The organism is Planococcus salinarum (assembly GCF_007004625.1).
In the GTDB taxonomy this organism is placed as follows: Bacteria; Bacillota; Bacilli; order Bacillales_A; family Planococcaceae; genus Planococcus; species Planococcus salinarum.
Map to the genome: position 1 here is coordinate 56941 of NZ_VIFV01000009.1, position 55200 is coordinate 112140.

The window sequence follows — 55200 nt, forward strand, 5'->3', positions numbered from 1 at the left end:
CAAGTAGAGCTCGTTGACGGGATATGCATCAAATCGTTTCAAGTATTTTATCGGATCCATACAGTTCCTTCCTTTCAGGCCATGAGCCAACGGTCTGGTTTATTTATTCCCGTTCATCTGCGCCCGGAAACTTTTCAGAGCTGTTTCAGCAATCCTGATTCGCTTCTTGTTCAAAACATAACTTAATTTTTGTGAAAATTAGGATACAGACTGTCGACATTTCTGTACACAGATTACTCCCGTTAATTTACAGATTAAAATGAATATTAAATCAATAACTCATCATACATCTTCGTAAATTCGGGACTATCGGGTATAATTATTAGTAAGTTACAAAAATTTAACAAAGCTTTAATATCCTTCTTGTATAATTATATTGTAAGAAAATTTGAAAGAGGGAGTGAATAGTTTGACGAAAAACTCATTCAGCAAAATTTTTCTCAGCTTTATCTTGGTGCTGTCAGCAGCTTTGCCGTATATGGCAACTGCCGATGCCGCAGAGCCGATCACGGTCGCGGAAGCAATCGCGAATAACTCTGGAACGGCCACGGTTAACGGTTATATCGTTGGCACCGCCACAAGTGGAACAAATTATAACCAGGAACCACCATTTACAAGTGCTACGAATTTAGGCTTGGCGGATTCCCCGGATGAAACCGATCCGGCGAAAATCTTGCCGGTGCAATTGCCGTCAGGTTCAATCCGTAGCGGACTGAATCTGGTGGATAATCCAACGAATTTCAAAGCTGAAGTGAATATCACGGGAACTCTAGGTACTTATTTTACAGTCCCTGGCTTACGCTCAGCATCATCATTCGAAATCCTTTCTGAAGGCGAAGCGCCAGCAGAACCTACAGCAGTCGACTCTTTGGCCGAAGCCCGCACAATGAAAGGTGAATTGATCCAAGTTGATGCAACAGTGACAACCGACACCGGTTTCTGGGGCGGCAGCGCATTCTACGTCCAGGATGAAACAGCCGGACTTTACGTCTACACTTCCAGTGCAGCGGTTTCTCCAGGGGACATCGTCCGTCTGACTGGTTCTGTTTCTGAGTACAACGGAGAATTGCAATTGCAGCCGAATACGGTTGACGTGCTGTCTTCCGGCAACGAGCTTCCTGTTTTGCAAACGGTTACACCCGCAGGAGTGAACGAAGAAACGCAGGGAGAACGGATCGAATTGCGCAATGTGACGATTACAAACCTGACGGCAGTCAATAATTACGGCACTTTCGAATTTACAGCTGCCGCTGAAAATGGCGAAACGGTTGTTGTACGCAATGACAACCGCAACGGTCTCGATTTCGAGCGTTTCGCCCAGCAATACAAAGAAGGCGATGAGATCCATCTGACAGGGATTGCATCTAAATTCACAGACACTTATCAAGTTAAGACGCTCGGTCTCGACAGCTTTGATCTTGTCAACAAACCGGCAGTTTACACTGACGTATTCCCGGGTGTCGTTTCTGAAGGTGTCGAAATTACGCTTCAGTCAGGCTGGGAAAATGCAGCGATCCATTACACGCTGGACGGCTCAGAACCAACTGCAGCCAGTCCGCAATATTCATCGCCGATCACGTTGGCCGAAGACACAGTGATTAAAGCAATCGCAGTCGGAGACCAGACATCGGAAGTGTTCACGTTCGAATACACTGTCTTGAAAGTAACGGACCTGAAAATCCGGGATATTCAAGGACAAAGCCATTACTCAAAGTATGAAGACGCTTCCGTCAATGAAGTGACCGGTGTCATCACGCATTTCTATAACGGCGCAAACTTTGTCATCCAGGACCCGAACGACGATGGAGACTGGAAGACTTCAGAAGCCATTCTTGTCAACAAATCTAACGCCAGCAGCGATTTCCAGATTGGTGACTTGGTCACAGTTGCGGGCACAGTGGAAGAATGGTTCTACAAAGGGTATTCGGATATGAGAAACAATGACCTGCCGCTGACACGCATCCGTTCAACGGATGTTGTGAAAGACGGGACGGCTGAACTTCCTGAAGCGTTGATCATCGGGGAAGACGTGTTCCCTCCAACAAAAATTATCGACAATGACGGATTGACCTCATTCGATCCCGAAGAAGACGGCATTGATTTCTGGGAATCGCTTGAATTGATGCGCGTTGGCGTGGCTGACGCACAAATCGTCGGGCCACAGAAATACGGCGAAGTATTCGTCGTATCCAAAAACGCGACAAATAATGAGTTCCACAAACAGGGCGGGATCCTTCTTTCTGAAGAAGACTACAACCCGGAACGCATTACGGTCACCACGGGTGGAAGTGTCGTTGCAAAAGCTGGTGACACATTCGCTGAAAATCCAGTAGGCGTTCTTGGCTACGGTTTTGGCAACTACCAGATCTGGACAGATGAAAGTACACTTCCAGAAATCGTGGACGGCGGAACAACACCCGAAGAAACATGGATTGAAAATGCTGAAGACAAACTAACCGTCTCAACATATAATGTCGAAAATTACTCGGCAGATCCGAGCCACACTTCAAATGCAAAAGCTCAGCGCATCGCTGAATCGTTTGTGGATGACCTGAATTCACCGGATATCATCGTCATGGTGGAAGTGCAGGACAGCGATGGTCCGATTGGCTCTGGCAACAGTGACGCCACGGCCAGCTATGAGCGCCTCGTTGCAGATATCAAAGCGGCGGGCGGCCCTGAATATGCCTGGACGGATATCGCTCCTGAATACAATCAGGACGGCGGCCAGCCCGGCGGAAATATCCGCGTCGGCTATCTGTACAATCCGGATCGCGTAGCACTTTCTGAAGGCACAAAAGGAACGGCTACTCAGGATACGGAATGGGTGGATGGCGAGTTGTCATTGAATCCCGGCCGCATCCAGCCGATCCCGATGCCGAATACGCGCAAACCGATTGCCGCTCAATTTGATTTCCAGGGCGAGCAGGTAGTGGTTATCGGCGCACACTTGAATTCAAAAGGTGGAGACCAGGGCTTATTCGGTCAAAACCAGCCGCCATTCTTCGGTTCAGTTGAAGAACGCATCGAATTGGCAACAGCGATCAACGAATTTGTTGCAGAAGGACTTGCACAGGATCCGGATTTGAATGTCATCGTTGCCGGAGATATGAACGATTTTGAATTTACACCGGCGATGGAAGCGTTGAAAGGCGATATCCTGACGAATAAAGTCGAGGATGTGCCGCTGGAAGATCGCTTCTCTTATTATTACCAGGGCAATTCACAGGTTTTGGATCATCTGTTGGTGACGAACAATCTGGCGGAACGCACGGAACTTGATATGGTCCATATCAATGCCATGTTTATGGAAGAACATGGACGCGCATCCGACCACGATCCATTGCTTGCACAAATCGATTTTTCCCTGCCGGCAGTGCCAGGAGAGCAGGAAGCGGATCCTGATTTCACAGGTGAAACGGCTGTCATCACTGCAGGCGAATTTAATGCTGAAGGTGAATTGTCAATCGAATTTACTGAAGGAACGATCGAAGATTTGCTCGAAAGCGGAAAAGATCTGTTGATCAAGCTGCCAGAAGCGGACATTACATTGACAGCCCAAAACCTTCAGCAATTGGCAATGGCTGCTGGACAGGGCTTCAATCTTGAACTGGCTGTCGACGACGCGTCAACGGTGGACAACCGTCCAACATTGACGCAGCAGCTCGACATTGCTGTGACTGATTCCGAAGGAACTGAAATCGACATCGACTTGAGTTCGGCATTCACATTGGCATTTGCAACAGACAGCAATGTGAAGATCCAGTTCGGGTCACGCGAAGATGAAAAAGGAAAATGGAAGATCATCCAGGGCGAACTGGATGGTGACACATTTACGCTGAGCGTCAATGAGTTCGGCAACTATACGGTTGTGACGAACAAAGGACAGGCGAAACAGCGGTAAATGAATATATAGGAGCGGCCCAGCAAGGCGGAATTATCGCCTTGCTGGGCCGCTCTTTTAGTTGCTGATACAGAATGTTTTTATCAGGCAAAACAGGGAAGAAGTTAGCAGGTGATAATTTTGAAAGGAGAGGTTGAAGTGGATAACTACAAAGATCTTGATCATCAGTTTATCGGTGGCCAATGGAAAGAGGGAACCGGCAGTAAACAAATAGAAGTCGTCAATCCCTATACACAGGAAAAGGTGACCGCTTTCAAGTCGGCAAGCGCAAACGATATCGATGAAGCTTACAAGGCTGCACAAGAAGCGCAGAAAGAGTGGGCAAGTGTCGATGCGTTTGAACGGGCACGAATCATTGAAGAAGCTTCCCTTATCATGGAACGGCGCAGAGAAGAGCTGGTCCAGCTGCTTATTGAGGAAGCCGGTTCAACACTTATCAAAGCGAATGTGGAAGTGGATTTCTGCATCGCGATCACAAAACATGCCGCATCCTTCCCGTTCGAGAACGAGTCACAGGCTCCGCCATCGATCGTTCCCGGAAAACGCAATGAAGTGCTGCGGAAACCCCTGGGCGTTGTCGGTGTCATAGGCCCTTTTAATTTTCCGATGTACCTGGCGATGCGCTCAGTTTCTCCGGCACTCGCAACAGGAAACGGAGTCGTTTTGAAGCCGGATTCCCAAACGGCATTTACCGGCGGTACGGTATTGGGGAAAATCTTTGAAGAAGCCGGAGCGCCTAAAGGCATTTTGAATGTCGTGGTGCCGGATATTTCTGAAGTTGGCGATGCTTTCGTGGAACATCCGATACCACGGATGATTTCATTCACAGGATCTACCGGCGTAGGCAAACATATCGGGGAAGTTGCTGGGGGCTTGGTTAAAAAAGCAGTGCTGGAACTTGGCGGCAACAACCCGTTTGTGGTGCTGGAAGATGCTGATATTGAGAAAGCGGTCGAAGGAGCTGCGTTCGGCAAATACATGCACAGCGGCCAAATCTGCATGGCGGTCAATCGCATCATCGTTCATCAGGATGTATACGAAGAATTCACAAAACAATTCCTTGAGCTGAGCAGGAAAATTAAAGTGGGAGATCCCAAAGAGGCGAACACATTGATCGGGCCGCTCATCAACCAAAAAGCAGTCCAACGGATACTGGGCGAAGTGGAACAGGCAAAAGCTGAAGGAGCTGAAGTTTTGCTCGAAGGATCGGTGGACGGCAATGTGATGTCGCCGTTTGTGCTGAAAGGAACAAATGAAATGGCCACAGCAAAAAATGAAATGTTCGGACCCGTAGTGACCATTATCCCGGCGAAAGATGAAGCGGAAGCACTGCAGATCGCCAATGATACGCAATACGGACTCAGTGGTTCTGTCCATTCATCCAATTACGAAAAAGCTTTCAATTTTGCCCAGCGAATGGAAACCGGCATGGTTCACATCAATGATCAAAGTGTCAACGATGAACCGCTTGTCGCATTTGGAGGCGAGAAGAATTCAGGGCTGGGCCGTTTTGGCGGACATTGGTCACTGGATGAGTTCTCAACGTTCCAATGGATTTCTGTGCAGGAAGAAAGAAGACGCTACCCATTTTAAAGAAAAAAATCCCTGTCCAAAAAAAGGACGGGGATTTTTACTGTATACACTCTTTTATTCCGGCCATTGTCTTCCGTTGTCCCGCAGGCTGCCCAGCAACTCTCTGCGGCGTTCGGATAAATCATCCAGGGAATCGAGGAATGCAGCAGTCGAAACGGCCGGCAGGCCTAATTCCCTCATTCGATCCAAATCCGGAGGGGAAGGAGAAAACTCAGCCGGACTGATATAGCCGGTGCGAAGGGTTCCGATATAGCTCTCGATGGTTGAACGCGTTTCCTGGAGGAGCAGGTTATTCGGCCCGTGGCCTTCTTGCATTCCGTATTTGAAGACGGTCAATGCTTCATCCAAAATGGCCACTGATACCGATAATTCCGCATCCCTGTTACTGGCATGGTAATAATGCAGGATAGGATAGGCGTTGTGTTTGGAAGTCAACGTACTCAATTGAGCAGAAAAGGAATTCAGCAGCAGATCGATATCGTGAAAGTCCCTGGCGTTCCAGGAATTGCTGACAATTTCACTTACATTGTCGCCGATGCCGCGAACACTCTCGGCAAAAGCGCGTTTCTGGCTCACTGCTTCGAGTACAGAAAGAATGTAGGTGACCCCCAGCGTGATGAAGACAAGGCCGCTTGCTGTCGTAAAAATGGCGATGATCTGCCAAAAACCTTCCTTCATGATGTAGTCGCCGACACCCAGTGTGAACAGTAAAAAGCCTGTGACATACCAGCGTTCCGGCCAGCTGAGCGGATTGTTGTCATTCGTATCGATAATGGAAAAGGGATCGGCAGCAAAAAGCAGGGTCCAGCCCGTCCAGAACAATAGAATCCAGCTTAGGAGAGTGGCGATAAGAATAAGGGGACCGGCCATGCTGATGATTAGAGGGCGGTCTTTGCCAATCCACCTGATTCCGAACCAAAACAGCAGAGAAACCCTTTTGGTCACAGGTCCGGCGCCGCCATCCGGCCACAGCGTTGTCCAGACGAAATCGATAATGCCAAGCAACAATAAAAGCACACCTAAAATTGCGTAAATTTCTGTCATCGTTTGCCTCCTTTAAGGTAATTTGTAAACTGTCTTACTAAAATAATAGTGGAAAGCAACGAATCTGCCTACTTATATGAATCACATGAAGCGTATCAATTGATACATAATTGTTATAATGATATAATTGTATCAAAATATTGGGGGAAAGGATGTGCTTTGATTGGAAAAAAGATATCTGTCGGGCGTCCTTCTGAATAAAACGCCTTTACGTAAAATCCGAAAACACAAAAAAGAATTCAACATAGGAACCATTGTTATTTTGGGTGATTCCGTGGCATATGGCTACGGCACCGAAGCTGGTATTACGAAATATTTGCGGGAAAGCTTTCCTGCGAGCCGGATCGTCAACCTGGGCATCAACGGACTGACAAGCGATGGGCTGGCTGACAGAGTGGCATCGGGCAAATGGGATGACCATCTTTCTTCAGCAGATTTTGTCCTGATCAATATCGGCGGCAACGATCTGCTGCAAGGGTTCAGGAAGCTCGGTGCTGCTGGCCTGATGCGCAACTTTAAAGCCCTGCGTCTCAACTATAGAAGGAATCTCCTCGGAATTTACAGAAGGATCCGTGAAGTGAATCCGGAAATAGTGCTTGTTCAAAACGATCTTTATAATTCGATGAAAAAAGAACATCAATACCTGGGGCTGACAAAGCTTCTTTTTCGGCGCTGGAACCGTGCAATAGGTCAACGTGGCGTCATTATTTCCAAGACAAACAAGATGGGCAAAAATCCGGCCATCTGGCTTGACGGCGTCCATCCGAATGAGGAAGGCTATAAATTGATGCATGAATTATTGATCGATACATTGCGGGCTACCGGGATTGCCCTCCCGCAACATTCCAATGAAAAATAAGAAGCTTTTCACAGCGTTGAAGGGCTTCTTTTTCTGATGCTCGGATTTTCCGGTTATCTGCCGTAGATTTCGGGTATTGCACTTTATACAGCATATTAGCTGCAGTAACAATATTCAGGAGGCGGATTGCATGAACTACGGCGTAATAACATCCCTGTCGGCGATTGGAATCGCACAGGCTTTAAAGATTGTAACAAATAAAAAATTGACGGGTGAGTGGCATTGGAAGCACGCCTTTACAACAGGTGGCATGCCGAGCTCCCATTCGGCAGGCGTATCAGCGCTCGCTACATATGTGGCAGCCCATAAAGGGACTCGCCACACAGAAACGGCATTGGCGATTGTGTTCGGAACGATCGTCATGTATGACGCACAAGGAATCCGCCGGCATACCGGGGAGATTGCCCAACTGGTAAATGATCTGGAAGACAGCCTGATTTCAATGAAAGGCGATTTCCCAAGTCTCGAGTTGATCAAACGTGAAGAAGAGTTAAAAGAATTGCTGGGGCATCAGCCGGTGGAAGTGTTTGCAGGAGCGATGTTCGGCGTGCTGCTGGGACTGCTTTCAGCAAAACTGGAAAACAATGCAATCGACCGCAGGTTGGCAAAAAGTTTGCCGGTGCCGGGCGGCGCGCCAATCAACAGCAGAGCCTGATAACTGAAAGTAACCTCTTCCTTTACAGGAAGGGGTTTTTTTATAGAAGCAAATCTGCTAATGTATACGTATACATACGAGTAGAATTAGTGAAAGGAGGTGGCCATCCTGGTTTCTTCTGTTGATGTCGCAAAACTGGCGGGCGTGTCTCAAGCCACGGTTTCGAGAGTGATGAATAACCCGGAAAAAGTGAATGCGGAGACCTTTACGAAAGTGAATGCCGCTATTCAGGAATTGAATTACCGTCCCAATGCAGCTGCCCGTTCATTGATCAGCCGAAAAAGCGGTATCGTCGCGTTGCTTTGCGGTCCGCTGGAAGACCCTGATAACGCGGAGTTCAGCGCCCGTTCAATTGCCTATGCACAGGAAAAGGGCTTCATCACTGAAATTCACATCCAAGACCCGACTCAGCCGGGAACAGTTTTTGAAGCAATCAGCCGGTCGCAGGCGGAAGGGATCCTTGTAGGGCCCATCACCCCAGTCGGCACGGGCATCGCATCACTGAAAAATTCCGGAATTCCATTTGTGTTCTGCGGTGCCGACCAACACGGTGAGCACAGGTTTGTGTCGCTGGATAACGCGGCTTCCGGTAAGCTGGCGGCGGATTATCTGAATAACCTAAGTCATACGGTCGTCGGCTGGGTAGGGGGCGGGCGCAATGAATCGCATCATGGCACCCGTTACAGGGGCTTTCTGGAAACGGCGAAGTCGCAAGGGATGAAGATCTGCAGTGCCGCCGGCGCATATTCTGATTTTGACGGCGTGCTCTCGGCGATGATGGCGAGAAAGGACCGGCCGACGGCAATTGCCGCCGCAACAGATGCCCTTGCTGCACAGGCCATTGATTTTCTGATTGCCTATGGGTATTCGATACCGGAAGATATGTCGGTGCTGGGCATTGGCAATTCACCTCAATCAGCCATGAATTATCTGAGTTTGACCACTATTGGATTGCCACCTGATAGAGATATTTTTAAAGAAGCTGTCACCGAATTGCTGGCATTGATCCATGGAGATTTTCCGAACCATTCCTTTAATGAGCGGATTGAGCCTGAGCTTTTCATCCGAAACAGTTCAGCACCAAATCAGAAATAATGATGTATACGTATTCATAGCCAGCAAATTAAGAACTTCTCCTCAAAAAACAGAATCTTTGGTATAATGCAGGTATTTGAAGGAGGGATACGGATGGCGAGTATTTATCCAGTGGATTTAACAGATCGAATTTCCTTGATTGATGGCTATGACATGGGCATAGCAGAACGAACGGGTACATACGTCATTGCTGAAGAACAGCTGACGCTGATTGAAACCGGCCCCAGCCCTTCGGTGCAATATATACTGGAAGGATTGGCCAAATTGGGCCATAAACTTGCAGACGTCAAATACATCATCGTGACACATATTCATCTCGACCACGCAGGCGGCGCCGGATTGTTGATGCGCGATTGCCCGAATGCGAAACTGGTGGTGCACGCAAAAGGCGCCAGGCATTTGAGCGATCCGTCGCGTCTCATTGCCGGTGCGAAAATGGTTTACGGCGATCGTTTTTCTGTTTTGTTCGACCCCATTGAAGCTGTGCCGGCAGAGCGGATTCTGGTCAAAGGGGAAGGTGATTATCTGGATATCGGCCCTGGCTGCCAGCTTGAATTCTGGGATTCGCCAGGACATGCCAACCATCATTTGGCCATCGTCGATCCGGTCAGCAACGGTATTTTCACCGGTGACACAGCAGGCATCCATTACGCACAATTGGCAAAAGAAGGGATCGAATTCCATCTTCCTTCGACTTCACCGAATCAATTTGATCCGGAAAGTATGCGCAGTTCCATTTCACGGATGAGAGAAGGCGGGTTTACCCGGGTTTTCTATGGACATTTCGGCATGACTGAAAAACCCGATGCTGCATTTGCCCAAGCCCTTGAATGGCTCGATATTTTTATGGAGGAAGCGCAAGCAGCTGCCTCTGCCGGTGAGGGGCATACCGAGTTGGCTAAGCGCCTGAACGACATGGTCAAATCATCATTAAATTCTTTGGGCGTTCCGGAACATCATGAAGTTTATATGCTCATCGAACTCGATTTGATGGTAAGTTCCATGGGAATGCTGGATTACCTCAAAAAACAGGGACCACTATTGAAAAAATGAAGTTAGGGGACTGAAATCTGTACGGAAATATTTCTATTTCTTTACAGATTTTCTTGTTTAGAGTTTAACGGCAGTATTCGTGCTAAACTTGGAACTTCCGGAACGTTTTAACGTCCTATTGAAGTGCGAAAAGCGAGCAAATGCCGGTATTTATGGTAAGCTTAGTTGTTGGCAAAAAATAATTGCAAAATTTATCAATAACAGGTGCTATTTAATGACTTCTTATGATTTAATTAATGGTGATGTTTTTTAATGAAAGAACTATAAAATAGATGAAATGAGGCAGCATGAATGTGTGGATTTACAGGATTTATCGGTAACACTGAACGTGCCGGATCCGTTCTGGAAAAGATGATGGACCGGATTGTACATAGAGGACCAGATTCAGCTGGACAATTCCTTGATGATACAGCAGCTCTTGGGTTTCGGAGGTTGAGCATCATCGACCTTGAAAGCGGGAGCCAACCTTTTTATAACGAAGATGATACGTTGGTGGCGATGGTCAACGGTGAAGTTTATAATTTCCAGGAACTGCGTGAAGAACTGATTGAAAAAGGCCACGCCTTTTCGACCCATTCGGATTGTGAAGTCATCATTCATGGCTACGAGGAATACGGAACTGCCATCTTCAGCCGGCTGCGCGGCATGTTTGCGTGCGCCATCTGGGATCGTACCAAGAAGAAACTGGTTGTGGCGAGAGATATGTTCGGCATCAAGCCGCTGTATTACGCCAATATGAACGGTGTTTTACTGTTCGGTTCTGAAATCAAAAGCTTTTTGCCGCACCCTGCATTCCGGAAAGAAGTAAATCGCGATGCGCTGAAGCCTTATTTGACATTCCAGTATTCCGTATTGGATGAAACATTCTTCAAAGGCGTGTTCAAATTGCCGGCAGCCCACTTCCTTGTTTTTGAAGAAGGCGAGATTTCCCTTGAACGCTATTGGGAGCCTGCATTTGATGTCAATGAAAAGCCGCTGGAAGAAACAGTGGAAGGGATTGATGAGGTCATTCGCGAATCGATCCAGGCACACCGGATCAGTGATGTGAAAGTCGGCTCATTCCTGTCAAGCGGCGTGGATTCCAGTTATGTGGCTTCTGTCCTGAAACCGGATAAGACATTCACTGTCGGCTTCAGCGACAAGAATTTCTCTGAAATTGACAATGCCAAGCAATTATCGGATGAACTGGATATCCAGAATATCTCCGAAGTGCTGAATTCGGATGAATGTTTCAACGAAATTGAACAAATCCAGTACCTGATGGATGAACCGCATTCCAATCCGTCGATCGTACCGCTTTATTTCCTTGCGAAGCTGGCGAAGAAAGATGTAACGGTTGTGCTTTCCGGAGAGGGAGCGGATGAATTGTTCGGTGGCTACGACGATTATGATGTGCGCCCGAACCTGAAGAAATACCGCAAGCTCCCGGCAGGTCTGCGTTCCTCCATTGGAGCGGCTGCAGCCAAACTTCCCGAAATGCGCGGCAGACAATTCCTGATTCAAGGCGGACTCCCTGTCGAGAAGTGGTTTATCGGCCAGGCGAATGTGTTCCCGGAAGCGGAAGCAGCGAAAATGCTGAAAGCCGATTACCAGCACGGCCCTTCGGTGGAAGACATTGTTCGTCCCGTCTACGATCGCGTCAAAGGCAAAGACGATTTGACCAAAATGCAGTACCTCGATTTGAACCTTTGGCTGGTAGGGGATATCCTATTGAAAGCCGATAAGATGAGCATGGCGCATTCCCTGGAGCTGCGCGTTCCTTTCCTGGATAAGAAAGTGATGGCGACAGCTGCAGAATTGCCGGCGAAATACCGCATCGGCGAGAATGACACGAAATACGCCATGCGTCTTGCGGCGCGCCGGGCACTTCCGGAAGCGTCTGCAAACCGCAAAAAAATGGGCTTCCCGGTACCGATTCGCAACTGGATCCGTGAAGACAAATTCCATCAGCAGATCAAAGCGTATTTTACTTCTGCAGAAGCGGCGGAATTCTTCAACCAGAACGAATTGCTCGCTTTACTGGATGAGCATTACACGAATAAAGCCAATAATGCACGCAAAATCTGGACCATTTTCATGTTCCTCGTCTGGCACAGACGTTATTTTGTTGTCGAACAGCAAGATGCCGTGCAAATCCCGGTAGATGTGGAATCCGCTTTGGTGTAAAAATGCAAAAAGCAGCAACGTTCAGGCAGCGGCCTGTAACATTGCTGCTTTTTATGTTTCAAAGGATTTCATGACAACAGGCAGCAGTTCCGTCAGCTCATGGGCCACAAGGGTATGGGCGGAGCGGCTGCGTATCCACTCGTCGGCGCATGCACCGTGCAGATGAACGGCGTTCAGAACCGCATGCTGCCAATTGTCATGGAAGCAAAGCATGCCAAGGATCATGCCGGTCAGCGTATCGCCGGTGCCTCCTTTGGCCAGAGCACTGTTGCCTGTCGCATTAATGAACGTTTCTCCATCGGGAAAAGCGATGATAGTGCTCTTGCCTTTCAGCACAATCGTGATGCCCGTTTTCATGGCCCATTTGACAGCATGCCCAGCGCGGTTATTTTGCAATTCTTCCACGGATACCCCGGTGATCCGTGAAAATTCTCCCGCATGCGGGGTCAGGATGACTGGAGCCGAAGCGCGGCTGTAGCTTCTGGCTGATAGCGCGCCGGCATCAAGCACGAGCGGCTTGCCAGCTGCCAGCAACCGTTCCACAGCCTGTTCAGTTGCTTCACCCGGGATGATGCCGGGCCCGATAGCGATGGCCCGGAACCCGTCTAAATCTGTCGTGGCGCTTGTGAGCCGTTTCATCATAGCCGGGTCGAATGTCGCTTCTGGTACAAGCGCAGCAATAACCGGAATCGACTCTGCGGCGGTGGCGACCACCAGCTTACCCAACCCGCTGCGCATGGCACCTTTGGCAGCCAGCGCTGCTGCTCCCGGCATTCCCGGACTGCCGGCCACCAGCAGCGCAGTGCCATATGTTCCCTTATGGCCGTCGTCACGGCGGGCAGGCAACGTTCTGGATACGTCCTGCTTGGACCATTGCGGTATCTTCTCCATCGATTTCGCATCCTTCCTTTAAATGTGCATTAACCTGAATCTGGATCGGCTAAACCATCTGGCGTTTATTTTTTTGCAAAGCAGCCAATAAAATATAAACCGGATTGAATGCTGCTGGAGCGGGTAAAGAAGAAGAAACAGAAATAAAAAGCAGTGCTGAAGGTGCCTGATGAAAAAGCGAAGCAAAAAGAAGAAGAGAACGCAAAGGGGAGTTTTACGGGTTCACCCGAGCAGCAGTTGCCCGGATCTCGAGGCCGAAGAAAGAAAAGACCTTGCGCCTTCAAAGGACTCTTCTTCTGATAAACAAAAAGACGAATAAAATTTGCCTTCCAGTTCCCTTGGGAATTGGAAGGCAAATTTTCTATATTGCTTATGAGCTTTCGATGTTTATTTGAAAAATGGTACTTTATGTATTTATTTCTTTGTAAGGATGAAGTAAGATGGAAGGGGGTAAAGTAGCCAGAAATGTCTGAAAATATAAAAGGGTACGAGTTTCAGATTTTATGATGACCTGTAGAGTTTCTGTTTCTCTGCCATCAAGTCACGGGAATACATGATTCGGAGGCGTGGTATTATGGAAGAAAAGGAAAAAGAAGAGTTTTTCCGGAAATTCAATGAGTCTTTTTTTAAAAGGAGATCAGGACTTCATCAGTGAGCATGTTACTGAGAACGTATCGTGGTCCATGGTCGGTACTGTGCCGGTAAAGGGCAAACAGGGGCTGCTTGATGCTGCGTTCGGCATTGCAGATTTCGACGCTATGGATTTTCAGATAGAAACGATAATCTGCAACAACGGCGAAGCGGCGGTAAAAGGCATTAGCTCACGTAAAAATGAAGAAGGCAAAACCCGGAAATTCTGCTACGTGGATTTATATCGGCTGGATAAAGAAAATCTGGAAAAAGTCAGAAGCATTGTAACATTCGTTATTGAATTGAAGGAGGAGAACGTGGAGGTGGAATGAGGAAAAAGAAGGGATAAGCATGACGGAATAATAATCATCAATTTTTGCAGTGGCCTTGCTAAGCCTGATGTTTATGATTCCCTCTTTTTTATCATAAAAAGTAAGCTGATCCCGTGTTAGCCGCTCTGCGGTTTTTCTTCATTAAAAACCTGCCGGCTGTTCTCTTTTTGGCCTCCATCACTTACTCGTCATTCGCTATTGACGTAACGGGCTATTTCCGTATAATGATTATAATTTTGCGTTGATGAATTTTCCAGTTGCACTGTTTCATCTTTTAATGGGAGAGGATGATGTGAATATGAGGTCAAGGGCAGCGCTGCTGATTGTAGATAACGGCCATTTGGCATTGATTAAACGGATCTGTGATGATGAGACTTATTATGTTTTCCCGGGAGGCGGCATAGAAGCAGGCGAATTACCCCAGGCTGCCGCAGAACGGGAAGCGTTGGAAGAGTTGGGTGTCAAAGTGGAGATGGGTCCCCAGGTATTTCTAACAATAGGCTCTGGTAAAGAGTATTATTTTTTGGCTTCGATAACAGAGGGCCGATTCGGTTCCGGTAGCGGCGAAGAATACACCGATCCTGAGCGGGGCCGAGGAAGTTATAAGCCAGTCTGGGTGCCGGTTGAAATGCTGACGGCTATCAGTTTATATCCGGAAGCTCTGGCAGTTGCTGTGTTACGACAATATACAGCAGGAGAATTACAGTATAATAAATGGGCCTGATAATTTGTGGAACTAGAAAAGCCATTGAAAAAGTAACTTTTTCAATGGCTTTTTCTATTTGATCCATAGTTACCTGACTAATGTTTAACCAAGCCAGCCACATATTGCTTAACTTCTTCTGCAGTGGCTAATGACAGGATCTGTTCTGTGTGTGTAACCAGTTCCGCTTTGGACAGCGTACTGATCAGTGAGCGGGTTTTCAATATCGATGAAGCACTCATGGAAAACTCATCCAGTCCGAGTCCGAGCAAGATAGGAACGGCCAATTCTTCTCCAGCCATCTCTCCGCACATGCCTGCCCATTTTCCTTCTTTATGGGCAGCGTCAATCACCATTTTGACCATCCGCAGAATAGCCGGATTGAATGGCTGGTAAAGATGGGCCACGTTTTCATTCATGCGGTCCGCTGCAAGCGTATATTGAATCAGGTCATTCGTGCCGATCGAAAAGAAATCGACTTCTTTGGCAAAAAGATCCGCCATGACAGCAGTGGATGGAATTTCGACCATGATGCCGACTTCAATCTCTTCGTTGAAAGGAATGCCTTCCGCTGCCAATTTTTCCTGTTCTTCGACGAACAATTGTTTCGCCTGCCTGAATTCCTCCAGCGTGGCAATCATCGGAAACATGATTTTCAGGTTGCCATGAACGCTGGAACGGATCAACGCCCGCAACTGGGTTCTGAACATATCCGGCATTTCGAGGCACAGCCTGATGGCGCGGAGTCCCAGGAAGGGATTCAATTCTTTTGGGAGATCCAGGTAGGATAATTCCTTGTCGCCGCCGATGTCCAGTGTGCGCACGACCGTCGGCTTGCTGCCCATCCGTTCCAGGACTTCCGAGTAAATCTCAAATTGCTGTTCTTCGGTAGGGAAGCTGTCCCGGCCCATGTAAAGGAATTCGGTCCGGAACAGTCCGATTGCTTCTGCGCCATTTTCAAGAGCGGAGTTCAGGTCTTTCGGCGAGCCGATGTTAGCACCGAGTTCCACTTCAACCCCGTCTGCAGACAAAGTAGCCGCATCTTTCAACGACGCCAGCTGTGTTTTCTGATGGGCAAATTCTTCTTTGCGTTTTCCGTAATGTTGCAGTTCCTCTTTTGTCGGATTGGCAATAATCTTCCCTTCGATGCCGTCAACGATCAGCACAGTGCCATCCTCCAAATTTTCCATCAAGTGCTTGACTCCCACCACAGCCGGTATTTCCAAAGTTCTGGCCAGTATTGCAGAATGTGAAGTCCGTCCACCTATTTCCGTTACGAAGCCCTGGATAAATTCAGGGTTGAACTGAACGGTATCCGAAGGTGTCAGGTCTTCCGCCAAAATGATCACTTTTTCGGAAATAAGCCCGGGATTCGGAACTTTTACCCCGAGCAGATGCCCAAGGACACGGTTACGGACATCTTTTACATCCGCAGCGCGTTCCTTCATATAATCATTGTCCATTGAAGAGAAGATGCCGATGAACATCTCAGCTACTTCATGTAGGGCAAATTCTGCGTTGACATGATCTGTTGTGATTTTTTCAGTGATCGGGCCGATCAGCTCCGGGTCGCTAAGTACCATCAGGTGCGCGCCGAATATCGCCGCTTCTTTGGGGCCAATCTGTTTTTCGGCCTGTTCCTTGATAAGTTCCAATTCAGCAGTGGATTTAGCCAGAGCCGATTGTAACCGCTCGATTTCAGGGCCGGGTTCCGCAATCATTATCTTCTCAAACTCAAGCGACGGATTTTCCAAACGATATGTCTTTGCGATGGCAATTCCGTCAGAAGCCGCAATTCCATAAAGTTGGGAAGTCATTGGTTTGAAATCCCTTCATCCTTCATCGCCTCTTCAATTGTTGCCATTGCCTCATCTTCATCTTCACCGTCTGCTGAAATGGTGACAATTGAGCCTGAAGAAATCCCGAGGGACATAACTCCCAAAATCGATTTCAAATTGACTTTTTTGCCTTTGAATTCAAGCATGATATCCGATTTGAATTTGCTTACTGAACCGACCAGTGCAGAAGCGGGACGCGCGTGCATACCTGCTTCATCTGTAATTGTGAATTGTTTTTCAGTCATTATAATTCCTCCTTGGTTTGTTGGCACTCTTAATTTCTTTTTATTTAAAACCTTGTATGAAAGGCTTTTATAGAATCAAATGAGCGCTTTTGATTGCTTATGAATGATTATGATTGATTTTGGAAGCGATTTCAAGTAATATCATTTTAAATCATACTAAAAGAAGGTGCAGGTATGTTAACCAATGAACGCCATGAATATATTTTAAATTGTCTGTATGAAAAAAAGACCATCAAAATCCAGGACATCGTGGATTACACAGCCGCTTCCGAATCAACCATCCGCCGGGATCTGACTGAGCTTGAGAATCAGCAGAAACTGGAGCGGGTGTTCGGTGGCGCTGTGCTTCCGGGACGTATTCTGCAGGAGTCGAGTGTCGCGGATAAGGCGGCCCGGAATCTTCAGGAAAAAATACGTCTTGCAAAATTTGCGGCATCGTTCATCGAAAAAGGCGACAGCGTTTTTCTTGATGCCGGGACGACGACGTTTCAAATGATTCCTTATTTGAAAGAGAAAGAAGTGGTTGTGGTGACCAATGGGCTGACGCTTGTCGAATCACTCAATGATTATGGCATTACGACTTATTTGACGGGTGGTTTGATGAAGCCGTTGACCGGTGCTTTTGTCGGTGCACAAACTCTCCAGTCACTTGGAAATTACCGATTTGATATCTGTTTCCTCGGCGCCAATGGTTTCCATGCGGAATACGGCTATACGACGCCTGATCCTGAAGAGGCGGCCGTCAAAAAGCGGGCAAGCACATTAGCCCGAAAAACTTATATCCTTGCCGACCATTCCAAGGCCAATAAAGTAAGTTTTGCCAAGATCATGGATTTGGACCAGGGCATCCTGTTAACAGAACAGATTGCCGGCGAAACATTGGGAGCTATCGAAAAAAAGACAACAGTGAAGGTGGTTGGCTCATGATTTATACATGCACGATTGCTCCGTCCATCGATTACACCGTGTATTTACCCGAATTCGAATCAGGGAAACTGAATCGTGCGGACAGTGTCTATTATTATCCCGGAGGCAAAGGCATCAACGTTTCCCGCGTGTTGAAACGTTTGGGTACCGACAATAAGGCAATTGGATTTGCCGGTGGGTTTACCGGGCAATATATTGAACAGTTTTTAAGAAATGAAGGGGTTGCGGCGGAATTTATCCCGACTGACGAAATCACCCGCATTAACGTCAAAATCAAATCCCAGGAAGAAACCGAATTGAACGGACCCGGACCGGCACTTGATGCTGAACAGCTGGAACAATTAACGGAAAAAGTGAAGGCTTTGAAGAAGGGGGATTGGTTTGTTCTTGCGGGCAGCCTGCCGGATTCGATACCTGAATCCGTATTCTCTGGCCTCTCACAAATTTGCCGGGATCAGGAAGTCCGGTTTGTGTTGGATACATCGGGACCGGCATTGAAAAGATTAGTGAAAACGAAGCCCTTCCTCATTAAACCGAATTTGGAAGAGCTGGGCGAATTGTTCGGGATTGAAATATCCAGTAAGCAGGAAGCATTTGAATACGCTTCGAAACTTGTTGGAAACGGCGTCGGCCATGTCATCGTTTCAATGGGGGCAGAAGGTGCGATGCTGGTAGCAGAAGAATTCGCTTTTTCAGCTCAGGCACCGAGAGGACTGGTGGTAAACACCGTAGGCTCCGGTGATTCGCTGGTCTCCGGGTTTATTGCCAGTTTTTCAAAACACCAGGATGCAGAAAGAGCATTCCAATATGGCGTCGCCAGCGGCAGCGCCACTGCTTTCCGGTCGGATTTATGCGACAAAGCCGGAGTCGAGGCATTACTGGAACAAGTAGAGATTTACCCATTCAACGGACAGGATGTGACAAAATGAGAATTACAGATTTATTGACCAAAGACACGATTGCCATGGATTTGCGGGCAGACAACAAAACAGCTGTCATAGATGAGCTGATTGCACAGCTTGACGGGGCAGGAAAACTGACTGACCCGGAAGCTTTCAAACAAAACATTTTAACGAGGGAAGAGCAGAGCACGACAGGCATCGGCGAAGGAATCGCCATTCCCCATGCCAAGTCAGCTGCAGTAAAATCCCCTGCAATTGCATTCGGCCGGTCGCTGGAAGGCATTGATTTTGAATCGATGGACGGACAGCCGGCAAACTTGTTCTTTATGATTGCAGCGAGTGAAGGGGCAAATGACGCGCACCTGGAAGCCTTATCGAGGCTCGCAACATTTTTAATGGATGAAAAGTTCCGGGAGAGAATTCTCGCGGCCGCTACGAAAGAAGAAGTTTTACTGGCAGTATCAGACAAAGAAACCGAAGTGGCCGGTCCGGAAGACACGCCGGCAACCACGAATGAAACAGAGTCATCCGGCAAAAGAATCCTGGCTGTCACTGCCTGCCCGACCGGGATTGCACATACGTATATGGCGGCTGAAAAGCTCAGTGAACGCGCAAAAGAACTTGGCATATCACTGAAAGTGGAAACAAACGGTTCCAGCGGGGTAAAAAACCGCCTGACTGCTGAAGACATTGCCGAAGCGGACGCCATCATTGTGGCCGCCGATACGAAAGTGGAAATGGCGCGTTTTGACGGCAAACCGGTCATCCAGACAGCGGTCGGCAAAGCGATCTACGAAACGGATAATCTGTTGAACCGTGCTGTCACAAATGACGCGCCCATCTATAAGCATGACAAGTCTAAAGACGAAGCAACTGAGTCAGATTCAAAAGGCGGATTTTACAAGCATTTGATGAACGGTGTTTCGAATATGTTGCCGTTTGTCGTCGGTGGCGGTATCCTGATTGCGTTGTCCTTTTTCTGGGGCATCAATGCATCAGATCCGACGCATCCTGATTATAATGAATTTGCAGCCATGCTGAGCACAATCGGAGGTGGCACTGCGTTCTTCCTGATGGTTCCTGTTCTTGCAGGCTTTATCGCGATGAGCATCGCGGACAGACCCGGTTTTGCGCCGGGTATGATCGGTGGTTTGATCGCCATCACGGTTACGGGTGTTGAAGGCGCAGATGGCGGTTCCGGATTCCTTGGCGGTTTGATTGCCGGTTTCCTTGCCGGTTATGTAACGGTACTTGTGAAAAAGGTATTTTCTCGTATTCCTCAAAGTCTCGAAGGATTGAAACCGGTTCTCTTTTATCCGGTATTCGGCATCGCCATCACAGGGATTATCATGATGCTGATCAATCCGCCACTTACGACCGTCTACAGTGGAATTTCCGCATTCCTTGAAGGACTTGGCGGTACGAATCTTATCCTTGTCGGACTTTTGCTTGGCGGTATGATGGCAGTCGATATGGGCGGGCCGGTCAACAAAGCGGCCTATACATTCGGCATTGCGATGCTGGATGCGGATAATTTCAATTTCATGGCAACGGTCATGGCGGCGGGCATGGTTCCGCCGCTTGGCCTGGCCATTGCGACAACGATGTTCAAAAAGAAATTTTCGAAACCGGAACGTGAAGCGGGCAAGACAGCTTATGTTCTTGGTGCAAGTTTCATCACAGAAGGCGTTATCCCGTTTGCCGCGGCTGACCCGGCTCGTGTCATTCCGGCGGCCATCGCCGGAGCGGCGACTACCGGAGCACTCGTAATGCTGTTCGATATCGGCTTGCGCGCACCTCACGGAGGAGTCTTCGTCATCGGGCTGGTAGACGGCGGGGCTTTGAGCATCCTTATGTACTTGATCGCGATCCTTATCGGTTCGTTTGTAACAGCGATCATTGTTGGAATGCTGAAGAAGAATGCAGCAGTAGCAGCTTAATCAAATTACCGCAATCTGCGATTCATGCAGATTGCGGTTTTTTCTTGCCCTCATATAAAAATAGAAACAGATTAATTCCTGAGTATTATGATAGTAAGATAAAAGTATGGCTTAATAGTATTAATAAGTTATTCGAGGAAGAGGAAGGGTATCTGTATATTATATAAAAAGAACCTCTTAACAATAATCTTGATTTTAGATAGGGAAAGTAGAAGAAATTGATTATGAACAAACGGACCATTATCATATTATCGAATATCGGAAGACGAACCGGAAGTGTAAATTTTTCAGAAGAGGGAAACCTGTAAAAAGAAGATATTAATTATAAACTGACGTGAAGAAAGGATTGAATACAAGATGGCACAATCACTGAAAGGCAAGACTGCATTTATTACCGGAGCGGGCAAGGGGATCGGCAAAGCGACGGCACTCGCCCTGGCGGAAGAAGGCGTCAATATCGGCATGATGGCACGGACGGAATCGGATCTGGAGGCGGTCGCAAAAGAACTTGAACAGCGCGGCGTGAAAGCGGCTTATGCCACTGCCGACGTATCGTCGATGGAACAGGTGGAAGATGCAGTTGCGAAACTCACTGAACAGCTTGGTTCCGTTGATATTCTCATCAATAACGCCGGAATCGGCACATTCGGACCGTTCCTTGAAATCGATCCGGCTGAATGGAAGAAAATGATCGATGTCAACCTGATGGGTATGTATTACGTGACCCGCGCGGTGCTGCCGCAATTGATCGAGAAAAACGGCGGCGACATCATCAATATTTCGTCCATGTCGGGCGTCAAAGGTACAGAAGGCTCCAGTGCCTACAGTGCCTCGAAATTCGGCGTGCTCGGCATGACGGAATCGCTGTCGCAGGAAGTGCGCAAAAACAATATCCGCGTCTTTGCGCTGACACCGAGCCTCGTGATTACGGAATTTTTCGGGGAAGGCAACAAACCGGAGAAGAGCGAAGAGAAATTCATGCAGGCGGAAGACCTGGCTGAATACATGGTAGCCCAATTAAAGCTCAACCCGCGGATCTTTATTCCGAAGTCGAGCCTGTGGGCGACCAACCCATTCTAAAATTTTGAAATGAATCTTGTCGAGAACAACAAGGGGGGCATTAATTTGGTGAAATGGAAAGAAGAAATAATTATCAAGCAACCGATTGAGCAGGTTTGGCGGCTGTTTTCCGATGACAACGCCAAAATTCTCTACCCGAAATTGGAAGACCATGTCCTGATTGAAAACGAAAATGATGAAACGGGTGCCAAACATGCCCAAAGCTATATGGAGGGCAGTCAGTTGCAGACATATATCGTGGAAACCATCCTCTTCGAAGACAGTCCGAACCGCAAAACCCGCCATACCCGTTTTTCAATGAACGGCATGTTTCAGATTGACTATGTTTTTACGCTGGATAAAAAACCCGATGGCCAGACTCTCTTCACCTATCAAGGGACGCAGAAAGGGATGACCCTTACAGGCAAAGCCATGATGATGGCCGGCAGCAGGAAAAGACGCCAGGAAACGGTGCGTGACTTTGTGCAGCGGGTGGAAATGACAGCCGGAAAAATTTGAGCCGAATAAGAAAATCCCGGAAAGCCTGGAAAAACAGGCTTTCTTTTGTTTTGTGTGCATAAACGATATACTTCATAGTAACTAAAGATCTCAGTATGGTTTCCAGTTGAAAAGAGAAAAAAACTGGAGGGAAGCAAAGCATGTCAGACGCCGGAAAGGGTGGAACCGCATGATTGAATGGGAAGAGTCAAGGATCATCAGCCAGAATATTGATCAGGTGTGGTCGTTGTTTGCCGACCGCAATATCCGGAAAATCATGCCGCAGGTCCAAAAGCATGAGCTTATTGAAAAAAATGAGCAGGAAGCCGGCGCCAAACACATGCAAAGTTCTAAAGAAGGATGGCGGATACAGAAGTATGTGGTGGAAACGCTTGCCTATGAAGATCTACCCGACAAAAAATACAAGCAGATTTACTTTGTTCCCGGCAGGGCTGTTGAAATCGATTTATGTTTTACATTGTACAAAATTGATGAAAACCAGACGCAATTCACTTACGCGGGGTGCAGCCAGGGACGCAATTTTGTCGGACAGGCCATAATGAAACTGGCCAGCCACAGCAGCAATTTAAAGACTGTTCACAAATTTTTGGATCGTGTCGAGACGGAAGCCATGAAATTATAGGAGCCCACAGGAGCCAAAAGCGCTCCTGTTATTTTTTTGCTTATTTTCAAGAGAGCGATTATTTTACTGAGACAAAGGAGTATACTTTAATTGATTGAATATTCATGAGACGGACCAATGAACGCCGGCAGGAGGGGACAGATGAAAATCCATATTATCGGGTCGGTAGGCAGTGGCAAGACGACGCTCGGCAGGAAACTGGCGCAAAAACTGGAGATTCCGCATACCACAACAGATAATCTTGTGTGGCAACGGAATCCCGGCGGCGATATCCGCAACAGCGAAGAACGGCGAGACGAATTGCTGGAGGGGGTCCTCGCTGAAAAAGGCTGGCTGATTGAAGGCGTACATATCGGTTGGACGGATCCTGTCATTGAGGAGGCCAGCCATGTTATCTTTCTCGATCCGCCTTTCTTCATCCGGTCAATGCGAATAATCTCCCGCCATTTCAAACAAGTTTGGGGTATCGAAAAAGCCGATTACAAAACGGAGTGGTCCATGCTGGGGAAGATGCATCGGTGGAATAAATATTTCGAAATAACGATGAAACCGGAATTTTTATTGAAATTGGAAAGATATCCGGAGAAAACAACGGTGGTATCCAGAAGGAAAGATCTGGTGAACGTGCAGGCCGAATTGGAGGCGTATGCGAGGAAGCCGGATAATTAGGAGAAATTTTATTAAAAACGGGTTGATAATGTAAAATAAACTAGTATATGTAGTAAATTACATAAAGATTAAACACTAAATTCCAAACTAGCCAACAAGAAGTCGAAAGAACTAAAAGCATTCTTGCTATAACATTATCAAACCGAGCGCATCAAATCGATAGTGAATAATCCGGAGTTTTTGGCAAGTATCAATCACAAGCAGCAAATTACTGGGAAATATTTGGGCACTTAACTTATTTAATAGTTTATTCATTATGATGGGAAAGATATGATGAGGAGAGAGAAAATTGGAATATAAGACTCGTGCAATGGAAGAGAAAGATATCGAACAGGTGCAGCATGTCGCAAAGATGAGTTGGAACGATACGTATGAAGGAATCATTCCGTTTGCTGTTCAGGAACGGTTTTTAAATTCCGCGTACAGCAAGGAAATGATGATTCGCCGCCTGAACGTCTCTTCGCTTTATGTGGCGGAAAGCCAGGACCGAATCGTCGGATTTGCCAATTTTTCGCTGGTCAAAGAAGCGGGAGAGATGGAACTGGGCGCGATTTACTTGTTGCCGGAGCACCAGGGGAACGGGATAGGCAGCGCTTTACTGAACAAGGGCATCACAATGGCAACGTCCGCCAAAAAGGTTTTTATAAATGTGGAAAAAGAAAACCGGACCGGTGTAAGGTTCTATGAAGCCAGGGGCTTCGATTTCGTTTCGGAATTTGAAGACGATCTGGAAGGCCACAAGACTTTGATGCTGCGAATGGTGTTAATAATCGAAAATTATTAAAGAAAAACTAAGTATATGTAACTAACTACAAAAGGAATTATTAAAAAAATCAAAAAACGCAATAAGAAATTAAAAAACCCGGGAGGCAATAAAAATGGCAGCAGATTACCCGAAACACATTGTCGCAGTGTCCGCGTACATAACAAATGAGAAAGGGGAAGCCTTGCTGGTCAAAGCGCATGGGCGCAAAGACACGTGGGAGCCGCCCGGGGGGCAGGTGGAACGCGGCGAGGCGCTTGATGAGGCCGTCCGGCGTGAAGTGTTTGAAGAAACCGGGGTTGAGATCCATGTGCACGGCATCACCGGTGTCTATTACAATGCGAGCAGTGAGATTCTGTCTGTCATTTTTCGGGCACAATGCCGTGACAGTGAAATCTTCATGCAGCCTGAAGAGATATTTGACGCCAGATTCATCAATCTGACCGAAGAAAATATAGGCGACTATATCACGCGGCCGCATATGCAAAGCCGAACGCTGGATGCGATGCGTGCAGAAGAGTGTGTGCTTTATGAAACCTGGGAAGTTCGGCCTTATAACCTACTGGGGCGCATGGACAGGAAAAAGATTTACTTGTGTGATGACTCCAAGAGAAGGGTTTGAGTGTTCTATGCTTAAGATGTACGAACGGAATGGTGTGCTGTGCGCCGAAGGCCTGATTGAAACCATCGGACAGAAAGTTTTTCTTTATATGGTTGATGGTCTGCTGATTGACAGCGGTCCCGAAAAGCTGCGGGAAGAACTGCTGTCGCTTTTTCAGGAAAACGACTTTGATCAGCTTGTGCTGACGCACAACCATGAAGATCACACAGGAAATGCCGCGTGGATACAAAACAATCTTGCTAAGCCGATTTTCATTCATCCCCAGGGACTGTCAGAGTGCCTCGGCGCTGGTGATTATCCGAACTACCGCAGAATCACGTGGGGCGGAAGGGAAGCGTTTTCGCCGCAGCCAGTAAGTGCCGCCATCCAGTCCAGGAATCTGAAATGGCGCATACTCCACACCCCGGGACATACGGACGATCATATTGCTTTATATAATGAAGAGAGGAAACTCCTTTTCACGGGAGACCTTTACGTTGCTGCGAGGACAAAAGTCAGCATGAAAACGGAATCGGTTCCGAAAATCATGAGCTCCATCCGTTTGCTGCTCGATAACGAGTTTACCGCCATCTATTGCAGCCATGCGGGTTACCTTGAAAATGGCAGGGAGCTCCTGGAACAAAAATTGCGTTATTTGGAGGCAATTTCAGTAAAGGCAACCGCACTGGCAGCCGGGGGCGAATCTGCTCAGCAAATAGCCGACACATTATTGCCTGGCAACTATCCCATTATCCGATTTTCCGAAAAGGAATGGGACACAGTGCATCTAATCCGTTCCATTCTTGATGAGCCTTTATTTTGAAGCGTACGTGTTTGTGCAGAAAAATCTCCTTTCCTGGGGATTTTTTTCTTTATTCGAAGATCGTGTTGCATTTTTGCTATACTGAACGAAAAGGTATTGACATTCTATTCTGATAATCCGGGAGGAAGTGGCTGCAGTGGGGGTTTTGAAGTTCGTTCTGGAATTATTGGTTATTGTCTTCATCATCTATTATATCAGCGGGCGATTGATGGGACCCAGGATCAATTTCCAGAAGCGAATCCTATCGGTGTCGGTGGGCGTCGCCCTTACAACATTTCTCTACTGGTATTCCTATCTCCGTTTTACGGATTATACGGATTTTGATACCGTCCAGATTGTACAGGATGAAACGGCTATTCTCTGGATTGGCAGTATGCTGCTGATTTCGATGCTGTTGTATCTGTTCTTCGAATTGTTCGACCCTGTAGAACTTGGTGAACTCGGAGAGCGCAAGACAGGCCGGGGGCTCCGCCTGATCCGGTGGCGAACCCGCCTCAGGGAACAAAGACGGCTCAGCCGCATTCTGGAGATCTCAGTACGGAATGGATTTTCCCAGGCGCTGGATTACGCGCGCCACCGAGGGGAAAATGACCGTGAACTGGCGAGGGCTTTCCGCGTAACGTTGGAGGAGAGTGGGGGGATCTTCGTAAAATTCGGGCAGATGCTGTCGACCCACAGTGAATTGTTTCCTCCCGCTTTTATCCAGGAACTCGGTTCACTCCAGCAAAATGTTAAACCGCTGACGAGTCAGCAAGTACACGATTTATTGAACGAAAAACTGCCTTACCGCATCGAAGATGTTTTTGCTGAAGTGGATATGGATCCCCTCGCTGCCGGTTCCATCGGACAGGTCCACAAAGCCCTTTTAAAAAATGGTGACGATGTAGTTGTGAAATTGCTGCGCCCGGATATTCAACGGATTATGCAGGATGATTTGAATCTGCTGGTCGATTTTGTGGAATGGCTTTCAAAAAAATCAGTGTGGATCAACAATATTGGCATCCGTGACCTCGCCATCGGTTTTGCCAACAATATGCGAGAAGAAGTGGATTTTAATATCGAAATCCGGAATACAATCCAATTGGCCAATATTATAGAAAAAAGTGATTATGACATCAAAATTCCGAAAGTGTATACCGAGTACAGCAATAGTAAATTGATAGTCCTGGAATACCTGGACGGCAAAAGCATCGCCAAAGGGAAGCAATTATTCGATATGTTACAGGTGGACCGCAATGAATTTGCGCGGACGGTGCTGTTTTCCTACCTGGAACAGATGTTTTTCCACGGCATCTTCCATGCCGATCCGCATCCCGGCAACATCTTTATCGATAAAATGGACGGAAAACCGATAATTCTCGATTTTGGTGCAGTCGGCAGGCTGTCAGAAGAACAGCAGGAAGCCTTGAACCACTTTGTCATCGGCATCCAGCAAAGTGATGTTGGGGTCATTACCGATGCCATGATCGCCTTGGTACAAGACACAAAGTCCATTGAACGGAAAAGAATTGAATATGCCATCAGCCAGATTCTGCTGCGCATCTCCTATATTGATAAAATACCGACGCGTGAACTGATCCATTCGATGTTCGACATCGTGCGTGATTTCGACCTGAAATTCTATTCACCGGTGAGCACGGCGCTTCGCGCGCTGATAGTATTGGATGCGACGATCCACACAATGGATCCGGGGTTCGATATGTTCAAAGAATCGAAATCCTTTGCCAAAAAATACAAAGCATCCTATCTATTCAAACCGTTCACCGAACCTTCGGCAACGAAAGAGAAAATTGAAGAGGAGCTTGCCTTATGGCTGCCTGAGCTTGCGAAAGTGCCAAAACGTTTTGACCGGCTGGTGCAGCGCATCGAATCCGGCAAAGTGATTCTGCATCATGATGTTTTTTCAGACAAGCACAACTCGATGTTTGTGACGCAATTGTTTTCGCGGTTCGTGCTGTTGATGACAGGAATCACGTTTGGGCTGGTGTCGTCGGCCTTATTGGCCATCGCCCAGTTTATCGATACGGCGTATGCGGTATATTTAAATATAGCTTCCTATACAGGATTGTTTCTGAGTGTAGTATTATTGGTTAGACTGTCCATTCAGGCCATCCGCGATATCAAACGTACCAGCAATCTATAGTAGTCTAATATGCTCGCGCAGAGAACTGCCTGAGTGAGAAGGAGTGATACCATGGAACGACCGAACCCACGGGAAATCCTGGAGCAAAAGATGCGCGAAACGCGCCCATCCTGGACCCGTAAAACGCCGGCCAAGCCGAAAAAATACAAATCGAACCTGAAACGGGTCGACGATTATGTCGTGTTGGATTTTGAGACAACCGGACTGCGTGCCGGCAGCGATAAAATCATCCAAATTGGTGCCGTCAAATACATCGGCCATATGCACAAAGATACGATGTATGTCACGATCAACCCCGAGCAGCACATCTCCAGCACGATTACGCGGATCACCGGCATCACGAATGCCGATGTGCGTGATGCTCCTGTCATTGAGGACGTGGCACATGAACTGATCCAGTTTATCGGCGGATTGCCGCTCATTGCACATAATGCACCGTTTGATATGGGATTCCTGTATGCACTGGAGGAAATAACGCCGATACCGGAGTATACCGTGATTGATACCGTAAAACTGGCGCGTAAAGCGATACCAGAGACACCGAACCACAAGCTGACAACGCTCTCGGCATACCTTGAGCTGGAACATAATGCGCACGATGCACTTGGTGATTGTCTGGCAACCGCAGCAATCTATCAATTTTGCATTGGACGGATGTAAGAGGATCAAATAAAGCAGGAAAGCCGGCTGGATGCGGTTTTCCTGCTTTTATTTATTGTTGGTGACTGGATCGGGCTGAGGGTGCAATAGAAGCAGAAAGAAGAGGACTGACTTCGGAAACTTCTCAAAACATATTTGAGTAGACATAATATAAATTATAGGAAGTTGCGTATCAATACTAAAGTATACTCATGATATTGAGACAAAAGCTGTTTTTCAATGAAATCGGCTGGTTTTTAGGCAAACTGCTACTAAATGATATTTCAGCTGATCCAATCAGAAATTCTTCTTTCACAGCATTTGAAGTTGTTTCGATCGCAAATCAATTTTACAGCTTCCTCAAAATAAAAACGAAATTGCCGACAGCTATATCAGCAACTTCGTTTTTATTTTTTTACCTAACTTTATCCGGTCACTTTTAAATCCTCATTGATGTTTGCATACTGAAATTCTGCATCAGAGCATTTTTTATCTTATACTGCTTAATTACGTTAGAATCTTCCGTTTCTGCTTTACAATGTCTCAAATTCGATATCTTCCACATACGCATCGATTACCACAGCTTTTTTGCTGGCTCTCGCCATTTGCAGCGCATCTTTTAGCTCCTGCCGGTTTCTGGCTGTAAATCCGTTGCCACCGCAAGCTTCAGCAAATGCGGCAAAATCTATATTTGCCAGCCCAATATTTGTCGGTTTGTTGCCCATTTCCTTCTGTTCGGTTTCGATCAACTGTATTTTTTGGTTGTTCAGAATCACTATTCTTATCGGCAAATCGTATTTGACTGCTGTTACAAAATCCTGCATGCCCATCGAGAACCCGCCATCGCCGACCAAGGCAATCACCTGTTTTTCCGGATACGCCAGTTTCCCGGCTATTGCACCAGGCAAACCACAGCCCATCGTCGCAATCCACGCGGACACAATCATTTTTTGATCTATAAGCTGCAAGTAACGCGCTGACCACAATGTCACGCTTCCGACATCGAGCGACACGACCGCTCCCGGTTCCAAAATATTCTGGACTTCAGCCATTAGTTGCTGCGGCTGCAGCTGTTCCGTCTCTTTCGCCATCTCCTGTTGCAATGTCTCGTCCCACTTGTCCCGCTTTTTCTGGTAACTCTCCAGGAAATCATCCGCTTTTGGTTCGACATTTTCAATCAACCAGGCCATGACCGGTTCCAGTTCACTGGCAATCCCAACCGTTGCCGGATAATATTTGCCGATGACTGCCGGGTCGATGTCAATCTGAATAGCCGGTGCGTCCTTCGGCAAATACTCCCGATACGGATAGGACGTGCCCGCCAGTATCAGAAGATCCGCTTCCTGCATCACTTCCTTGGCAGGTTTGGTCCCCAATTGTCCCAGATGCCCCATATTATTCGGGTGTACGTCGGGGATCAAACCTTTGGCAGGAAATGAAGCGATAACCGGCGCTTTGATCTCTTCAGCAAACATCAACACTTCCGGAACTGCACCTTTTGCCCCTTTGCCTGCTAAAATGACCGGTTTTTTCGCAGTTTCAATCAATTCTGCCGCTTTTTTCAGGTCTTCCGCCGCCGCTCTGATTTTCGGTTGAGAATACGCAGCTGAAGTCATTGGTTTTTCATATTTGATCTTCGTGCTGAACAAATCGTCTGAAACAATCAGCACGGCCGGACCGTTTGCCGCATACGCTGTCCGAATTGCCTGATTCAACATATCCGGCAGCTGCTCGGCAGTCTGCACCCGCCGATTGTAAACCGCGACCTGCTCAAACATTGATTCCAGTTTCAGTTCCTGGAAGTGATCCGTGCCGACCAGTTCGCTGCTCACCTGACCAACAATCGCCAGCACCGGCACTTTGTCTTTTTTCGCATCATAGAGTCCGTTCTGCAGATGAACCGCTCCGGGACCGGCAATCGACATGCAGACACCGATTTGACCCGTCAGCTTGGCATGAGCCGCCGCGGCCAGTGCCCCCGTTTCCTCATGGCGAATCTGGATAAAGCGGATGGCCTCCTCTTTCCGCAACTCCTCCATAAATTCATTGATGGAGTCTCCCGGCATTCCGTAGATATGGTCGATTTTCCATTGCTTCAAGAAATCAATGACGTATGCTCCTGCTTTTTGTTCGAACATCCCTTCACTCCTCTCAAAATGTTCACTTACTTCCTTTTTCATTTTGTAAACTCTGTATTTCCGGCAGTGTTAATGCAAGGCTTAGCCGGTTACCAAAAAACTGCAGGTTCTTCTCCGTCGGCTACAATATCGGTGCCATCAGGCGGGCCACTCGTTCCTTAATGTGATCAATTAAGGAACGGTTCCGAAAAGCTTCGATTGTTAACATTTTCGATAATTCAGCATCAGCAAGGAATATGCCGACCATTTTTTTGGCCATTTCACGGTCGTAGACGAAAACATTTGCCTCGTAATTCAGTGAAAAGCTGCGAATATCCATATTGGCTGATCCGACAGAAAACACTTTGCTGTCAACAATGATGGTTTTAGCATGTAAAAATCCATTACTGTATTGATAAATAATTATCCCTGCAGCCATCAATTCCCTTGTAAATGAAAGGCTGGCAGCATCCACGAATGGATGGTCAGATTTAATCGGGATCATCACCCTCACATCCACTCCCCTGAAAGCAGCTTTGCGGAGTGCTTCTAAAAAAGCGTCGTCCGGAATGATATAGGGTGTCTGTATTAGAATCGACGACTTGGCAAGGTCAATCATTTTCAAAAATCCGTTTTTGATTTGTTCAAATGAACTATCGGGCCCACTGGATATGGTCTGCATTGCTATGCCATCCACTGGTATGGATGAAGGAAAGTATGCATCGTCATATTTCACACTGTGTTTTTTGGAAGCTCTGTTCCAATCGAGCAGGAAACGATGTTGAAGGGAATGAACGGCATTCCCTTGAATTCTCAGATGAGTGTCACGCCAATAGCCGAATTCGGCGCTTTTGCCGACATATTCATTCCCTACATTAAAGCCGCCGATATAGCTGATGTGTCCGTCAATAACAACAATTTTCCTGTGATAACGATAATAGATGCGGGGATTGCTTTTCAATAGTTTAGAAGGAAGAAGCGCAACCGCTTTCCCTCCTGCCTTGAAAAGTCCTTCAAAAGCCTCCTTCGGAAGTTTCTTTGAACCGACGTCATCATACAGGATCAGGACTTTGACGCCTTCCAGTGCTTTTTCTATGAGCAGATCAATCAGTCTTCTTCCTATTTCATCATTTTTAAAAATGTAATACTGCAGATGCACGTGATTTTCCGCTGATCTGATATCTGCCAGCAATGCGTCAAATTTCCTGTTTCCATCCGTAAAGATATCCAGGCTGTTATTAAAGGTGAGCGGTGCGGTTTCATTTTTCAGGTTCTCCAGGATGAGGTCCTGAAATTCTGCAGTTTCTTCTGAAAAAAATTCAAATGAGCCATGTTCCATTCTCTTTAATTGATCATGCGACAATCGTTCGATTTTCTGATTTTTATATGCAGACATATATTTGGCTTTCCTTTTGCCTTTTCGCTGCTGCTTTCTAAACAACCGGTAAACGAGATTTCCGGCTGCAGACAGGAAAAGCAGCCACAGAATCCACGATCCTAAGGGTATCATATTAATTCGGCCACTTAAAAAATTGAAACATGTCCGTCCGATTTCAGTCTCTCCTTCCTTACTGCATATAGCATCCTATACCCAGATGACTGATTGGGTAGTCGCAGGAAGTGCACCAGTTTCTTTGTGACGGACGGCTTTGCATAAAGCGAAAAGCTTTCTCTTTGCTTCTGACATTAAATACAAAATTGTTGTGTTCTGTGTTGTCCGGTTACAAAAAAGGTTAACCAGTCATGTATGGCTAACCTTAATATTTTCATTTATTCTTTGTTCGGCTTTGCTGGTTCTGAGGTGTCTTCAAGGGCTAATGCCCTACCTGTAAAAAAGCTGTTCTTTCACCACAGTCACCATTTGTCTTCAGGTTTATTGTCCATCGCCATAAAACATCCATATTACTAATTCACCATTCGGTCGCTTCCGAAGAAGTTCCGGAACATCTGGACAGTTGTTTCCCTGTTCATGGCTGAAATGGAAGTTGTTAAAGGGATTCCCTTCGGACAGGATTCCACACAATTTTGAGCCATTCCGCAGCGCTGAATTCCCCCCGGGCCCATCAGCAGATTCAAGCGTTCGTCCCGGTTCATGGCTCCTGTGGGGTGAGCATTCATCAAACGCACCTGTGATATCGGAGCTGCACCGATGAAATCGGATTTGTCGTTGACATTCGGGCAGACTTCAAGGCAGACACCACAAGTCATGCACTTGGACAATTCATAAGCCCACTGCCTTTTCCGCTCAGGCATGCGGGGCCCTTCGCCTAAATCGTGCGTGCCATCTATCGGGATCCAGGCTTTCAGTTTTTTTAAGGTATTGAACATGGTGCTGCGATCCACCACAAGGTCCCGGACCACCGGAAAAGTTTTCATTGGCTGAAGGCGGATTGGCTGTTCCAACTGATCGACCAAGGCAGTACATGACTGGCGCGCTTTGCCGTTGATGACCATTGAACAGGCACCGCATACTTCTTCAAGGCAATTCATATCCCACGCAACCGGTGTTGTTTTTTCCCCTTCCATATTAATCGGATTGCGCCTAACCTCCATCAGGGCAGAAATGACATTCATGTTCATGCGATATGGCAGTTCGAATTTCTCCCAATACGATTTCTCCTGAGGGTTGTTCTTTCGTTCAATTTCAATTATTACGGTTTTTGCAGCTTCGGCCATGGTCATCCATTCCTTTCCTATTCTGCTTTGTATTAACTTTATCACTTATTATCAGATTATTAAAAATACTTTTGTGTCTATTGAAAGACACAGAACCCTGTCAGTTGGATGAAATCGCAAAAAAAGCTGCAACCCACTTATCCGGATTGCAGCTCTCTCCTGTGCAATTACGTTTCATCTTCCGACAGCAAGCCCTCGTATCTTTCTTTGATGACGTCTTCTTTTCCGATTACCATCACTTTGTCCCCTGCCTGCAGTTGCACTTCGAAAAGATCAAACCGCAGGATTTCATCGCCTCTCCGGATGATCAATAAGACGATATCGAGGTTTTCTTCCACCAAAGCTTTGCCCTTTGAGCCGACATATTTGGAATCGGGCTTGATTTCGATGATGGCCACCATTTCTTCCTCATGGAGTGCCAACGCTGTTTTCATCGGCCAATCTTCCAGATTGTATTCGGTATCCATTTCGTGTTCAAATCGTCTTTCCAGTGTACCGTAGATGATTTTGTTCCGAAACAGCAATATGAAAAATAATAAGAGCACAATGATAACAATGAGCAATTCTATTCGAAGATCGTTGGAGAGCAAGGTGGCAATCGAGGAAATGATTACCGCCAGGGAAAAGTAGCCGAATAGGATCATTCCGCTGCTGATGCGTCTCCGGATGGGGTGATCGATGATCAATGCCGATTCCTTTGTGGTAAACCCTGTACCCGTCAACATGGAAATAACCTGATAGCGGGCAATCTCTTTGTTGAGTCCTGTCATTCGGAAAAGCAGTACGCCAATCTCTATAACAAGCGCCATTATCAAAGCATATAATGTGATAAACGCAAATTCCCACATAACATTCACCTCGTCTACTATCTTTTTCCTTGCGGGACCATTTTTAAACTACCGGGCTGCCGGATGGTATTTCTCAACCCGCTCCATAAGCCGAGCAGCTTTTAAGACGAATCCTGCGAGATAACCCCCGGTAGGCAGAACCCAGAGGTTCCTTAAAAATAAAAAAATTTATTAATTAATCAAAAAAATACACTTTTATCTTTACTTTGTCCAACAAACTGGGTATTGTGGAGTTATCAAAAACCATACTAACTGTCCCGGAAGAAAATTTACTCGTTCATCTGCCTCCTTTTGTTTACATTGTATCCACCGTTTAAATAATAGGGCCTGGAGCCCGTGGAAAGATTCTATTGCTTCCGCCGCTTCAGAGACTCAAGAGGAGTGTAATGTATGAAGTATTTTATCGATCACCTGAGAAAAAGCATCCACTCCCAGAAATTTGCGGGAGATTCCTGTGGATTTATCACCACCCCTGTAACATACCGGGAATTCACGAATTGCCCTGCCTATGTGAAGCGTCTCGTTACGGAAAAAAACTATCGTGAATGTCCCTATTGTGTTGCAGCGCCTACCCGGCTGGTCAGAAAATCATTTTCATGAAAGCTGGGGCGTTCGCATCCTCTGCAGGGAAGCCATGACGAAAAGAATCGAGCCACCAATGCAAAAGCCGGCATTCCAAGTGGAATACCGGCTTTTTTTTCTTTCATCCCAACTGGTTCTGCTCGCTTTAATTCACATCGCCCAAATAAACCGCTCCGCGCTTGTCGTCAATGAGATCCTGCATAAAAGGAACAATGGCTTTCGGGTAGATCCGACAGGTTGGCAACTGGTCGACTGCCACCCATTCAATTCCCAGTTGATGGACATCCGGGTTCGTCGGTACGGCAAATCCGCTTTCTTCTTGCAGCAATTCACATAAGAAATAATATTCGATTTGGTGCATGGCGGAATCAACTGCTGTGTGCTCATGGTTTTTGCCTATGTATTCCCGGATATGCAACAATTGCCCCACGTCAACAGTGGCCCCCATTTCTTCAAGGCATTCCCTTTGGACGGTATCGGTCAATGCCTCGCCGTGGTCCTGGCCACCGCCGGGGAAAATGTAGAAGATTCCTTCCTTGTCCAGGTTTTTTGTCAACAATAACTTGGCGTCTTTTAAAATCACCGCTTTTGCTGAATTTCGGATGTACATAACTTCCCTCCTTTTGTCAAATCGTCCCTGATCCATTGGGCCGCCTCCAGCACATTCGCTGCAATATGCTCCGGTTCGATATCGGGCCAGAGGTGTTTATATTCCCCAAGGGAACTTTCCCCCCGGCCGGTTGTCACCAACACCAGCCGGGCTCCGGCCCGGTGCGCCGCCAACATGTCAGAGCCGCCGGTGTCCCCCACTACATAACACTCTGCAAGATCGAGCTGATGTTCCGCTTTCGCCCGTTCCAGCATTCCCGTCTTCGGTTTTCGGCAAGCGCACTGGTCTTCCGGTTTATGCGGACAATAATAGATGCCGTCCAGAAAGGCTGAATGCTGCTCTAATTCGGCCTCCATCCGCTGAAAACCTTCAAGCAATTCCCTTTCGGTGAAATACCCTTTGCCCACCCTCGACTGGTTGGTGAACAGCAGCACTTTCACGCCGGTATCATTCAGCAGTTTGATGGCGGCTGGCGCAAACTCAAACATCGTGAATTCAGAGGGATGAATGCCAGAGCCATCGCCGCCGATTGTTCCGTCGCGGTCAATAAAGACTGCTTTCATATGAATCAACTCCGTTTCTTGCGGAAAATTTTCTGGCACTCACAGGTTTTTCAAAAAAAGTTCCAATACTTTCGAATACAATTCCGGCTGTTCTGCATGGACCAGGTGTGCAGCAAACGGAATGGTGGCAATATGAACATTGTTGAATTCCGCCCGATAATCCATCAGGCTCTTCACTTCATGGGGGCTGGTTTCGCCTGCGATGACCAGGATGGGTGCGGATATACCGGATAAATCACCTGTCTCGTGAAACGGGTACCAATCTTCGCTTCTGCCCATCTCGATGAAACGAGTCCACCCCGGTCCATGCAGGTCATTAAAATACATTAAGGCTTCTTCGTTGTTCATTAATTCCGCCTGCATTTTCACATCTTCCTGATGCATTTCCAGCCAATTTTCGGGCATGCCCTTCGTTACCCCGGAAATGGTCAAACTTTTCAATTTGTCCGGGTAGCGCTTGGCGAAAGATAGTGCCGCCAATGCGCCCAGGGATGCGCCGACGATATGGGTTTTTTGAATGCCTAAACCTTCCAATGTCTCTGCCAGATCGTCTGCTGAGTCCTCAAAAAAATTGCTGATATCCACGGTTGCAGACTTCCCGTGACCTCTTAGATCTGGAGAAATTATGCGATAACCATTCATGAACGTGTTCTGTTGTTGAATAAAATCGGTGGCAGCTGTCTGAAAGCCGGTGTGAAGAAAAACGATTGCTTCGCCGCCCCCTTTTAGTTCTGTATGCAGTATCACTGTTTCAACCTCCAGTTATGAATAGGGTTTTTGAATGTTCCTTATGGATTCTGCAATGGAATGCACAACCTCCGTTATGGAGTGAGTACCGTCTACTACCAAATCGGAATTTGGTCTGATTGTCTCGAGCATATGGAGGTATGCCACTCTCCCCCTGTCAGCATAATACTTGATGTCCCCCAATATCTCATCCGATCCGGCATCAGAAGAGTCTCTCATCAATCTGCGTGCCAAAGCCAAATCGAGGGGTGTATCGATGAAAACTGTGAAATCTATATAAGGGCTGGACTGTGCATGCTGATCAGCGAAAGGAAAATCCAGGATGATATAGTTGAGCGATTCAGCCAGCAACCGGCCCAAATCGGACATAAACGGAAGAAGGTTCCATTCATTGATATCGGCTCCCTTATCCAGCCAGTCCATGATATCTTCCGGTCCCACGCAATCGTATTGATCAAAGTAGAGTGCTTTGGTGTTTGGCAATACGTGTGTTAAACCGGCGACTGCTGTGGTTTTTCCCCCTCCCGAAACACTGGCAATTGCAACGATAAACGGCGATGCTTGGGACTTCATTTCCCGCTCCCCCTTTTTTGATTCTTTTCCTTAATAATACCTGAAAAACCTTCCTGAATTGTCGCTTTAAAAGATAAAAAGCATCAATTTCTAAAACTGCTTTCCATAACTATTTCTTTACTTTCAGGTCTAAAAGTAGAAGCGTTATATTCAATGAAATTGAGAGTATCGTCACTACCCATAACGCTGCTTCCATCGTCGGCACGACATCCAATAAAGCAGACCAATCTTCCGCCTTTACCCAATCGGACACCATGCTGTAATCTGCAACAACCGTTAAGGCTGTAAATGATAATCCCATGGCCATCGCCAATCGATAACCTTTGTTGCTGTTATTGCGATAAGTCCTAGCATGAACCACATAATCATGCCTCCATTATATTGTTATTTAATATATTAACCTAACTTTTTTATAAGATTGCTATATAAAATATAACAATCTATAGCCCAATTGCATTCGTTTCTTACTAAAGAAATCCCCTTAATTCTTCCGTCTAAAATGTTGCAATTTTATAATATTTCCAAATAATTGAAACTTTCAGTATTATAAACCGTACAGTATTTAAGAACGATTTTATAATTGTTGTTCACTTAATAAAAGTTTCTTCCCATTTTTTAAAAAGTATTTGAATGACAGGAGAAAAAACCAATGAAGAAGCCAATCATTTTTATTTTGACACTACTGATTCTCGGGATTGGAAATTGGCTGATTTCGACCCTGTTCAACCTGAATTTTGTGGACGTATCCATTCCCTTCGGAGTCGTCTGCGCAGGGTTGGCCCATAGCTTTACAGGTGGAACCAGCCCGTATACCCGTCAATCAGACATGGAAACGCGCGGCGAAACCGGTATTCGGATGCCGTTCAAAAATAAGGCGGCACGTACCTCTTTTGTTTTTTTCGGTTCTCTCACTTATTTTGTTTTTGCACTCGTTATGACGCTCGTTTTTTACAGGGAGTATTTCATTGGGTAACGGCAGTTATTCAAAATCCACTCACCGAAAGGAGGGGTTTGCTTGAAAAATGTTGTCCTCATCCCGTTAAAATATTTACTCGGCTTACTCGGAATACTGTTGATAAGCTGCGCTCCCGTTCTCTTTTCGCCCGGTCAATTGTTCGACATCCGCTTGTTTTTCCAGACATGCTGGCAAGTACTGACTGCCTTGCTGCGCCCTGCCGAGTGGCAGCTCAATTACCGTGTTCCTAGTACGTTCGATATGGTTGATGTATCCTTTTCACACTATTTAACCGGTCCTTATCTTTATTCCATGCCAATTTTGATTGCTGCATTACTCCTGGCACTCTTGCTGTCGTTTGGATTAGCCATGTTGGTCATGCTATCAAAAGGACGGGTAAAATCACTCATCCTGCAATCTTCAAAAGTGATGGAGTCGTTCCCGGATTTTTCATACATATTCCTGATTCAAATTGCGGTCGTCCAAATCTATGCAATAACCGGTTACCTGGTCCTCGACTTCTACAGCCTGGGTGGCGAGTTGGTTTATGTGGCACCGATCCTTTGTTTGTCGGTTCTTCCGACGCTGCTGTTCTTCAAATTGTTCGTCCTGCTTTTTGAAGCCGAATGGAAGCAGCCTTACGTTGATCTTGCGAAAGGCAAAGGGTTGGGAAATACCGAGGTTTTACTGAAGCATTGCACCTCCAATGTACTGAAAAGCTTGTTCTTCCAGTCGAAATCCATTGTGTGGCTCACCATCTCTTCGTTGCTCATCATCGAGCATCTGTTTGGAATCGAGGGCATCCTTTATTACCTGAGAAATGATTTCACGCCGAAAGGAATCACATTTATCCTTGTGACGGTTTTCACGCCGTTCTTTCTTTTTTACGCATTCGTGGAACTGATGATCAATAAAGAACGTATCGAACGGAATGCTGTTTTTGGGAAGTTCAGTTTGCATTTACTGGATGTCACCCAGTTGCGTTCGCTCATTTCCTCCATCTTCACGAGAGAGAGAAAAGAGACGACGAAAATTTTTCCGAAGTTGCGATCGGTTTTCCTTTCACGTTTGAAAATCACGATTCCATCCTTGATCGTTTTAGGACTGTTCTTCATCAGTCTCTTCTACTTTCTCTTTTTCGATGACCAGGTCGGCCAAACGCAATACTTATATGCAGATGATGGCAGCATGTTGAGCAGTGCCCCACATCCGCCTTCCTCCGAACTTCCATTCGGAACGGATCCTTATGGTTATTCGATTTCTCAGCAATTGCTGGTGGGCATCAAATACACCATTGCCATCACATTCATCATTGCTACGGTCCGCATCGCTGCAGGTTATGTATTCGGCTTCATCTATGTCTTCTATTTAAACAATAGAATCAGAAAAGCCGTGACCTCGATTGCCGATGGGATGCATTTCCTGCCCTTAAGCCTGCTGGTCTTTATTTTACTCGTGCCCGTCCTCATTAATCATGGAGATTGGACCACCACCTTACCTGAACGTCTCGCTATTCAAATATTGATCATGTCACTCATTGTGCTGCCAATTACGATGAGCTCGATCGGCAACGAAATGAACGAAATACTGAAGAAAGAGTATGTGCAGAGCTCTGTGTTGATGGGTGGTTCCCTGATTTGGATTTTGGTTAAGCACATCAATCCACAGTTGTGGCAAAAGCTTGTGCTGAACTGGACACAGCATGTCGTGCAGGTGCTCCAGATGTTTGTACATTTGGGCATCTTGTCGATCTTCGTGGGAGGTGCAGCAAGTCAGGACGGTCCCGGGCGACTCATTCCAGAAATTTATGAGCTGTCCGGAATGATTGCCATCTCCAGAGAGGCGTTTGTCACCCAGCAATTCTGGATGATTCTGCCGCCGATCTTTGTCTTCATGCTGTTGATTTACTGCTTCAATACGATAGCCGAAGGACTGACACAGAAAAAGCCGGTTTCTGTACCGGCTAAAAAAGAAAAGGCAGTCAGTGCTCCAAAACCTGTTGAAACTGGAATTGCAAGATTCACGAGGTTAAAAGAGCGAAACGATATAGGGTAATATAGAAAAGACGTCATAATTTTTTAAGAAAAATAGAGGATGGAAGGTTTGTTGAAACCTTCCGTCCTCTAATTAATATTTTAAATTCCTAAGATAAAATTTTTTATTGTTTATAGACTTCTGATAATCCCTCATATGTAAAATGTAAAAAGAGTGGAAAAACATAATCCTTAAATCGATAACTCAATTAGTTATTAATTCAATAAATCTAATTGCTGAGTATAAAGTAAAACCTACACCAATTACTATAATAATAAATCTAATGATAAATCTTATAACTCTAGGTGTTTTAGATCGGACAAAAAAATCAAAAATACCATAAGTTAAAAATAAAATACCAATCGAAAAAGCGATTAAAACTTCCAACAAACTCACCTCAATATAAAATGATTACTTATCTTTACAAACCAATTGAAAAATTTTACTTTTTATTTTTTGAGTGGGTAGAAAAATGTAAGTTTATTGAAATACATCCTTTTTTAATCATAACATGAATAAATACAGAAAATTCTTTTTAATACAAACCATCAAATCAATATCATCTTTTAAAAGCCTATTGTGCTGAGTAGAATCAATTTATTCAACTTTACATAGACATGACAAAGCATTCGACGTATATAGAAAATCGTTAGTAAAAGTATACTTTCACAGAAAAAAAGAGAAAATAGGTATTAATCAGCCTAATTTCTCGCTTTCTATTTCTGCAACTTCCGATAAGGTATCATATGTAAACTGTTTTTCATGAAATAAATTGTTTAACGTACTCGAAAAAACGAACAGCGATGGGCTATTCCCTCACTATCCGTTCCATTTACCGCAATGCTCTTTGAAGCTCTCTTTTGATTACCTAAGGTTCACCTCAAACGCCTCTTCTTCTAACAGATTATGAAGATCGGTCTTTTCCTCCCCTTCTTTTCCAGAAATAATGAAAGGCGTGATTTTCAACGATGAAACTTCTTCTGTCAGAACTTCAAAGCGGAAATAAGCATCTTCTGTTAACGTATTTTCTGCTGTCGGTTCATAAATCTTTCCGTTCTCATCTTCTACCCGGAACCGGACATCAAACTCGTATTCCAAACCGTTAGTACTGTAAATGTGATACCTCAAAGTACTGGAAACAGGTGACATAATCAGTTCCGCTACTTCGACACGCTGTCCATTCGCCAATGTAAATTCCCGGTTAATGGGAATGATTTTACTTTCCGCAAGCAATGCTTCGCCGGAAGCCATGAATTCGAAGGTCCAGTCACCTTTTATCAGTGAATCTCTTCCGACATCGCCATAAGCGATTTTGATTTCCATGGCTTGACTCAGATCCAGTCCTTGAATATCCATGGAGCTGAATAAGGCAAAAGTGGAGTCATTTAGCTGCACCACATCTCCCCCACCATTCGCTGACACCTCTTGTCCGTTGATCCAAACGGTCGGAAATGGGTTCAGTTCGTCTAGCTGCTGGCTATCCGACCGAGGCTGAAAGGAACTGTTGATTAACAACCGGCCTTCATCGATCATCACTTCATTTAATGTTATATTGCCTTGATCACTTTTTGCTGTGTGTCCCACAACTGTTTTATAACTTTCGAATGTGTTGTCTTCATCGGTGCCGAGATAATGTTCCAGCAAAGGGCCAAGAATCGGCATGTTTGCCCAGGCGTTGGACTGTGTCCCGATACCAACTGAAAACAGGATGAACGCTGCGGCTGTAATCGCCACGAATGTAGAACGGCTGGTTATCGGTCGTTTATGCAGCTTCTTTTTCATTCTTTTTTTCATTTTCTTTTTTTCGAAGCCGGTCAATTCTGGAATGTCGTATTCTTCCAAGTCCACATCAACTTCGTTCAATAATTGATAAACGTCTTTCATTTTGTCACCTCATTTTCACTTTACTGTTCTCCAAAAATCCGTCTCAAGCCTTTCAGCTTTTTCCGGCCTCTCGATAATCGGTTGTGAATGGCCGATTTTTCCACGTTCAGTTCGTTTGCCAGGCTGGCAGTATCTTTCCCGTCGATGTAGTAATCGACAAAAAGTTTTCGGTCTTCCGGTGTCAGCTGATCTAGTAGTGCTTCTGTTTCCAAGCTCAATTCCTTCTTCAGGACTTGCCTATCATCCGCTTGATTGCTCTCCAAGTTATAATCCGGTGCGTGTTGTTTTTCGGCCAGCTTCAGATATTTCCTTTTATAATCGATCGCTTTGTACTTTGAAATGGCCGCCAGCCAATTCTTCAAAGAGTTTGTTTTTTCATTAAAAGAACCGATGTGATTCCAGGCGGCGAGCAGGACGTCATCAATGCATTCGTCCTGGACATGTCGGAATTGGTATAAGTGCTGCGCCACAATGCTTTTAATGAGTCCGCCGTACTGGTCAATCACAAAATGCAACGCATCTTCATTTTGCCGTTTCAGTTCCTGAACGACGTTTTCATGATTAATCTTCATTCAATCTGATGACTCCTTTCCAAAGGCCCTTACCTATTAATTCGTTTGCCGGACCTCAAAGCTATCCGAAAACGGAAGAATTAATGAAATTCCTCATAATTTTTTCTGTATGGATACACAAAAACTCTACTTCAAATAGAAGTAGAGCCTACAGGACCTCGTAACTGAGTCTATTTACATGATAACCATAACACTTCGGGACCGTTTACTTAATCTAATTTTCTCCTTATATTACCATGTTACTTCCGATAAAATTTATTCTCTAATTTAACTGTAATCGGGATAACAACATTTGTTAAGACTATTTAACTTCAATCTCTTGCATAAGATACTTTTCACTCATACTCAAAATCATTTTTACCACTTGATCCTCTGTGATTTTTAAGGTCGCATGTTCTTTGGCAGCGGAATGATTACCAATGCAGATACTTTCTTTGGCAGCTTTAAACATGCAAATATCATTTGAGTCATTACCAAAGGCAATGAACTCATTCTCTTTGACTCCCAGTTGCTGTAGCCCTGCCCATTTATCAATGCCTTCAGGACTCAAATCAAGGATTCTTTCATTCTGGTGCAGATGCAGGGTTAGAGGAAGGGCTTCTAAGCTTTTCTGTATCTCGGCATTGCTTGTAAAAAGAACCATTTTCACTACATTTTCCAGCAAATCAATCGGCACGTTTTTCGCACTCTTTAAAGGATCGATGTTTTGATAGATCGGATGGGTCTGTTCTCCGGTATAGCTGTAGTCCCAGCTGCTATCAATCAAATACGCTAGCTGGTGCGTATCAATAATATTGAATAGTTGCTTGCAAGTAACCATGTCAAAACTGTTTACTTCGATTGAGCCATCCGCATTTCGAAAAGCCCCGTTTCCTCCGACCATTCTTAACCGGTGATATTTTTCCGGCAACACCGGCAGTAAATCACGTATTGGTCGGGCAGATGCAAAGATGATTTCATGTTCCATTGCTAGGCACTCATCCAAAGCAGCACAAATTTCTTGGGTTAAGGGTTGGCCTTTAAAACATATGGTTCCGTCAAGATCGAATACAAATTGCATGATTAGTCACCTCACCTTTATTTTATCTAAGCTTTGCTATACTAAAAAGGACGTCTGTCCGAAAAGGTGAAATATTGATGAAACTTACTGAAATCCTAACTTATATTGAAAATTACGAATTGCAGATGCTTCTCCCCCATGTTGAGTTCATTCAATTAAAAACATATGAGGCTGGAGACACTATTTTAACTGAGGGCCATCGAATTGAAGGATTGTACTTACTTGTAAACGGAAAATGCCGGGTAGCCACCAATGAAATTACAGGGAAATCACTCTTGCTTCGCTTCTGTACTCCTTTTTCGATTCTCGGAGATATCGAATGCTTTCAGAACGTGCCTATTCAATCGGAAGTTAGTGCGGAGGAGCCGTGCGAATTTCTGTTTATCTCCATCGATTATTATAAACATTCCTTGTCTCTTGAACCTGAGTTTCTCCAGTTACTCTTAAAAGATCTAGCATATAAACTGAAGACATGCACAACTGCTTCACGCGTCAATTTGCTGGCTTCTGCAGAAACAAGATTCGCGAGTTATTTATGTACAATAAAAACAGATGATAAGTTTGCGAAACAACTCGCAACCAATAACTTAGAAGAAATCGCTTCGCTTATAGGAACAACGCCCAGACATTTAAATCGGGTTATCCAAAAGTTTCAAGAAAAAGGAATCCTGCAGAAAACCCGGCATCAACTAATCATCACTGATTGGTCGTCCATCGAAAAGCTATCTGAGGGCATTCGATACGAATAAGGTACTTATTCAAATTCCCTAGGAATGAACCGTTCGTACAAGTACATTTCTTAAATCGAAAAAGGGAGAAGAGTTGCTGTAATCATCTCTTCTCCCTTTTCGTATATATGCAGCTTCCGATAAGTTATGATATGTAAACTAAATATATTTTCTTACCCTGATTGTTACACCTATAACTACAACAAGGACGAGTTCATATACGAAAATAGATTTCCCACTAAAATCCTGAAACGATGTTACCCGCAGCATCCACGCCTGCGAATGCATAACTGCTTATTTCTGAAGCCTCAAAATAGTGGACAGCATAGCCGTTTTCCACCTCTATTTCGACAAGTGAATTCACTTTCCCCTGCAATTCCTTCAGAGTCTTTGCTTCCACTTCAGGGTAATTCGGCAAGACGACTACTTTCTCAATATCACTGCTCAAGACTTCCGCCGCCAGCACGACGTCGAATACTTCCTCTTTTATAAGTCGAGCACTCCAACTGTATCTCAATTTCCCGTCTTCTGTTTCTGCGAGTAGAGCATCAGCCCCTCGCACTTGATGGAACAACCCGTACGGACTATGAATCAACTGGACAGTCCGGTAATCGCCTATATCTAAAATGACAACTTTCCGATCTTCGAATTCCTTTTTATAAATTTCTTCGCCAAAATCCATCGGAACTAGCGCTTCGAGGGCAGCTGATTCCGTGTAGTGATAACCTGTGAGAAACGGTGTTGCAAAATAAATGAGTAAAAGTAAGCTGGCGAATGTTAAAAATAACTTCGCTTTTCTGTGCTGCAACTTCATGTCCTTTCCCTCCATTTCCATATCGCACTTACCAAAATTCTTGACTCCATTTGCTTGTAGGGCTCTTTTTTGTGGCTTAGATGTAGCAGCTTAATTCTACAAGAAAAGGTCTTTCTTTTTATTCATTTAAACGAGATACTCTATGTACTCCCATATAATTACCATACCACAAGTAAGTTATGTGGTCTTTAGAGGATGAAAATTTCTATAAATATTTCCAATTCGATTCTATCTTTTGCAGAATCAACCGTTCGTAAAAGTACACTTTTCCATACAAAAAAGGAGTGAAGATTTGCCCAGAGCAATCTCTTCTCTCCCTTCCTATTCATGCAGATTTTGATAAATCAACAATTTGTTAACTTTCTTAAGAAACAAAGGAGCTGCGAATTACAAAGATGTCCCTTGACTAACATGAATCTTTATAATCGGTAAATAAGTGCATTAGTCCAACAGGACCGTTTCCTCGATTACTTCCCCTTCTTCATTTTCCCACGATACATGCAATGTCATTTCTTCTGCAAATTCTTCGATATCATTTTCCGTGGAATCGGAACTAGTTCCTACTGAAGAATGAATTTTGATTTTTTTGCCTTTGCGCATGCTGCCACCCGATTCACCTGAAGGATAGGAAATTTTGTACTCAACTTCCTTAGGAGAGTAATCTTGCTTGAACTCTAGCCCTCCTTCGGTACGGATTTCTTCTTTTCCAGAGTCATTGGAGAAAGTAGTTTGAATCGTTGCATTCCATGATTCTGTTTCACCCCTACTTACATAAGTTTCGTCCCTGGCATTGCCTGTACATCCTGTTACTAGCGTCAATATCAGTAATGGCAAAACAACTTTTATACTTTTGATAGTATCATCCTTCCCTTTGACTCTCCCTACCGATTTTCTAGGAGCTTATCAAATATATGTCCTTGAAAACTAGTTGAGTGGGAAATGTTAGTAACCCTATTTTCTCATAAGATGTTATTAGTGAGAAGAGGGCAATAGTGATAACCATTCTTAGGAAGTGCAATATGCTTTGTTGGCGTTCGTAAAAGGACACTTTACCATACGAAGAGGGATAGAAGATGCTAATCAAATCGCACCATCTATCCTTTTGTAATTAAATTAATAATTTGGGATAAGCCATCAAATATAAATCAAAAAATCCTTATTTATTCTAGAGAGTTACTACCAAAAAAATCATTCGCAATTTTGTTCATTTCATAAGGCTTCTCTATAACAGTCCAATGGCCACAGTTTTCTACTTCAACCAGTTTCGTGTGAGGAATGTGTTTTATCAGTAATTCTTTTATTAATTCAGGGGTCAAAATGTCATAGACTCCCTGCACAATTACTATCGGAATATGTCTGATCTTAGCTAATTCATTGGTTAAATTATAATTTGCTAGAATGTCTTCACTGATTGCACCATTTACCAAAGTGTTGATTGTGGTTTTCTCTTTTCGCTGTAAAGACTCCTCTGAATAAACATAATACTTGTCCAAGATATCAAATACTTCATTTACTGTTGCGCTCCCTCTTGCTACTCTTTCCTCTAAAACTGAGAGTTTAACTTTGTCTTCGTTTGACAAGCTTTTTTCTAATTCTTCCCCAAAAGTTTTGAAACCTTCAGCCGTTGCTCCGATTGCTGCTGTCAGAAATATTTTGTTTACTCGTTCCGGATACGTGGTGGCATACAATAGAGCTAACATAGAACCCCAGGATTCACCATATAGATTTAGTTTTTCTAATTTTAATTCTTGACGCAGGCGTTCTAATGTATATACCTCATCTTGCATCGAATACTTCCCATCAATAGACTCAGCCGATTTCCCGCAGCCGGTTTGATCATAAAAAATTAATTTGAAATTTTGAGCTAACGGTAAAACATGTGGAAGGAAAAAGCGATGTTCACTACCAGGGCCGCCATGCAAAAAAACGATCTTCTCCCCTTTTCCTACTGTATTTAGATTTAACCTGTGCTCCTCGGGATTTATTCGGGTATATTGATCAGCCACTTACTTTACCTCCGTCCGTTTAGTTTTGTGCTCAATTCTTTTAAATTACGTAAAGATTTCTCCTTCATTATCGATAATGATTGGCGTCCGTAAAGCAGGAGATGTATGTCACACGTCATAGTGTGAGTGACTAGTTGAATTCAACATCTTTCTAACTTGCAAAAATATAATTATTAAGAAGAAAATGACTCAACCCTGGTACAGTATTTTTCAGTCAGATCTAAATACTCTTTAATGGAGTCTTTTAGTGACTGCTGCGATGCATCCCAGAAAGCACTAGTTGATATATCGATGTCTAAATAGGTTTGCGCCAATTGCTCTATCGTCATTCTGCCCGAATTGCGTAATAGGTCATCATATCGCTCTTCAAAGCCGCTAGTTTGAGATTTGGAAAGTGCATAGACTCCATTGCTGAATAAATAGCCTATTGTATAAGGAATGTTATAGAAAGGTTTTTCCGCATCGTAGAAATGGCTGATGTACATCCACTTATAAAGTGCCAGTTCCTCAACCTGCCCATCATAAAAGGCACTCTCCACTTCAGTTAGTACCGCTTTTATTTCCTCCACTGTAAGTGGTCCTTGTTTTCTTCTTTCATAAAACTTCTGTTCAAACTGAAATATATTCGGAACTGTGCCTACATACATCAGACCATTTCTGATTTTTATTTCAAGAAGAGCAAGCTTTTCCTGCTCATTTATGGTCTGCTGAAGTACCGCATCCAGTACCAAGTTCTCCATAGACGTAGAAGCTGTTTCATCAATGCTTATTCCTTTCTGCTGAGCAAGAGCTGGTTCTTCATGCAGAAGGGAATTATGATAGGCGTGTCCCAACTCATGGGCCAGGGTCACCACATCTTGATAGGTGTCCCGATAGGTAAGAAAGATTCGACTTTCCTTGGATAGTGGCATGGACGCACAAAATCCGCCTTCTGCCTTATCTGGCCGATTCTCCGTTTCAACCCAACCGTTCTCAAACGCCATTTCCGCGAAACGTCCTAACTTGTTGCTAAACTGATGGAACTGTTTAATGATTAAACTTTTCGCTTCAGAATAGGCCATTTTTTCAGCAGGTGCGAAATAAGGCGCATCCAGTTCATACCAGCTGTTTTTCTTTGATTCATTCATCTCGAGTTTCCGTTGTATGTAAGCTTGATAGAGCTCCTTATTTTGTTTTATCGAAGATATTGCTGTATGAATGGTTTTTTCGTTCAAGTCATTCTGTTCCACCGCTTCTTTTAAAAGATTGGACCACCCACGTTGGTTGTAGATGTCTAATCGAGATCCAGCAATTCGATTTAGAACTGCGGCAAAAGAGTCGGCTTCGGCTTCACAAGCCTCTTTTATTCCCCTGGCAGCACGTTCCCGAAGAGAACGGTCCTTTGAGTAAACAGCATAATTCAGAGCCTGCCCTATGGATACATCCGTTTGTTGTTTATCGATTTCTATTGTTATTCTTAATTTGGTTAGCAGTAGTTGATGCTGCTGTTCCCATCCTTTTATACCATTAACAGACAGAGCACTGATTAACCTTTCCATTTCCGCAGGAAGCCGGTCTTTGATTGCCTGTTTCTGCTTTTCTAAATAAAACGAAATCGGTTTAACTGCCTCCAGGTTGATAAATTCATTCCATGCATCTTGCGGCATCGCAGCCAGAATTCGGTCTAAGTTGATCTTCAAGGAGTCCAATGTTGCTTTGGCTGCTGCACTTTTGTCCAGTAAAATTATGACTGTACTGTCTTTTACATTTTCGGCATACAAACAAGTCACAAACTCATCCACTTCCTCCCATTCACTTGTCAGCGATTGGAAATGGAGAACAATATCAAGTATTTCCTGAGTATCGTTATAGTCTGTAGTTGTACTTTGAGTATCAAGCTCTGTAGTTAAGATATGAAGATTCTCAGTTAAGCTGTTGATTAGTTTGCTTAATTTTTCTGATTGGCTTCCATTTTCATATAAAGAATCTAAATTCCAATTTGGAGTAAATAGTTGATTCAAAGTCAGTCTCCTCTACTTTTGTATAGAATTAAACTTCGGCTGATTCTTTGGTTCTTTCCTTTCGAATGAAAATTTTTGTTAAAGCACTGACAGTTATGTGTTTTCAATAAAAAGGACTTTATACAAAGTTTACCATTAAGTGTGGCAGAAAATAGAGAGTAAACCTTTACAAAAGTTCTTTTATAAATATACTTTTGGAGATACAAAAGGAAGAGTAGTGCTAAATCAGCATTACACTTCCTTTCTGTTTGTGACCTATATATATCTTCTGCGTTTGGTAAATTTTGATATGTAAACTTGTATTTAAAGTAGAAATTTACTTACTGTCCTCCAGCTCTTCTACAAATTCTAGAAATAAATCCTGAAGTTCTCCTTCAGTATTTATAGAATTCAGGAGTAATCTTGGTTCGACAGAATCGGCATGATCTACCGGAATGCTACCATCGATGATGCCTAACATCGAGGAAATCGTATCTACCATGGTTTGTTCGATTATTTTCATCAAGGTCTCTCTTTTTTCCGATGGCAAACTGTTATATAAATTCAAAGCTTCTTTATAGTAGGGATCCGTTTTGGCATCCACTACCGCTGTCTCATATAGATCCTTATAACTTTCCAGATTTTCTTTAACAATTACTTCATGCAATGACTTAACAAATGTTTCATTCATTATCATCCCTCTTTTCACAGTTTAATTTTATAAACGTTAACTAAGCAAAGGTTATTTATTGAAATTTCTAACTGAGCTGACTTTTTTATGGATTTCCTAATTTATTTTGAAACTGTTTAGTTTATTCGTAGAATTTTGGTGTTTCAAGTGCGCTGCATTACAGTTCCCATTTATTTGCGTCCAAAACGGCATCGTCGAAATCCGCTAGCCAAGCTTGCATGCTTTCAAGATAATCCGGAAGTTCGATATTCTCCCAAGCTTCCTTATTTTCTATAAAATCAATGATTAACTCCTGGATAAAGCGGATGGCGTCTTGTTTTGACTTAACCTGATCTGTGTCCATTACGCCAGTTCCTCCTCGACCAATTCCAATAGAAAGTCCCCAAAATCATCCGCAATGATTTCCAGTGTCTGATCCTCTAAGGCATATGTCGGATCTAGAGCAACCACTTTCGGTTCCCCTGTAGCATCTGTACTATGAAAATCCAGACAGAAAATCTCGTCACTGCCCGTATCATAAATCGCCAGAAAGTTGGCAGGCAGATTGATGCTTTTGCGTAAATTGAGCGTGTACCAGATGGCATCTGGCATTGAAGAGTTTTCAAAGTCTTCGTCGATGATCCCGTAAACTTCTTCCGAGCCAAAATTTCCTGCGCCTAATGTCTGTAAATAATCCAGATAGGAACCGGTAAATTTTAGACCTACTGCTGCTTCTGCCTTCGCGATTAACTCTACTGACTTTTGCCCTTCAAAATCCGCTAGGTCTTTGTTCTTTGAAATGATTTTTTTAGCTTTTTGATAGGTTTTGATGCTCATCCTGCTACTCCTCCATCTTGTATTAGTTATTTTCCTTAAAGCCGGACTTGGTTAGTCAGCATTTGATGCCTTATTTAGAAAATCGAGGAACTTTGTAAAGGTAGATCCACATAGTTCCACCTCCTCGAGGTCCATCCCGATGAACGGCATGGAGACAAAGGGCATCTCCTTGCTTCGCGTATCCATACAGTAAGCCGTATCCCCACCATCCGATCCGATGATCAACAGTCCAGGTGCAAATTCTTCGACACTGTAGCCTTCGTTATCTTCAATTAGTTCTTCAACCTTCCATAACTGGAGATAGTTATCACCGATTGGACCCTCGCCTCCATTTGAATGCAACAGGAATTTGACATACTCTTTGGGAAATTGAAAGCCCAATTGACCTTCAACGTTTCGGATGACGTTTGGATCAGCCGGGTCATTTAGGTCAAGTGACTTTAGATATTGCTGAATGTCGGTATCCATCTATTTTCTCTCCCTGTCTTTAAGTAACTTCTAACAAGTCCTGGTATATAAACCAAAATTTCTGTGTCAAGCAATCTTACGGCAGTCGCTCACGTAAAATTGCTTCGACTTTTTCTGTTGCTAGTTGTGCTGATTCTCATCCCTGAAAACAGATTTCTTTACCCTTAGCAATTCAAGCAGCAGACCAACGTCTTCGTCTGCAATTGTTGTATCTTCACTGATGAAAATCCCAAGGGACCAACTTTTTCCAATTCGAGTTATTACCAGTCATCCAACGATTTCGTCCATGAGGTACCTCCCATGATGCGGTCGATAATATGTTCCGCTTCCCAGACCGCTGCTACCTCAAGACCTTCGCACGCTTCTGCAGTTGCCTCCCGGATCTGGCCTTTGTAATAGATCGCGTATTCCCCAGCAGGCTTATCCTTAATGCAAGAAGGGGGTGGCCATTCTTTCTCTTCCGTTTCAAAAGGCCGGTTTTCTACAAAAGGCCACTCTCCCGACTTGAGCGCTGATTCATAAACACCCACGATAAATTGGTACTCCTCGTCCGACGGCAAGTCGTTCAGGGCGTTTCCATTATGCCGGTAGATTCCGATTACAGCATCCCGAAAAGCCCTTCCAAAGGCGTATTTACCAGTCGGCAGTGGAATGGCATAAACATCGCCCACTTTTCGTCTTCTTCGTTTGGTCATTCTGCTCATCCCTTTCGTTCGAAAACTCATTAACGTTCGTTTTCTATACAACTTTCACAAATCCTATTGCATTTGGCCACATTCACTTATCCGTTTCTTTGTTCAGTAATGTTTCATCAAACCAAACATCCACATAGTCTCCCGCAACCAGAAAACGCCAACCTGGAGCCAATCCAAGGTATTTAGTGATGTCCTTTAGCCACTCTTCGATATGAACCGTATGATAAGGCACAAAAAATTCAGGGTCATCTGACAGTTCTTCTCCTGTCCAGATAAACCAGCCTGAGGTGCCTTCCTCGGGATACATGCGGAGTCCATTAATCGGCAGTATGCCTTGTTTAGCGTTATAGGCGACACCAATTTTTTCCCGATCATCGGTCGGTAAGAAGGTTGCGCAATACTTTTCACAAACCCGCTTTTGTTCGATTGGTATATCCATTTGTATTGTTTCCTTTTTTACATTATTATTCATGGATTCTTTACGTCTGATTAATTTTAAAAAGTTCCCTAATTCGTTTGTCAGCTTGGTTATTAGTTTCATACCCTATACAAACCTTTCTAAAAAAAATTTCTGCAGGAAGAATTGTATCCGTCTATTTTCTCAAAGTCTCTGCAAGCGTTGATTTGAAAACTAACTTTAAGTCAACTACCTCAATGGTTATCCAGTTCTTCTACATATAACAAAAATTCATCCTGAAGGTTTCCTTGGAATTAAGCACTAATTTCGGTTCGATCGAATCATCTGCTAGAGTTACATGTCCATCAATGATTCCTAACACATTAGAAACCGTATCGATCATGGTTTGTTCAATGATTTCAAATAACATCGCTTTTCGTGCATCCGTTAACTCATTGAAGAAATTAATTATTCCTGTTCTCTGCTCATCAGTATGAGAATCTACTTTTATGTTCTCATACATATCTTTGTAAAGTTCGAGGTTTTCTTTCACTATTGATTCATAAAGCGATTTAGCAAATCTTTCAACCAGCGCTCATTCATTCCATTTCCTCTTTTCATTCAGAGTTATTTTCTACTTTTTCACGTCATTTATGCATTTTTTTTAAAGAACATGAATGCTGTCAATGGCAATTGATTTTTCCTTCTCCGTTAACCGAACCGTGCAGGTTAAGGTCAAATCCGACTTTTCCCCATCGACCCATAGTTCATATTCCAGCATCCATTCGGGCTTATCGTCAATCTCATATAGATCAAGGTTTTTGTAGTCTGTTTCAGGCGACGCTGTCAATGTTCCGCCATAATCAACCAGCTGCTCCTTTAGTTCTTCTACGGTATAAGGTCCGCTTCTTCCAGTTTCTACAATTAATTTTAACTTGCCGTTAACTAAGTCTTTGACTAATGATATAAGCAAAGCAAGAATCTCCTCTTTCTCTTCGATGTACAGCACCTCCATTTTTCAAACCGCTTTTCATAAATACACGCAGAAACTTAATTGATGGCTAATTAATTTAGAGACAAAACCGTTCTTAAAAGTAGAATTTTACAAATGAAGTGAGCTTGTTTGCTTAACGTTTGTGCTTTTTCATAAACCTACGATTTTGTGAAACTAAATAATCAACCCAATTTTTATAAATGTTTGATATAGCCACTTCTCTAGTTGGAGGCAGAGGCCCTTCATCTTCTTCTAATGGCATGTAACTGACGAACTTCGAAATGCTTTCAGGGTAATCGAAGTCCGCATATATTTCTTCAACTTGAGTAAGTGGATCTGGAAATTTCTCTTTGTTTTCATATAACCAATAGAGCGTTAAGTACAACTATTTCTCCGCAGCCAATTCATTCTGTTCAGTTACGGATTCACTCTTCACAAGTTGGTCCAGATACTGCTGAATAGAATCGCCTGGATACAAAGATGCCAACCCAAACATTAGATTGGAAACATTTGGGTTTTCTGCTGCCAGTTTTGTTGCATGCTTTATGGCCGCATTCGACGAAAGAAAGCCGTGGTCGATACCAAATTTAAGGTCTTCCCATGTTATGTCTACTTTTGAGGATATGTACTCATATGTAAAAAATATTGATAATGAATTCATGTACTCAGCTCTCTTCTATTTTAAGATCAGTAAAACGGTCTACCCCTTACTTTAAATATAATCAGGTACCAAATAGATTGCTAGCTAATTTTGGAAATAAAAAGCGTTCGTAAAAGTACACTTTTATAGACAAAAAGAGAGACTAGAGGCTGCTTTGACTTAAGCCTACTATCTCCCTTTCTATTCAAGCAGATCTTGATGTACCATTAATGTTATGATAATTTGTGAGCTTCCTTAAGAAGCAAGGAAACTATCAGTTATTTAGATCTGTCTTGCCTCATATAATTCTTTACACGACATAAATGAGAGCGTTTTTTCAACGGAATCCTATCCTCAAGCACCTCGTCTTCTCTCTTCTCATACGTATAATCCTATCCCTTTTGTTTACTACTAAATCTTGAGATCCATCCATCTTCTGTGTATAATTCACCAGCCAGTCCATCACTATTTTCTCTTATATTTATAGGGTTTTCTTCCTCTAAAGTAATCACGATATTTACCTCTTCCTCTTGTTCTAAGGTCCATAAAAAATGATGTAGTGTGCTATCGACTACCTTGGGAATTAATTTCATAATAAGTTGTAGTTGTTCGGAATGAAGTGATTGAACTTCATTAAATAGCTGCTGCGATTCTTCATCTTTCATTTTACCTCCGAGAATTCGCTCCCAATCTTCGATAGATTCATCACGTACTTGTTCTATTAAAACCTTACCAAAAAAATCCAACGCTTCTTTATGATTACTCATTTTATTCTCCTCCTACCTATACCACGGTATATTGTTTGGCTTTCTAACATTTTATCGACGTAAATTTTTAAGTGAACGTGCTGTTAGATTCCTCGCCAGTTTTTATTTTTATCACTATTAATTAAATAGAAACTTTTCACTAGTGTTGCATAAAAACTGACGAAATATTCAGTCACAATTTTTCAATTATTTTTGCCAAAAAGGGAAGCACCCGAATAAAGGTAGCACTGTCCATTTGGTAGATTTATACAGTTTGACGAAGGCAACAGAGATGGACGGTCTTCTTTACGGAACTGCTTTGTTTTCGATCCGGGACAACCAATGCCGAGACGCCGTCCAAAGTTTCGCCTTGAGCAGACGTGTAATGGT

55 protein-coding genes and 1 pseudogene (1 of these 56 only partly in view) are annotated in these 55200 nt (G+C 44.6%); 25 read left to right on the forward strand and 31 right to left on the reverse strand.

Annotated elements, in window-relative coordinates; genetic code table 11:
* Positions 1-60: the 5' end (the start) of an arylamine N-acetyltransferase family protein gene (locus DIJ65_RS07275; protein WP_117300543.1), read on the reverse strand. It extends 705 nt beyond the left edge of the window; only the first 60 of its 765 coding nucleotides appear in the window; its start codon is at positions 58-60; its stop codon lies off the left edge, out of view.
* A 340-nt stretch (positions 61-400) separates the two neighbouring features.
* Between DIJ65_RS07275 and DIJ65_RS07280 the strand changes: the two genes are divergently transcribed.
* Together DIJ65_RS07280 and DIJ65_RS07285 are read left to right on the forward strand one after the other, a co-directional pair.
* Positions 401-3904 (forward strand): DUF6359 domain-containing protein, encoded by a 3504-nt coding sequence (locus DIJ65_RS07280; protein WP_313903014.1) that lies wholly within the window; start codon positions 401-403, stop codon positions 3902-3904.
* Between the two features lie 138 nt (positions 3905-4042).
* The gene (locus DIJ65_RS07285) at positions 4043-5497 is read left to right on the forward strand and encodes an aldehyde dehydrogenase family protein (RefSeq protein ID WP_117300643.1); all 1455 of its coding nucleotides are present in this window, start codon (positions 4043-4045) and stop codon (positions 5495-5497) included.
* 54 nt (positions 5498-5551) lie between these two features.
* Here the strand turns inward: DIJ65_RS07285 and DIJ65_RS07290 are convergent, their stop codons facing one another.
* The gene (locus DIJ65_RS07290) at positions 5552-6541 is read right to left on the reverse strand and encodes a two pore domain potassium channel family protein (protein ID WP_117300539.1); all 990 of its coding nucleotides are present in this window, start codon (positions 6539-6541) and stop codon (positions 5552-5554) included.
* 163 nt (positions 6542-6704) lie between these two features.
* On the opposite strand from DIJ65_RS07290, the gene DIJ65_RS07295 reads away from it, so the two are divergent.
* The 5 genes from DIJ65_RS07295 (at position 6705) to asnB (ending at position 12369) form a co-directional block, all read left to right on the forward strand.
* On the forward strand, positions 6705-7400 hold the full coding sequence (locus DIJ65_RS07295) for an SGNH/GDSL hydrolase family protein (protein WP_117300537.1): 696 nt from the start codon (positions 6705-6707) through the stop codon (positions 7398-7400).
* 130 nt (positions 7401-7530) lie between these two features.
* Entirely contained in the window at positions 7531-8055 is a 525-nt protein-coding gene (locus DIJ65_RS07300; RefSeq protein ID WP_117300535.1) for a divergent PAP2 family protein, read from the forward strand.
* Positions 8056-8154: 99 nt separating this feature from the next.
* Complete coding sequence (locus DIJ65_RS07305) at positions 8155-9150, forward strand: LacI family DNA-binding transcriptional regulator (protein WP_117300533.1); 996 nt, start codon at positions 8155-8157, stop codon at positions 9148-9150.
* Positions 9151-9243: 93 nt separating this feature from the next.
* Complete coding sequence (locus DIJ65_RS07310; RefSeq protein WP_117300531.1) at positions 9244-10203, forward strand: MBL fold metallo-hydrolase; 960 nt, start codon at positions 9244-9246, stop codon at positions 10201-10203.
* Between the two features lie 291 nt (positions 10204-10494).
* Positions 10495-12369 (forward strand): asparagine synthase (glutamine-hydrolyzing), encoded by a 1875-nt coding sequence (asnB, locus tag DIJ65_RS07315; protein ID WP_117300529.1) that lies wholly within the window; start codon positions 10495-10497, stop codon positions 12367-12369.
* A gap of 51 nt (positions 12370-12420) precedes the next feature.
* Here asnB and DIJ65_RS07320 read toward each other — a convergent pair whose 3' ends face one another.
* On the reverse strand, positions 12421-13260 hold the full coding sequence (locus DIJ65_RS07320) for an NAD(P)H-hydrate dehydratase (protein ID WP_117300527.1): 840 nt from the start codon (positions 13258-13260) through the stop codon (positions 12421-12423).
* 614 nt (positions 13261-13874) lie between these two features.
* Here DIJ65_RS07320 and DIJ65_RS07325 point away from each other — a divergent pair.
* Positions 13875-14222, forward strand: a complete 348-nt coding sequence (locus DIJ65_RS07325) for a nuclear transport factor 2-like protein (protein WP_142836483.1) — start codon at positions 13875-13877, stop codon at positions 14220-14222.
* Positions 14223-14520: 298 nt separating this feature from the next.
* The gene (locus DIJ65_RS07330; RefSeq protein ID WP_117300523.1) at positions 14521-14946 is read left to right on the forward strand and encodes an NUDIX hydrolase; all 426 of its coding nucleotides are present in this window, start codon (positions 14521-14523) and stop codon (positions 14944-14946) included.
* 77 nt (positions 14947-15023) lie between these two features.
* Here DIJ65_RS07330 and ptsP read toward each other — a convergent pair whose 3' ends face one another.
* Together ptsP and DIJ65_RS07340 are read right to left on the reverse strand one after the other, a co-directional pair.
* A complete protein-coding gene (gene ptsP / locus DIJ65_RS07335; protein ID WP_117300521.1) occupies positions 15024-16742 on the reverse strand; it encodes a phosphoenolpyruvate--protein phosphotransferase in 1719 nt (572 codons plus the stop codon).
* Positions 16739-17008 carry a phosphocarrier protein HPr gene (locus DIJ65_RS07340; RefSeq protein WP_117300519.1) on the reverse strand — a complete coding sequence of 90 codons (270 nt, stop codon included), beginning with the start codon at positions 17006-17008 and terminating at the stop codon, positions 16739-16741. The genes ptsP and DIJ65_RS07340 overlap by 4 nt, the downstream gene beginning before the upstream one ends.
* Before the next feature lie 174 nt (positions 17009-17182).
* Between DIJ65_RS07340 and DIJ65_RS07345 the strand changes: the two genes are divergently transcribed.
* The 12 genes from DIJ65_RS07345 (at position 17183) to DIJ65_RS07400 (ending at position 28636) form a co-directional block, all read left to right on the forward strand.
* Complete coding sequence (locus tag DIJ65_RS07345; protein WP_117300517.1) at positions 17183-17935, forward strand: DeoR/GlpR family DNA-binding transcription regulator; 753 nt, start codon at positions 17183-17185, stop codon at positions 17933-17935.
* Positions 17932-18864: a 1-phosphofructokinase gene (gene pfkB / locus DIJ65_RS07350; RefSeq protein ID WP_117300515.1), complete on the forward strand. Its 933-nt coding sequence runs from the start codon at positions 17932-17934 to the stop codon at positions 18862-18864. Before DIJ65_RS07345 ends, pfkB begins: the two co-directional genes overlap by 4 nt.
* The gene (locus DIJ65_RS07355) at positions 18861-20777 is read left to right on the forward strand and encodes a PTS fructose transporter subunit IIABC (protein WP_117300513.1); all 1917 of its coding nucleotides are present in this window, start codon (positions 18861-18863) and stop codon (positions 20775-20777) included. The genes pfkB and DIJ65_RS07355 overlap by 4 nt, the downstream gene beginning before the upstream one ends.
* A gap of 357 nt (positions 20778-21134) precedes the next feature.
* A complete protein-coding gene (locus DIJ65_RS07360; protein WP_117300511.1) occupies positions 21135-21857 on the forward strand; it encodes a 3-ketoacyl-ACP reductase in 723 nt (240 codons plus the stop codon).
* Between the two features lie 48 nt (positions 21858-21905).
* Positions 21906-22355 (forward strand): SRPBCC family protein, encoded by a 450-nt coding sequence (locus DIJ65_RS07365; RefSeq protein WP_230321306.1) that lies wholly within the window; start codon positions 21906-21908, stop codon positions 22353-22355.
* Between the two features lie 169 nt (positions 22356-22524).
* Positions 22525-22977 carry an SRPBCC family protein gene (locus tag DIJ65_RS07370; RefSeq protein WP_117300508.1) on the forward strand — a complete coding sequence of 151 codons (453 nt, stop codon included), beginning with the start codon at positions 22525-22527 and terminating at the stop codon, positions 22975-22977.
* A gap of 141 nt (positions 22978-23118) precedes the next feature.
* Positions 23119-23646, forward strand: a complete 528-nt coding sequence (locus DIJ65_RS07375) for a shikimate kinase (protein WP_185959519.1) — start codon at positions 23119-23121, stop codon at positions 23644-23646.
* A gap of 289 nt (positions 23647-23935) precedes the next feature.
* Positions 23936-24430 (forward strand): GNAT family N-acetyltransferase, encoded by a 495-nt coding sequence (locus DIJ65_RS07380; RefSeq protein WP_117300504.1) that lies wholly within the window; start codon positions 23936-23938, stop codon positions 24428-24430.
* A 94-nt stretch (positions 24431-24524) separates the two neighbouring features.
* Positions 24525-25031, forward strand: a complete 507-nt coding sequence (locus DIJ65_RS07385; protein ID WP_117300502.1) for an NUDIX domain-containing protein — start codon at positions 24525-24527, stop codon at positions 25029-25031.
* Between the two features lie 7 nt (positions 25032-25038).
* Positions 25039-25833, forward strand: coding sequence for an MBL fold metallo-hydrolase (locus DIJ65_RS07390; protein ID WP_185959520.1), 795 nt, complete (start codon positions 25039-25041; stop codon positions 25831-25833).
* Between the two features lie 136 nt (positions 25834-25969).
* A complete protein-coding gene (locus tag DIJ65_RS07395; protein WP_230321302.1) occupies positions 25970-27976 on the forward strand; it encodes an ABC1 kinase family protein in 2007 nt (668 codons plus the stop codon).
* 51 nt (positions 27977-28027) lie between these two features.
* Entirely contained in the window at positions 28028-28636 is a 609-nt protein-coding gene (locus DIJ65_RS07400) for a 3'-5' exonuclease (RefSeq protein ID WP_117300498.1), read from the forward strand.
* Between the two features lie 512 nt (positions 28637-29148).
* On the opposite strand, the gene DIJ65_RS07405 is transcribed toward DIJ65_RS07400, so the two are convergent.
* From DIJ65_RS07405 to DIJ65_RS07420, 4 genes are all read right to left on the reverse strand, one after another.
* Complete coding sequence (locus tag DIJ65_RS07405; protein ID WP_117300494.1) at positions 29149-30753, reverse strand: pyruvate oxidase; 1605 nt, start codon at positions 30751-30753, stop codon at positions 29149-29151.
* 121 nt (positions 30754-30874) lie between these two features.
* Complete coding sequence (cls, locus tag DIJ65_RS07410) at positions 30875-32242, reverse strand: cardiolipin synthase (RefSeq protein WP_117300492.1); 1368 nt, start codon at positions 32240-32242, stop codon at positions 30875-30877.
* A gap of 395 nt (positions 32243-32637) precedes the next feature.
* Complete coding sequence (gene sdhB, locus DIJ65_RS07415; RefSeq protein ID WP_117300639.1) at positions 32638-33408, reverse strand: succinate dehydrogenase iron-sulfur subunit; 771 nt, start codon at positions 33406-33408, stop codon at positions 32638-32640.
* Positions 33409-33575: 167 nt separating this feature from the next.
* The gene (locus tag DIJ65_RS07420; RefSeq protein WP_117300490.1) at positions 33576-34256 is read right to left on the reverse strand and encodes a TrkA C-terminal domain-containing protein; all 681 of its coding nucleotides are present in this window, start codon (positions 34254-34256) and stop codon (positions 33576-33578) included.
* 390 nt (positions 34257-34646) lie between these two features.
* On the opposite strand from DIJ65_RS07420, the gene DIJ65_RS07425 reads away from it, so the two are divergent.
* Complete coding sequence (locus DIJ65_RS07425; protein WP_117300488.1) at positions 34647-34856, forward strand: hypothetical protein; 210 nt, start codon at positions 34647-34649, stop codon at positions 34854-34856.
* Positions 34857-34983: 127 nt separating this feature from the next.
* Here DIJ65_RS07425 and DIJ65_RS07430 read toward each other — a convergent pair whose 3' ends face one another.
* The 5 genes and pseudogenes from DIJ65_RS07430 to DIJ65_RS07450 all read right to left on the reverse strand — a co-directional run bounded on the left by DIJ65_RS07430 (position 34984) and on the right by DIJ65_RS07450 (position 37694).
* Positions 34984-35448 (reverse strand): NUDIX domain-containing protein, encoded by a 465-nt coding sequence (locus tag DIJ65_RS07430; protein WP_117300486.1) that lies wholly within the window; start codon positions 35446-35448, stop codon positions 34984-34986.
* On the reverse strand, positions 35418-36011 hold the full coding sequence (locus tag DIJ65_RS07435) for a D-glycero-alpha-D-manno-heptose-1,7-bisphosphate 7-phosphatase (protein WP_117300484.1): 594 nt from the start codon (positions 36009-36011) through the stop codon (positions 35418-35420). The genes DIJ65_RS07430 and DIJ65_RS07435 overlap by 31 nt, the downstream gene beginning before the upstream one ends.
* Before the next feature lie 39 nt (positions 36012-36050).
* Positions 36051-36758: an alpha/beta fold hydrolase gene (locus DIJ65_RS07440; RefSeq protein ID WP_117300482.1), complete on the reverse strand. Its 708-nt coding sequence runs from the start codon at positions 36756-36758 to the stop codon at positions 36051-36053.
* 15 nt (positions 36759-36773) lie between these two features.
* Positions 36774-37331: a nucleoside/nucleotide kinase family protein gene (locus DIJ65_RS07445; protein ID WP_117300480.1), complete on the reverse strand. Its 558-nt coding sequence runs from the start codon at positions 37329-37331 to the stop codon at positions 36774-36776.
* Positions 37332-37440: 109 nt separating this feature from the next.
* Positions 37441-37694, reverse strand: a pseudogene (locus tag DIJ65_RS07450) (hypothetical protein).
* 286 nt (positions 37695-37980) lie between these two features.
* On the opposite strand from DIJ65_RS07450, the gene DIJ65_RS07455 reads away from it, so the two are divergent.
* Together DIJ65_RS07455 and DIJ65_RS07460 are read left to right on the forward strand one after the other, a co-directional pair.
* Positions 37981-38304, forward strand: a complete 324-nt coding sequence (locus DIJ65_RS07455) for a hypothetical protein (RefSeq protein WP_117300478.1) — start codon at positions 37981-37983, stop codon at positions 38302-38304.
* A 42-nt stretch (positions 38305-38346) separates the two neighbouring features.
* Positions 38347-40341 carry a hypothetical protein gene (locus DIJ65_RS07460; protein ID WP_185959521.1) on the forward strand — a complete coding sequence of 665 codons (1995 nt, stop codon included), beginning with the start codon at positions 38347-38349 and terminating at the stop codon, positions 40339-40341.
* An 843-nt stretch (positions 40342-41184) separates the two neighbouring features.
* On the opposite strand, the gene DIJ65_RS07465 is transcribed toward DIJ65_RS07460, so the two are convergent.
* The 3 genes from DIJ65_RS07465 to DIJ65_RS07475 form a co-directional block, all read right to left on the reverse strand.
* Complete coding sequence (locus DIJ65_RS07465; RefSeq protein WP_117300476.1) at positions 41185-42204, reverse strand: DUF4179 domain-containing protein; 1020 nt, start codon at positions 42202-42204, stop codon at positions 41185-41187.
* 20 nt (positions 42205-42224) lie between these two features.
* Entirely contained in the window at positions 42225-42776 is a 552-nt protein-coding gene (locus DIJ65_RS07470; protein ID WP_117300474.1) for a sigma-70 family RNA polymerase sigma factor, read from the reverse strand.
* 301 nt (positions 42777-43077) lie between these two features.
* Positions 43078-43836 carry an HAD-IIB family hydrolase gene (locus DIJ65_RS07475; protein WP_117300472.1) on the reverse strand — a complete coding sequence of 253 codons (759 nt, stop codon included), beginning with the start codon at positions 43834-43836 and terminating at the stop codon, positions 43078-43080.
* A gap of 77 nt (positions 43837-43913) precedes the next feature.
* Here DIJ65_RS07475 and DIJ65_RS07480 point away from each other — a divergent pair, with 77 nt between their 5' ends.
* A complete protein-coding gene (locus DIJ65_RS07480; protein ID WP_117300470.1) occupies positions 43914-44585 on the forward strand; it encodes a Crp/Fnr family transcriptional regulator in 672 nt (223 codons plus the stop codon).
* A 217-nt stretch (positions 44586-44802) separates the two neighbouring features.
* Here DIJ65_RS07480 and DIJ65_RS07485 read toward each other — a convergent pair whose 3' ends face one another.
* The 14 genes from DIJ65_RS07485 to DIJ65_RS07555 all read right to left on the reverse strand — a co-directional run bounded on the left by DIJ65_RS07485 (position 44803) and on the right by DIJ65_RS07555 (position 54831).
* Positions 44803-45378, reverse strand: coding sequence for a hypothetical protein (locus tag DIJ65_RS07485; RefSeq protein WP_117300468.1), 576 nt, complete (start codon positions 45376-45378; stop codon positions 44803-44805).
* A gap of 441 nt (positions 45379-45819) precedes the next feature.
* On the reverse strand, positions 45820-46212 hold the full coding sequence (locus tag DIJ65_RS07490; protein ID WP_142836484.1) for a hypothetical protein: 393 nt from the start codon (positions 46210-46212) through the stop codon (positions 45820-45822).
* A 326-nt stretch (positions 46213-46538) separates the two neighbouring features.
* Complete coding sequence (locus DIJ65_RS07495; RefSeq protein WP_117300466.1) at positions 46539-47384, reverse strand: alpha/beta fold hydrolase; 846 nt, start codon at positions 47382-47384, stop codon at positions 46539-46541.
* Positions 47385-47557: 173 nt separating this feature from the next.
* Positions 47558-49384: a M3 family oligoendopeptidase gene (locus DIJ65_RS07500; RefSeq protein WP_117300464.1), complete on the reverse strand. Its 1827-nt coding sequence runs from the start codon at positions 49382-49384 to the stop codon at positions 47558-47560.
* Between the two features lie 316 nt (positions 49385-49700).
* The gene (locus tag DIJ65_RS07505) at positions 49701-50054 is read right to left on the reverse strand and encodes a transposase (protein WP_117300462.1); all 354 of its coding nucleotides are present in this window, start codon (positions 50052-50054) and stop codon (positions 49701-49703) included.
* A 157-nt stretch (positions 50055-50211) separates the two neighbouring features.
* On the reverse strand, positions 50212-50397 hold the full coding sequence (locus tag DIJ65_RS07510) for a DUF7660 family protein (RefSeq protein WP_117300460.1): 186 nt from the start codon (positions 50395-50397) through the stop codon (positions 50212-50214).
* A complete protein-coding gene (locus DIJ65_RS07515) occupies positions 50397-50870 on the reverse strand; it encodes an SMI1/KNR4 family protein (protein ID WP_117300458.1) in 474 nt (157 codons plus the stop codon). Before DIJ65_RS07515 ends, DIJ65_RS07510 begins: the two co-directional genes overlap by 1 nt.
* A gap of 51 nt (positions 50871-50921) precedes the next feature.
* Positions 50922-51338 carry an SMI1/KNR4 family protein gene (locus DIJ65_RS07520; RefSeq protein WP_117300456.1) on the reverse strand — a complete coding sequence of 139 codons (417 nt, stop codon included), beginning with the start codon at positions 51336-51338 and terminating at the stop codon, positions 50922-50924.
* A 260-nt stretch (positions 51339-51598) separates the two neighbouring features.
* Positions 51599-52033, reverse strand: coding sequence for an Imm26 family immunity protein (locus tag DIJ65_RS07525; protein WP_221930616.1), 435 nt, complete (start codon positions 52031-52033; stop codon positions 51599-51601).
* An 82-nt stretch (positions 52034-52115) separates the two neighbouring features.
* Complete coding sequence (locus DIJ65_RS07530; protein WP_117300634.1) at positions 52116-52472, reverse strand: immunity protein Imm33 domain-containing protein; 357 nt, start codon at positions 52470-52472, stop codon at positions 52116-52118.
* 622 nt (positions 52473-53094) lie between these two features.
* Positions 53095-53445: a DUF7668 domain-containing protein gene (locus DIJ65_RS07540; RefSeq protein WP_117300454.1), complete on the reverse strand. Its 351-nt coding sequence runs from the start codon at positions 53443-53445 to the stop codon at positions 53095-53097.
* Between the two features lie 112 nt (positions 53446-53557).
* Complete coding sequence (locus DIJ65_RS16710; protein WP_142836485.1) at positions 53558-53809, reverse strand: DUF2247 family protein; 252 nt, start codon at positions 53807-53809, stop codon at positions 53558-53560.
* Positions 53810-54085 (reverse strand): DUF2247 family protein, encoded by a 276-nt coding sequence (locus DIJ65_RS07550; RefSeq protein ID WP_142836486.1) that lies wholly within the window; start codon positions 54083-54085, stop codon positions 53810-53812.
* Between the two features lie 371 nt (positions 54086-54456).
* Positions 54457-54831 carry an epimerase gene (locus tag DIJ65_RS07555; RefSeq protein WP_117300450.1) on the reverse strand — a complete coding sequence of 125 codons (375 nt, stop codon included), beginning with the start codon at positions 54829-54831 and terminating at the stop codon, positions 54457-54459.
* Positions 54832-55200: the final 369 nt, after the last annotated feature.

Excerpts from the sequence above, each read along its gene's own strand:
- DIJ65_RS07290 (WP_117300539.1), bottom strand. The coding sequence starts at position 6,541 with ATGACAGAAATTTACGCAATTTTAGGTGTGCTTTTATTGTTGCTTGGC.
- DIJ65_RS07300 (WP_117300535.1), top strand. The coding sequence starts at position 7,531 with ATGAACTACGGCGTAATAACATCCCTGTCGGCGATTGGAATCGCACAG.
- DIJ65_RS07310 (WP_117300531.1), top strand. The coding sequence starts at position 9,244 with ATGGCGAGTATTTATCCAGTGGATTTAACAGATCGAATTTCCTTGATT.
- asnB (WP_117300529.1), top strand. The coding sequence starts at position 10,495 with ATGTGTGGATTTACAGGATTTATCGGTAACACTGAACGTGCCGGATCC.
- DIJ65_RS07320 (WP_117300527.1), bottom strand. The coding sequence starts at position 13,260 with ATGGAGAAGATACCGCAATGGTCCAAGCAGGACGTATCCAGAACGTTG.
- DIJ65_RS07325 (WP_142836483.1), top strand. The coding sequence starts at position 13,875 with ATGAGTCTTTTTTTAAAAGGAGATCAGGACTTCATCAGTGAGCATGTT.
- DIJ65_RS07330 (WP_117300523.1), top strand. The coding sequence starts at position 14,521 with ATGAGGTCAAGGGCAGCGCTGCTGATTGTAGATAACGGCCATTTGGCA.
- ptsP (WP_117300521.1), bottom strand. The coding sequence starts at position 16,742 with ATGACTTCCCAACTTTATGGAATTGCGGCTTCTGACGGAATTGCCATC.
- DIJ65_RS07340 (WP_117300519.1), bottom strand. The coding sequence starts at position 17,008 with ATGACTGAAAAACAATTCACAATTACAGATGAAGCAGGTATGCACGCG.
- DIJ65_RS07345 (WP_117300517.1), top strand. The coding sequence starts at position 17,183 with ATGTTAACCAATGAACGCCATGAATATATTTTAAATTGTCTGTATGAA.
- pfkB (WP_117300515.1), top strand. The coding sequence starts at position 17,932 with ATGATTTATACATGCACGATTGCTCCGTCCATCGATTACACCGTGTAT.
- DIJ65_RS07355 (WP_117300513.1), top strand. The coding sequence starts at position 18,861 with ATGAGAATTACAGATTTATTGACCAAAGACACGATTGCCATGGATTTG.
- DIJ65_RS07360 (WP_117300511.1), top strand. The coding sequence starts at position 21,135 with ATGGCACAATCACTGAAAGGCAAGACTGCATTTATTACCGGAGCGGGC.
- DIJ65_RS07370 (WP_117300508.1), top strand. The coding sequence starts at position 22,525 with ATGATTGAATGGGAAGAGTCAAGGATCATCAGCCAGAATATTGATCAG.
- DIJ65_RS07375 (WP_185959519.1), top strand. The coding sequence starts at position 23,119 with ATGAAAATCCATATTATCGGGTCGGTAGGCAGTGGCAAGACGACGCTC.
- DIJ65_RS07385 (WP_117300502.1), top strand. The coding sequence starts at position 24,525 with ATGGCAGCAGATTACCCGAAACACATTGTCGCAGTGTCCGCGTACATA.
- DIJ65_RS07390 (WP_185959520.1), top strand. The coding sequence starts at position 25,039 with ATGCTTAAGATGTACGAACGGAATGGTGTGCTGTGCGCCGAAGGCCTG.
- DIJ65_RS07400 (WP_117300498.1), top strand. The coding sequence starts at position 28,028 with ATGGAACGACCGAACCCACGGGAAATCCTGGAGCAAAAGATGCGCGAA.
- DIJ65_RS07405 (WP_117300494.1), bottom strand. The coding sequence starts at position 30,753 with ATGTTCGAACAAAAAGCAGGAGCATACGTCATTGATTTCTTGAAGCAA.
- cls (WP_117300492.1), bottom strand. The coding sequence starts at position 32,242 with ATGATACCCTTAGGATCGTGGATTCTGTGGCTGCTTTTCCTGTCTGCA.
- sdhB (WP_117300639.1), bottom strand. The coding sequence starts at position 33,408 with ATGGCCGAAGCTGCAAAAACCGTAATAATTGAAATTGAACGAAAGAAC.
- DIJ65_RS07420 (WP_117300490.1), bottom strand. The coding sequence starts at position 34,256 with ATGTGGGAATTTGCGTTTATCACATTATATGCTTTGATAATGGCGCTT.
- DIJ65_RS07425 (WP_117300488.1), top strand. The coding sequence starts at position 34,647 with ATGAAGTATTTTATCGATCACCTGAGAAAAAGCATCCACTCCCAGAAA.
- DIJ65_RS07430 (WP_117300486.1), bottom strand. The coding sequence starts at position 35,448 with ATGTACATCCGAAATTCAGCAAAAGCGGTGATTTTAAAAGACGCCAAG.
- DIJ65_RS07435 (WP_117300484.1), bottom strand. The coding sequence starts at position 36,011 with ATGAAAGCAGTCTTTATTGACCGCGACGGAACAATCGGCGGCGATGGC.
- DIJ65_RS07445 (WP_117300480.1), bottom strand. The coding sequence starts at position 37,331 with ATGAAGTCCCAAGCATCGCCGTTTATCGTTGCAATTGCCAGTGTTTCG.
- DIJ65_RS07455 (WP_117300478.1), top strand. The coding sequence starts at position 37,981 with ATGAAGAAGCCAATCATTTTTATTTTGACACTACTGATTCTCGGGATT.
- DIJ65_RS07465 (WP_117300476.1), bottom strand. The coding sequence starts at position 42,204 with ATGAAAGACGTTTATCAATTATTGAACGAAGTTGATGTGGACTTGGAA.
- DIJ65_RS07470 (WP_117300474.1), bottom strand. The coding sequence starts at position 42,776 with ATGAAGATTAATCATGAAAACGTCGTTCAGGAACTGAAACGGCAAAAT.
- DIJ65_RS07475 (WP_117300472.1), bottom strand. The coding sequence starts at position 43,836 with ATGCAATTTGTATTCGATCTTGACGGAACCATATGTTTTAAAGGCCAA.
- DIJ65_RS07480 (WP_117300470.1), top strand. The coding sequence starts at position 43,914 with ATGAAACTTACTGAAATCCTAACTTATATTGAAAATTACGAATTGCAG.
- DIJ65_RS07485 (WP_117300468.1), bottom strand. The coding sequence starts at position 45,378 with ATGAAGTTGCAGCACAGAAAAGCGAAGTTATTTTTAACATTCGCCAGC.
- DIJ65_RS07505 (WP_117300462.1), bottom strand. The coding sequence starts at position 50,054 with ATGAATGAAACATTTGTTAAGTCATTGCATGAAGTAATTGTTAAAGAA.
- DIJ65_RS07510 (WP_117300460.1), bottom strand. The coding sequence starts at position 50,397 with ATGGACACAGATCAGGTTAAGTCAAAACAAGACGCCATCCGCTTTATC.
- DIJ65_RS07515 (WP_117300458.1), bottom strand. The coding sequence starts at position 50,870 with ATGAGCATCAAAACCTATCAAAAAGCTAAAAAAATCATTTCAAAGAAC.
- DIJ65_RS07520 (WP_117300456.1), bottom strand. The coding sequence starts at position 51,338 with ATGGATACCGACATTCAGCAATATCTAAAGTCACTTGACCTAAATGAC.
- DIJ65_RS07525 (WP_221930616.1), bottom strand. The coding sequence starts at position 52,033 with ATGACCAAACGAAGAAGACGAAAAGTGGGCGATGTTTATGCCATTCCA.
- DIJ65_RS07530 (WP_117300634.1), bottom strand. The coding sequence starts at position 52,472 with ATGGATATACCAATCGAACAAAAGCGGGTTTGTGAAAAGTATTGCGCA.
- DIJ65_RS07540 (WP_117300454.1), bottom strand. The coding sequence starts at position 53,445 with ATGGAGGTGCTGTACATCGAAGAGAAAGAGGAGATTCTTGCTTTGCTT.
- DIJ65_RS07550 (WP_142836486.1), bottom strand. The coding sequence starts at position 54,085 with ATGAATTCATTATCAATATTTTTTACATATGAGTACATATCCTCAAAA.
- DIJ65_RS07555 (WP_117300450.1), bottom strand. The coding sequence starts at position 54,831 with ATGAGTAATCATAAAGAAGCGTTGGATTTTTTTGGTAAGGTTTTAATA.